The sequence below is a fragment of the Companilactobacillus zhongbaensis genome, assembly GCF_003946515.1.
Lineage (GTDB): Bacteria > Bacillota > Bacilli > Lactobacillales > Lactobacillaceae > Companilactobacillus > Companilactobacillus zhongbaensis.
Window position 1 is genome coordinate 57,672 of the sequence record NZ_RHOM01000003.1, and the last position, 57,671, is coordinate 115,342.

Genomic DNA, 57,671 nt, shown 5'->3' on the forward strand with positions numbered 1-57,671 from the left:
CATCTGGTGTAACATCGGAAGCATTTACAACACCAACTCCTGCTGTAGTAAGTCCAAGTACTGTAGCGCCTAAAATTGATGTGAGCTTAACTAATTTTTTCATTTGATTTTTCCCTTCTCTTTCCTTCTATTAAGAGATAAACAACCCAACTTGTTAGTGCGATTATTAGCACTACCATCCCTAATAAAAGGCCTTCCTGTAAATTGTTTGTTTGTGGCAACAAGCCAAATCCATTATTTGGATTATTGCTTGTCGTGGTAGAACCTGGAGCTTTGGTAGTTTGATTAGAACCACCGTTGTTGCCATTCGTGCTTGAGTCACCACCACCAGCAGAGGAACCATTGTTATCACCACCGGGATTGGTAGTATTACCGCCGTTTCCACCGCCACTATTATTAGTAGTGAGCGTAAGGTCATAGTAGCTCGACTGTGAATCAGCTTTTACAGTCGTGGTAAGTTGTGACTGTAAAAGCATCAGCATTGGAAAAACTAGCAATATGAATAAACTAAATTTCTTCCACATCACAACCCTCCTAAATCACATCAGGAAAATTAATCTCTTCATAACATTAATAAATCGGTATAGATGATAAATATTCCTGATGCAAAATATTATTTTACTATATGTAAATTATACTATAATCCACCACACAATTGCTATGGTAGCGGTTTCTAAAATTGAATATTTTTTTACATTTTTTAAGTATGCAAAATTTATAAAATAAATAATGGTCTAGTTTTATTGAGAAACATTGTTAAATCAACAAATTAATCCAATCATTGTTTGCAACTATATTTCATGTAAAAAATAAGATCAAAAATATAATCCTTAACTTTTTAAATCTTTTCTTGACTAATCGTTCAAATATGATACATATTATTCATATTTAACGTTATATTAATAAAATAGTTATTGTTAATATCATCACAAATTAATAAGAAGTGGTATTTTGTTACCATGAAAATTAAAATCCAAATAAAAAAGACCTGAATTTACAGGTCTTTAGAAAATTAACTTAAAGTTATTTTTGCAATTACAGGTCAATTACCAATTGGTATGATTCCACAGACGACCATCCAACTCGCTTTGGATCTGTTCACTACGTTTCTGCTGTTCCTTGATCACAGTTTGTAGAGCATACAAAAAAGCTCGATCTTCATATTCGTTTTGTTTCTTCGCCAAAGCTTTGACTTGCTCGACTAACCAAATATTTTCTTTACTCAAGACTGTCGTCCTCCCCTTCTTTGATCATTTTCAAAGTGTCGTTTAATTGGTCCAATTCATCGATCTGTTGCTGATAAGTATCTAAAATCAATTGACCGATTTTTCCATCGGCTTCATCCAATCCGTCAACGAACTTCTCTAAACGTTTTTCAAACCATGCTTGCCGGTTTGCTAATGAGTCAGGAAAGTCCTGGTTTAAATAACGCTGATAGTCGATCAGTAGCTGTTGTTGTTGCGACTCTGTCTTATACCAAAATTGATCGACTAAAAATAATGGCAGTATCTTCATGTGAGCACGATGGGCAAAAGCGCGGTATGGCGCCATCAACTGATCCATTGTCATCGATTCGATCCCACCCACTTGAAAATCTTTTTTAGCCAAGCCAGTTGTCACGACCAGACCAAATTCCTTGTCGGCCAAATGATACTGACCATCGCCATATACATAATTACGACTAAAAACTTTATCGATCCAGTTTTTTAGACCCGCCGGAGCCGAGTACCAATATAGAGGAAATTGGAAAATGATCCGCTCACAAGAACCAATCAACTTCCGTTCAAAATCAACATCGATCCCCTTGAGTGATTCAACGTGATGCCAAATAACATCAACTTGTTCAGAACCCTTTTTTAAAAAAGCCTCTGTTTGCGAATTATTTATGTCTGGATGTGAGACTACAACTAAAGTTTTGATAAGATCACCTTCACTAAATTATTAAGTCTAGGATACCAGAAATCAACAAAATTTGATCACCGGGATTTATTTATAAATTTTATAACTTTTTATATTGTAAGCGATTTAAAAAATGATTACACTTAAGTCAAAGTCATTCATATTTGGGGGTTTTAAAAATGAAAAAATCAATCACATTTTTACTATCGACTGCCATCGTAACTTCAGCAATTTTCCTTTTTAACGCAAACAGCGCGTCAGCAGCAACCGTAGTAACAACCAGAGCAGACGTTCCACAAACACGCCTCTTCGACAAAAAAGGAAAACTACTAAACAACCGAGCCCTTGCAGCCAACACCGACTGGATCACCGGCAAAACAAACATAGTAGGAAACATAACCTACTACCAAGTATCAACCAACGAATACGTCAAAGCCTCAGACGTATCCTTCAAAAGAGCAACCACCTACACACCAAGCACCAGAACCAGCAATCAAAACCTAACCGTCTCAACCAAGTACCAAAAAGTACCAGTATTCAACGGCAACACCGGCAAAGTCCAAAGCTGGATCGGCAATAACACACCATACAAAGTAAGCCGAGTAATCAAAAACAGCTTCGGCATCACCTACTACCAAGTATCAACCAACGGCTACGTAGTAAGTGGCCTAGTAGATCCAAGCGGCACACCACAAAAAGTAGAAAACATCCCGAACTTCAATCCAGCAAGAAACTACTACGGAGCAGAACCACTACAAATCCGTTACTTATTAGTAGAAAACAACAACATAAACCAACCAGTCCTAGACGCAATACCAAATGAACTACTAACCACAGAATACGCAATTTCCAATTACGCAGGAGAAGATCCAAGCGGATTATATCTAAGACTAAAATCCTTCTACCCAAACCTTTAAAGAAAACAAACAGCGCATCCAAAAAGATGCGCTATTTTTGTGTCCAAAAAAAAGTTCCCAAAACAGATGAAAAAAGAAACACCGCGAGAGTGCGAGAATCAAGCACGCGAGCCAAGAATAAACAAAAACGGAATGGAAAGGATTTTGATTTAGAACTTAACCTTGCTTTATTTAAATAAGATCTTGATTTTACCAGAAATCATAGAAACTGAGATAGAACGCAAAAACTAGGACGATCAAAAAGTGCCAATTTGATCAAAAAAACTCGGTCCCAACCACAAAAAAGGGGGGGATTGTTGCACCACCTAGACGGAGGGGCCCGGGGATACAGACCTCAGCACCTAAATTATGGAACGTAAGTGCTGACGCACTTGCGCAACTGGTTCTTGGTGGTGGCTACGCCACCGAACAACTAAGGAAGCCAGCGTCTGTATCCCCGGGCCCCGGAGTCGGCAGTGAACCTCCAACCAAAATACTACCTCTATCCCAAACCAAACCACCAAAAATCACCAACAACTACCAAAGCAAAACGCTTCTCGTCTGCCAAAAACTCTCTCACCTCAAGAAAAGCCCCCTCTCACCTCAAGAAAAAAACTCTGAACACGCAAAACGCGTCCAGAGTCAAACTAACTAAGCAGGGATCTTCTTGTAATGCCGAAACATAGCCTCGCGATAAATCTTAGCAATAGTCTTCTCATAATCATCATTAGAAACACCAAAGACAACCTTCATATCGCTACCCTCCTGAATAACCAAACGAACATTGATCAAACTATTGTCCAAATAATCCAAAATCTTACCAGCAATAGCAGGACGCTTGCTCAACTGCAACGAAACCGCAGCCACCAAAGCAATATCCCTATTAACCTCAACATCGTCCAATCCACAAGAGCTACGAAGCTGCGCTAAAATCAAATCCAAATGTGCTTGAACCTCAGCACCTTGGAACAAAAAGCTAAAAGCATCGCTACCAGAAGGAACATAGTTAATAGCTACGTGATACTTTTGCAACACAGCCAAAACTTTTTGCAAGACTTCAATATGCTTATTAAGTTGATATTTTTTAATAGTAATAACAGTATAATTTTTCTTACCGGCAATACCTGTGATGATCTGATCACTGATCATTTCGTGTTCAGAATCAACTACTAATGTACCGCCCTCTTCAGGATGATTTGTGTTCAAGATCTTTGTAGGGATCTTCTTTTCACGTACTGGGCGAACAGCTTCTTCTTGGAAGACGCCGATTCCCATGTAAGATAATTCCTGAAGTTCATCGTATGTCAAAACGTCGATCTTCTTCGAGTGATCCACGATCCGAGGATCAGCCATCAAAATTCCGGAAACGTCTGTCCAGTTTTCGTAAAGATCAGCGTTTAATAAACTTGCTAAGATCGAACCAGAAATATCACTACCACCACGAGGCATTAAGTGAATATTTCCAGAAGCATATGCCCCATAAAAACCAGGGACGAGCAAGTGGTCATTTTCTGCATAAACTTTTGAGATACGGTCAAGCGATGCTTGATAGTCAAACTCATCACCCTTAAAAATCATTACGTCTTTAGGGTCAACAAATTTAAAGTTCAAATATGCAGCCATTAATTTACCTGTTAAAAATTCACCACGAGATACTAAGTAGTCGTGTGAACAATTATTGAGGTTAGCTTTGATCAAAGCTAAGTCAGCTTCGATATTTACATCTAGTTTCAAATCATTTCTGATTTTTAGAATCCGATCACTCACGTGATCGAACAATCGTTGGAAGTCTGTACCCGCTTTGAGCGCTTTTTCCAATTCGATCAACATGTCTGTTACCTTAACTGGTTCTGCGGCACTTTTACCAGCAGCACTTACGACAACGACTTGACGTTCTGAATCACTTTCGATGATATTTTTTACTTTTCTAAATTGATTGGCATCGGCCACAGAGCTACCGCCAAATTTTGCTACTTTCATTATGCGACGGCCTCCTGTTTTGAGATTTTGTTGTTAGCAAGTTTGCTGTTACTGGGTAAACTTACCATGAATGCTGATTCGTCGACTTTGAGAATTGAGTCCATGATCTCATGCATCTTTCCTACAGGGATCTTGTGGACGATAATGTAATTGCCGTTTTGTGCAGGTGCGTAATCTTTAAATAACGAAGCGATATTGGCATCTGATCTTACTAAATAATCGGCACTAGTTAATTCTGGATTGTATTCCATTTTGTTTTCAAAATTGCGTTTAAGATGATCTTTTGCTTCTTTGATATCCAACAAGTCTTGGACGACTGCATTAGCTGTTGGGAACATTCCAGCTCCTTGGCCAAAGAAGTCGAGTTTGCCGATTGTATCTCCGTTCAATGAGATCAAGTTGTAATTGTCGGGTGTGTTAGCTTCCAATGTGTGTTTCACAAATAGTGTTGGTTCCACTACGTAATCAAATTGGTTGCCTTTTTGATGTGTCCGTCCGATCAATTTAACGGAGAAACCATTTTTATCAAAAAATTCTACATCCTTAGCTGTGATGTTTCTGATACCAAATACTGGTAAGTTTTTACGATCTTGAATGTTGATGTTGTAAGCAATGTCAGCACTGATGCAAAGCTTATTAGCTACATCAATACCGTCGATATCAGCACTAGGATCAGCTTCGGCATATCCCAAGTCTTGAGCTTTTTGCAAAACTTTTTCAAAAGACTCGCCATTTTTACTCATTTGGTCCAAAATGAAGTTACTTGTTCCATTAAAGATCCCGGAAATAGAATTGACGCTGTCGATCCGAAGAGCTTTTTCAAGTCCTTGGATCCAAGGGATACCTCCACCAACGGAAGCTTCGAAGTAAAACTTAACGTTATTTTCCCTTGCAGCGTCTGTGAATTCTTTCAAGTATAGAGCGATCACCGCTTTGTTTGCTGTGATGACATGTTTGCCTTGCTTTAATGCTTTCAAAATAAATTCATGGGCCGGTTCAATACCACCGAGTGCTTCTACTACTACGTCTGTTTGTTTATCTTCCAAAATCTCGTTAATGTCATCTGTCATTTCTGGCAAAATACGTTTTTTGTTTTTTCTAATGAAAATGTGACTAACAGAGAGGTTTTGGGTTTGAACATTCGCCTTCTTTACTATTTCATATACGCCTTTTCCAACTGTACCAAATCCTAATATTGCGATTTTCATAGGTTTAACCTCCTGTTATTTATTTAGTGTTCACTATTCATAAACACTTGTTTTTGAATTAAAAACAGGTTACCATATAGACATTCGAAATGCAAGGAGTTATAAACCATGAATAAAAACTACATAAGTACAAGAGATAAAAATATACAAATATCGGCAAAAAATGCTATCAAAAAAGGTTTCGCTGATGACGGTGGATTGTTCGTTTATCCCGAACTATCACAGTTAAAAGTTGACCTGAGTTCACTAAAAGATCTCAGCTATCAACAAATTGCTGCCATCGTTTTAGAGAAACTACTCCCCGACTTCTCCAAAGAAGAAATCGAAGATAGTATCAACAATGCTTATAATAGTAGTTTTGACACCACCGATATAACTCCCGTAGTTGATGTTGACAATTTCCACGTTTTGGAACTGTTCCACGGACCAACTAGTGCTTTTAAAGATGTTGGCTTGCAAATGTTACCTCAACTAATGAAACACGTCTTAGATGACGACAGTAAAGTCATGATCTTGACAGCAACTAGTGGTGACACTGGAAAAGCTGCTTTGGAAGGCTTCAAAAATCTCGAGCACATGGGTATCACTGTTTTTTACCCCCACAACGGAGTCAGCAAGATCCAGCAACTTCAAATGGAGACTACTAATGGTAGTAACACAGAGATCACTGCCATCCGCGGAAACTTTGACGATGCTCAAAGCAACGTTAAGAAGATCTTCAATGATAAGGAGCTCGAAAAAGAATTAGGTCCAAAAGTCAGCTTGTCGAGTGCCAATTCAATCAATATTGGTCGATTGATCCCACAAGTGGTTTACTACTTTGCTTCATATATACAGTTGGTCAATAAGAAGTCGATCAAATTAGGTGACAAAGTTAATTTCACTGTCCCTACTGGAAACTTTGGTGACGTCTTAGCTGGATACTATGCTAAGCAAATGGGTTTGCCTGTTAATAAATTTATCGTCGCAAGTAACGAAAATAACGTCCTAACAAAATTTTTTGAAACAGGCATTTATGACCGTAACATGCCATTTTTCCAAACAGTCGCACCAAGTATGGACATTCAAATTTCCAGTAACTTCGAAAGACTCCTCTATTATAAGAGCAACGAAAATACTGACTACGTCAAGGATCTGATGAACCAGCTTGAATCCACTGGTCGCTACCAAGTTTCCGATGAAGTAATGGCTAATATTAAAAAAGATTTCTACTGTGGTTTCAGTACTGATAAAGAAATCGAACAATCGATCAAGCAAGTTTATCAAGATGAATATTATTTAATGGATCCACATACTGCTGTTGGTTACAAAGTTATGCGTGATTACGAAAAAACTGGCGATAAGACACCAAATGTTTTGTTGAGTACAGCTAGTCCATACAAATTTGTCAGAGTCGTTGCTCAATCTATCTTAGATGCCGTGCCTAATGACGACTTTGATGTGATGCAAAAATTGGCTCAAGTCACAGACATTCCGATCCCTGAAAATTTAGCTAACGTTTGGAACTTACCTACCCTCCACCAAGACGTTATCGATAAAGATCAAATGAAAGAATACGTAAAGTCGAAAGTTGAGGAAGAGTTTTATGATAAGAATTAAAGTTCCCGCTACAAGTGCCAATATTGGCGTTGGTTTTGACTGTATGGGTTTGGCAGTTTCCCTTTACTCATCGGTTGAATTTGAAAAATCTGCTGAAAAATTAGAGATCACTGGTTGTCCGAAAGAATTCAGAAATTCAGACAATTTAGTCTATCAGGCTTTCGTGAAGGCTTGTCGACACTTAGACAAACCAGTTCCTAACGTGAAGATCAATATCGAAAATAACATCCCCGTTGCCCGAGGACTAGGCAGTTCGGCTTTTTGCATCGTGGCCGGGCTTCAAGGGGCTAATGCTTGGTTTGATTCACCGATGGATCGTGCCGAGTTGCTTGATTTGGCCACAGAGATGGAAGGTCATCCTGACAACGTTTCTCCTGCGATTTACGGAAAGCTGGGTGTTTCTTTCATCGATGAACAAAAAGACGTTCAGACAGTTCATTTTGATGTTAATGACCAACTAGAATTCGTTACTCTGATTCCCGACTACCAAGTGAGCACGGAAAAAGCTCGGGAGATCTTACCTTCAGAAATGAGCTATCATGAAGCAATTTATCAAGTCGGTCATGCAGTCGCCCTTTCTAAAGCGATGGAATTAGGTGACCTCAATTTGATCAGGGAAAGTATCATCGATAAAATGCACGAACCATATCGTTCAAAATTGATCCCTGATTATCAAAAAGCTAAAGATATTTGTCAGCAAGCTAATGGTACAATGTATATTAGCGGCAGCGGCTCCACTATGATGGCAATCGTCAACAGTAGTGAAGATGCCGAACAAATAGTTGCTAACGCAAAAAAAGACTTCCCAACTTGGGAAGTCAATCATGTAAATGTTGATACTAATGGAGTAATGAGCGAGGTAATTTAAAGTGGAGAAATACTACATTGTTGACGGTTCGATCTTGCCCGAATCTTTTGATAAGGTGATCAGAGCTCGTAAGTTGATCGAAAGTGGAAAAACTCATCAAGTTAGTGATGCTGTTAAGCAGGTTGGGATCAGTCGAGGTACTTATTACAAGTACAAGGATCTGGTTTTCTTACCTGATGAGAATCGTACGACTCGAAAAGCTTTGGTTTCGATGATGCTTGAACATGAGCAAGGTTTGCTGTCGAAGGTTTTGGTGATTTTGTCGGATGCCAATGCTAGTGTTTTAACTATTAATCAAAATATTCCTATTCATGATTTGGCTAGTGTGGTTTTATCGTTTGATATTAGTAATTTGTCTGGTACTATTGATGATCTGCTTGGGCAGTTGAAGGATTTTGATGGGATCAGTAATGTGCAGTTGATATCGATAGAGTAGCTTTAAGTCTGTTTCCTTTTTTGGGAACAGGCTTTTTTTCTTGAGGTGAGAGAGTTTTTGGCAGACGAGAAGCGTTTTGCTTGGGTGGAGTTTTGATGTTTGTTTGGTGGATTGGGATAGTGGTGGTAGTTTGGTGAGGTGGTTCACTGCCGGCTCCGGGGCCCGGGGATACAGCCGCTGGAACGCTGCCGACTCGATTTGAGCTCCTCGAAGAAGTGCACTTCGACGATCTCAAATACGAGTCTTATTCTAAGCGATAAATCGCTAAGAATAATTTGGCGACTGAGGGCTGTATCCCCAGACCCCTCCGCCTAGATGGAGGTAAGCCAATCCCCCCCCTTTTTTTATTTTGACCGATTTTTTTTAATCAAGTTGGCACTTTTAGCGCGTCCTAGTATTTTCGGTCTATCTCAGTTTCTTCTTTTACTTGTAAGATCAAGTGCTAGTTCAAGACCTTTTTCTCTCTGCCCTTCGTTCCTTTTTTTGCTCGCGTGCTGGGGCTTCTCCCCCGCACTCTCGCGATGACCCTTTTTTTTTTTACTTTGGCCAGGCTATGTACATTGCCAATAGTACTCCGAAGGCTCCTACTATGTAGCAGGTTTTTGATAGTAGTTGTTTTTTAGGTGGGTTCCTGTTACTAGGAATACTATTCCTACTATGAAGGCTACTACCATGAAGACGAATTCCATCAATATTTATTGCTCCTGACTTGGTTGGGATTTTTTGTATTTATTTTATGTGTTTAAGATTGTTCAATGATTGTTTATTGTTCTTACTTTTATTACTTGGGTTACTATTTTTTTATTGAGTTATGCCAGATGTTGCCCGCTTTGTTGCGGAGACGAGCTGCGGGGCACAGCGGCCTCCGGTTAACACAGGTGGTCGCGGCGCTGCCTCGCAGCACCTCTGTGCGACCACCCGCGTTAATCCTCAGCAACTGAACGTGCCCCTTCGCTCTCTTGTTTATACCCTATCTGAAAAGTATGACGATTGTTTGAATTTGCTATGTTCTTTCTTAGGGTTTTCTTATTTCCTTAACTGTAATAGACTTTAGGTGTTACTCATTGAGGAGAGATATTATGGCTAAATTTTCATTATTGATTACGCTTTTTGCCGCGCTGGCTACTCCTTTGATTTTGGCTCGTTTTCGAATTACTCGAGTGCCTGGTGCGGTTTCTGAAATTATCATGGGGATCATTATTGGTAAGACTGGTTTGAATTTGGTTCAGCCTGATATGACTTTGCGTTATTTGGCTAACCTAGGTGTTATTATGTTGATTTTCCTTGGTGGTATGGAGATTAATTTTTCTTTACTTGAACCGGCTAAGAACAAGGCTAAAGCTAAGGCTAAGGAGAGTTCTCCTTTGGGGATCGCTTCGCTTGGTTTTTTTAGTATTTTGATTCTTTCTTTGGCTCTTAGTGGAATTTTGTATACAACCGGCATTTTTAATAACTTTATCCTAGCAACGATTTTGTTCTGTACTATTGCTATGGGTGTACTGATTTCTTTGTTGAAAGAAACTGGTTTGCTTGATAAAGAGTATGGTCAGACTATTTTGCTTACGGCTGTTTTAGGTGAATTTATTCCGTTAGTTGCTTTGACTATTTATTCGGCGGTCAAGCAGAAGAGTTATATTTCCGCTTTCGGTTTGCCGGTTATTTTCTTGATTGCAATCTTTTTGCTTCGGCGATTTAAACCGGTCTTTGGTTTCTTTGAACAGATCGATAAGACTACCACACAGTTAGATATCCGCTTGGCATTTTTCTTGATATTTGCCCTGGTTACTTTTGCCGAACAAATCGGTGCCGAAAGTATCTTGGGTGCTTTCTTAGCTGGAGCGGTTATGAAGTTGCTTCAGCCTAAGGAAGATACGATGGATAAGTTGAGTTCGATGGGATACGGATTTTTCATCCCGATTTTCTTCATTGTTACTGGAGTTAATCTCGATCTTCGTTCCCTCTTTGCTAATCCGAAAGCTTTGATCCTGATTCCGGTATTCTTGATAGCTTTCGTTATTTCAAAAGCCATCGTTTACTTGGTCTTCAGACACCGTTTTGGCCATCGTTTGGCTTTAGCTGCCGCTGTTTTAACTGCGACAACTATCACCTTGGTCCTTCCTATTTTGGAAGTCGGCAAGAGTTTGGAACTGATCACAGAGACTCAAGCTGGTGCCATTACTTTAGCGGCCATTATTACATGTCTAGTTTGTCCAACTTTATTTAACAAAATTATTGATAGTAAACGTGCTTCTTAAAAAAAATATTTGGATGGCGAAAAAATTTCGTCATCTTTTTTTATTTGATAAATTATAAACAAAATTTTTCCAGATCTGACATGCCATGATTCAATGTGCTTGTTATACTGAACCCGAATCAGAAATGTAGCGATAACAACACTTTTTGAAAAAATATTTTTTTAAAGTATAAATAATTTGATCCGTGTTAAAGTTACTGATGTACACTTGATTTATTCAGTCTCAATTTCATTGACGTTAACTACGATTGAGAGTTGGGAGGCTAAGATTGGCCAGCAAAATTTTATCGGCAAGATCTGCCACTTCACACATTAGGAATTTCGGTATCTTATTATCGATCAGCAGTCAAATTTTATGGGGAACGGCGGGAAACGTCGCGCAATATCTTTTCAACTCGACACACATGTCAGTCACTTGGATCATCAGTTTTCGGCTGTTGATAGCCGGGATAATTTTATTAGCTTTCACTTGGTTGACGCACGGGACCGACTACGTAATGGCTGTTTGGAGACATTTAAAAAGCAGCATCTCCTTACTGACTTTCAGCATCTTAGCAATGCTTGGCATTCAACTGACTTACTTCATGACTATCAAATATAGCAATGCTGCGACGGCAACGATTTTACAGTTTACTTCACCGGTTTTGATCATTGCATATGTCGCTTTAAAAAAACGAAAACTACCTTCGTTGCTGCAATCGATCACCGTCGGATTAGCCGTGATCGGTACCTTCCTCTTGATCACCCAAGGAGACCTCAGTACCTTATACGTTCCTTTAGCAGCAATCATTTGGGGCTTTTTACTAGCTTTATCTGACTCACTTTACATTTTGATGCCCATTAAATTGCTGCACGATTATGGCACTCTACCAGTAGTCGCATGGTCATTTTTCATCGGCGGCATCATTATGAACTTCGTTCAACCAATCTGGGTCGGCGCCCCCAAGATGAGCTGGGATATTTTCTGGATCTTATTCTTCATGGTCGTTCCAGCCACAGTCTTTGCTTACCTAATGGAATTACAAAGTATCCCGCTACTTCCTCCAGTCACAATTTCATTACTGCAGGCAGCTGAACCAATATCAGCAACTCTGATTGCCGTGATTTTCATGGGAGTCAGTTTCAACTGGATCGGCACTTTAGGAATCATCTTGGTCATCGGTACCGTCTTCGTTCAGTCTATCCCATACCATAAACGTCCATTAAAGCCACACAAAACAATCGCCAGATCGCAAGGCGCATAAAAAAAGAGTTTGAGCAGGCCATCATAGTCTGCATCAAGCTCTTTTTTTTAATATTTTATTGTATACAACATTCATCATTCGCTAGCTTCAGTTAGCTCCTGTATACTAACGACCTTCTTCAAAGTCGACAACCAATCCTTAGTCATCGTAGCGCTAGCCTTGACCGAATTTTGTTCAGCCAAAGCCTTGAGCAATGCCTCATGATTAGTAGTGATCTTGAAGTTTTGATGATCAGCATCTAGCAACTTGATCATCGATAATTCATAACGATAAATATGATTGTACAACTGATTCGAAAACTTAGTCTCATAATCGTTGTCAGCAATAGCTAAAATTTGTTGGTGAAAAACCCGATCAGCCTTCAAAATAGTCGTTAACTTATTGGAATTCAAAGACACACGATACTTCTTCTCCAAATTGGCAAGCTTTTTAAAACTAGCTTCATCGATCCGAGAAGCAGCTTGATTAGCAGCCAGGCCCTCAATAACGGCCATAGGCTCAAACAAATCAGCAATATTATCAGCATCTATCGGAGCAACTCGAGTAATCTTCCCCGCAGCGATCACAACAAGTCCCTCTTCATTCAATCGAAGCAAAGCTTCACGAATAGGCGTCCGAGAAACAACAATAGACTGAGCTAATTCAACCTCAGCCAGCTTTTCCTCAGGCATCAAAGTACCATTAACGATCCAGTCTTTGATCTGCTCATAAGCCTTATCCTTGGCAGTTTGTTTTTGAAACGGTTTTGACGATGGTATTGGCATAACTTTCCCCTTTAAAAACGACTCTTGTATACAGGATACCATAGTTCAAAAGCCGATAGCTCGGCTTTTTAAAAACAATTCATTCAAAGCAATAAAATCCATCAAATATGACATCATCTAGATTGTATGCGTTAATCACTAACTCAAAAAATACCAGGCGAGAGTGCGTGCAAAAGCACGCGAGCTCAAATCAATAAAACAAAACATAAAAAATGATACACAAGTTATAACAACCATAAAAGACAATTTGGCTTTTGATTTGGTCTCGGGTTTAGTTTTGATTTTGGCTTTGACTTTTTGAACTTACCAGAAAAGATAGAAACTGAGATAGACCGCAAAAACTAGGACGCGCAAAAAGTGCCAACTTGTACAAAATAAATCGGTCCCAATCAAAAAAAAGGGGGATTGTTGCACTATCTAGACGGAGGGGCCTGCGATACAGCCCTCAGCACCTAAATTTCACTTGGCAATTCATTGCCTAGTGAAAGACCGAGTTTTGAGATGTTCGGGCGATCTTCCCGAATAGCTCAAAATCGTGTCAGGTGCGTTCCAGCGGCTGTATCCCAGGACCCGGAGTCGGCAGTGAACCGCCACACCAAACTACCACCTCTATCCCACCAAACAAACATTAAAACATCAACCAAGCAAAACGCTTCTCGTCTGCTAAAAGCTCTCTCACCTCAAGTACTGCAACAATCAAAAAAAATCGTGCTCCAGGCATGGCCCGGCGCACGATTAAATAATGTTGAGTTAAATAAAACTTGAGTTGTACTTACTATCCAACTACAGAAACTGTAGCTGTTGTTACTCCGTATGAAGGAATACTTGCGTTAGGCATAGCAACGTCTAATTGATAAGGGTTGCTATAAGCAAATGTTCCTGTGTCATTAACTGTTCTGTACATTGTTGTACCGTCAGCCAATGTGATCATCAATCTTGTACCCTTAGGGAAGATTGATAAGTTGGCAGCAACGCCACCGTAACCCATGCTTGAACCTAATACAGCTGGATCATAGAAACTAATTTTGAAAGTTCCCTTTGATTGTGAAGCTGCTGGAGCTTGAGTTTGTGCACTTTGTGTTTGGGCTGGTTGTTGTGCTTGAGTTTGTTGTGCTGGTGCTTGTTCTTGAGCTGGTGCTTGAGTTTGTGTTTGTTCAACATTTTGTTGAACTGCAGTTGTTGTTGGGAGCGTTACGATGTCTCCAGGGAAGATCAAGTCGAATCCTCCGATTTCACGTCCGTTTGCTTGCTCTAATTCAGCGATTGTTACGCCGTTAGCTTCGGCAATACTCTTGTATGTGTCACCTGCAACAACAGATACATGGTTACTGTCCACAGTAGTAGCAGCTTGAGAAGTACTTGTCTTGATCCCGAAAGCTGTTAATGCCATTGCACTTACAAATGCAAATGATAATACTTTTTTCATAAAATAAAAACATCCTTACTTTTCTTTAAGATTAGCTCTTTGCTATGAAGAGTACTATAACAGGTGAATGTTACATGCATAGGGAATAAAAATTACAATTTCCACCTTTTATGTAACCTTAGTAATATGGCTGTAATCTATTTTTTCAAAAAGCTTTAATAGCAAGGATTTCAAGGGTCGAGCATTTTATACTGGACAATTATATGCAAATAAAAAAGCCCTGATAGTGGGCTAAATATTGAAAATTCTGTATATTTTTCGATTTATCGTCTCGGATAAAACTTAGCTAATTCAAAAGTCATGTGGATCAATTCGAAAGAATGGTTGATTTGTAAACGTGAAAAATCAAAATCTCCTGTGTTGAGTTTCATTAATTCCATGATATCTTGGAATGCTTGCGCCATTTGAAAATAGTACATGTTACTAATTGGCGTGAATTTTAGGTCAATTTTATTTTGATTCCAAACTGGCGGTTCGATCGGTGGCTCGATCAGTTTTTTGATGAATGCCGCGTCATCTTGGTTCCAACTTGGGATCCCGTAATCTTTGGGGTTCAGTCTTCCTCCATAACCTACTCCATAGGTTACGGCTAAGTTTAAGATCCAAGTCATTTTATCTGGGAATAACATTTTTTTAGCTAATGCTGCAGCTAAATAAAGCGCACTAATATAAGGTGAGTGGTTGGGGTCACCTTTTTGATCGATGTCATCAATGATGGCAAACGCGTTGTTCAAGTATATATTTTTGTTGGCTTCAGCGTTGACTAGTTGATCCAGCGTTTCTTGTTCATACGTTTCGATCATGCCATGATCGATCCATTCTTTGGTTTTTTTATTTTCTCGACCTGTCATGCTTAGTAGCATGGCGTTGCGATCCTGTTTTAGCAGTTCTACTATTTTTTTTGAGTCTGCTGTCCACGGGATTGCTAGTTCATCTTTTTGCATTACTGAGTAGTATGTTGTTTCTTTCATTTGATCACTTCATTTGAGACTTTATTTTGTTTCTACTTATAATATAGCCCTTACAGTGTGGTTTAACGCAAGCTTTTTATTGAAATGTTTTTAAATTTAATTTGGTATTGGATGGTGGTGGTAGTTTGTGTGGTGGTTCACTGCCGGTTCCGGGGCGGGGCGCTATATGGGATTGGCTTCCCTAGTTGTTCGGTGGCGAAGCCACCACCAAGAACCAGTTGCGCAAGTGCGTCAGCACTTACGTTCCATTATTTGGCTACTGAACCCATATAGCGCCCCGCCCCTCCACCTAGATTTGTCATCAATATTCTTTTTTTGGTCGGCTCCCTATTCTTTTTGATCAAATTGACACTTTTTGTTCTCCCTATTTGTTGCTGGTCTATCTCAAGGTTCTTCTTAATAGTAAAATCTAAAGCATTAAACCCCAGAACATTTTAATCTGGATAAATATGAAGTGCTTAATATAAACCTAAAAATCCCACTTCTTTTTTTTGAAGTGGGATTTTTGCTTCTATATATAACGTTTTGTCGATTAGTTACTTTCGTAGCTTTCATTTTTAGGCTAATTCTCATTACCTTCTTTGATTGCTGGTTCGCGGCTTCCTAGTCTTACTTTTTCTACTGTGTGGACCTTTTGTTCTAGGTCTTCTTCTTTGAAGCCGAATAAGTAGGTGCAGGTGAAGCCTACTACTAGAGCTGCTGCTGAGGCTATTAGGTAGCCTGTGAAGCTGCTGTCTATTCCTGATGGGTTGATGAAGGATGCGAAGCCTATTAGTGAGCCGGCGAAGCCCCACATGTCTACGTGTAGTAGGCCTGTTAAGAAGCCTCCTACTGCTCCACCTATGTTGGCTGTCCAGAATATTCTTCCGTATTTTAAGTTGATTCCGTACATAGCTGGTTCAGTTATTCCGGCGAAGGCTGATAGTGTTGCTGCACCTGCGATTTGTTTGATGGCTATATTTTTTCTGGTTTTGAAAAATACGGCCATTACTGCTGCACCTTGAGCTACCATGGTTGCTGAAACTATGGCATTTAAGGCACTGTGTCCTGTGGTTGCTATTTGACTCGCTACTACTGGGATCACTGCCCAGTGTAATCCGAAGATTACTAGGCATTGATACAATCCACCGATCAGTAGTCCGGAAAGTGCAGGACTGAAGGCTAGTAGCGATACGATTCCACTTGCTAATAGCGAACTCAAGAATGTGATGACTGGTCCGACGATGACTAAGATCACGGCACTTACTACGAATACTTCGATCAGCGGACTGACGATCATTCTGATCGATGCGTTAATGTGTTTTTTCAGCCATGGTTCGATGATTGAAGCTAACCAAGCTGCTGCAATCATTGGGAAGATCGAGTAAGTGTAGTTGGCTACGTGGATCGGCATTCCGAAAAAGTCGGCATTGAGGTTCATTTGACTGCTGGCTGTTTTGGATGCTAGCTGAACTAAGGTTGGATATGCCAGAACACCACCGATCACGGCGACGATGATCTGATTGGCTCCTAGTCGTTTGGCAGCGGTAAAGCCAACTAATAATGGTAGGAAGTAAAATACTGCATCCCCCATTGCGTTGATAATCATGTAGGTGTTGCTTGATGCACTGATCCAGTGGAACGACACGCATAGGGCTAATAATCCTTTTAAAATACCGGATGCTGCCAATAGCCCGATAATTGGCATCATGCTGGCGGTGATCACACCGATCAAGGAACTGAAATAAAATTTAGTCTTTGGCCAAAATCCCTTGGGTGCTTCTCTTTTTTCAGTTGGTGCTGATTTAGTTTCATCACTAAAAGCTGGTCCGAGAGCTTTGATCACCGCATCGTATGCTTCTTCTACTTTTGGTCCAATGACTACTTGATATTGTCCACCGGCACGAGCAACATCTAGCACACCGTTGAGATTTTTAACAATTTTATCGTTGGCCTTGCTGTCATCCTTCAAATAAAATCTAACTCTAGTAATACAATGAATGACATTATCGATATTATCAGCTCCACCAACATTTTTAATGATGTCCTTAGCCAAGGTATCAAAATTGACCTTGCCTTTGCGTTTCATCGTTGGCTGATCTCCTGCATCTTCAGTTAATAAGTTAACTGTTGCAGCGTTGCCACCGACTACGACTGAACCAAGTGTTGGTTGTAAACTTTTTACCATCTTAGCGGAATTGGTGATGGCGACGATGATGTCAGTCGCTTTTCCTGCTTTTTTGATGGCATCGATGTCCATCGTCGCAATATCTTGCCCAGCATGAACGACGTCACCTTCTGAAACTAGCACGTCAAACGGATCACCATCTAATTCGACTGTGTCGACACCCATGTGGATCAATACTTCTAATCCATCATCGGCTGCGATTCCAATAGCATGTTGTGTTGGTGCAACGAGCATGATACTACCAGAAATTGGTGCTTGGATCTCGGTATCGTTAGGAATGACCCCGAATCCATCACCCATTGCTTTTTCCGAGAACATCGGATCATTGACTTCGGTAATGTCGATCACCCGACCACTAGCTGGAGAAAGCAAGGTTTCTTCATTTTTCATAATTACACCCCCGAATGCTCAGAGTTTTATTTACATTCTTTATTCTAGCTCAATGAAAGCGTTTTTTTTAGTCGATTTAAGAAATTATTTTATATAAAAAATAGTATTATTTTTCACAAATATTGTTTTAAATTATAAAAAGGATAATAAAGACTTTTTGCCCCTGATTGATATTTTTGATTATGAAACCTACACTTAACTATAGGAGGTAGATATAAATGAATCCACTTTATCTCACTGTTACAGACAAACATATCAAGTACTCTTACGAAGATGTGAATGACAAAATTACGATTGATAAAGTTTATAACATTAATGCTGCCAAAACTTTAGGAGAAAACTTAGATAACTTTAAAACTAAGCTCCCCGATTTTTTTGACGTTGTCGTGATTCTCAACCCGATCGATGTTGAATTACGTGATACTATCGTTAGCTGTGGTAACCAACCGATCGACATGGGGCTTACGATGGAAAATTTATTACATATCCCAACAGTTGGTGTTCATGACGTTGCTCGATTAGGGCTAAAACAAGCTGCATCGACCGAGATCGAACATGCCGGTTGGCATCTTGACTACTATGGCTCATATTCCGGCAAACGCCAATATGGTCAAGAATCATTACAAACCATCGGGAATGGTTACTTTGGACTTCGTGGTTCCTACGTCGAAGCGCGTGAATCGGATGACTATTACCCTGGAACTTATGTTGCCGGTGTTTTTGATCAATTAACGACAAATATTAATAATCGCGATATCGTCAACGAAGACTTAGTTAACTTGCCTAATGCCCAGTTTATGACTTTTAGTATCGATGACGGTGACCCCTTCAACTTGTCACCAGATGTGATCGAAAATGTTTACCGTTCGCTCGATATGCGGACTGGTGTTTTGACGATCACCATGATCATTTCTTTACCAAACGGGAAACGGCTCAAAGTCGTAACAAAAAAAGTTGCCGATATGAAAAATTATCACAACTATGCTTTGCAATATACCGTTCAACCGCTCAATTTCTCCGGTGAAATGAGGATCTTTTCTGAAATTGATGGTTCAATCGAAAACTCAAACGTTGAGCGCTATCGTTCTTTCAATGGTAAACACATCGTGGTTGACGACACCAAAGTAGACGGACACCGAGCACTATTGTTAGCACATACGAAAAATTCTCACGTCAACATCGCCGTGGGAACAAGGATCCAATGTCCTAACACCAATGATTCCGAGCTGTCTTCTAACCGATTCCAAGAAAAAATCGCTCAATCGATCGGTTTCCATGTCGTTGAAGGCAGAACTTATACCGTTGAAAAAACCGTCAGCATGTATACTTCACTTGAGACTGATTCGTCGCTAGAATTTGCCGTCAATGACCACTCTCATCACAAAAACTTTGCGGATGCAGTGGCTAACTCAATGCGTTGTTGGCAAAAGATCTGGAGCAAGGTCGATATTGAACTTACCGGTGACATTACTGCTCAAAAACTAGTCCGGCTCAATGAATTTCATGCGACAGTTTCAGCTCAAGAACACGTCAACAAAGATCTCGATGCTTCTGTTGGTGCCAGAGGACTACACGGTGAAGCTTATCGGGGACATATTTTTTGGGACGAATTATTTATCCTTCCTTACTATACGATGCACTTCCCTGCTCTAACCAAGCATTTATTGATGTATCGTTACAACCGACTCAATGCAGCTAAAGAATACGCTGAACAAAATGGCTACAAGGGTGCCATGTATCCTTGGCAAAGTGCAATGTACGGTGATGAACAATCACAGTCCCTCCACTTGAATCCGATCACCAATCAGTGGGATCCCGACAATTCCAGAAAACAACGGCACGTTTCTTTGGCCATTGCTTACAACATTTGGAATTACTACAACATGACTCACGACAATGAATTCATGAAGCAACACGGACTAGAAATGTTGCTAAACATTGCCAAACTGTGGCTCAGCATGGCCGAATATGATCCAAAGACCAAGCAATACAGCATTTCAAACGTCATGGGACCAGACGAATTCCACGAAGGATACCCAAACGCTAAAGAATCCGGCTTAAAAAACAATGCTTACACTAACATCATGACTAGCTGGTTATTCAATACACTCAATCGCTTGTTAGAAAGTGAACCGGATGACGTTGTGACAGAAAACTTCAAGCGGGCCGATTTCACTGAAGACAACTTGAACGCGATGAAAAACATCGGCCAAGACCTAGAGCTTGAATTCAATTCGGACAACATCCTCGGCCAATTCGCCGGTTACTTCAAACTAAAAGACATCGACTTCGACTACTACAGACGTCAATACGGCGACATCTCCAGAATGGACCGGATCTTAAAATCTGAAGGAGACTCACCCGACAATTACCAACTAGCAAAACAAGCCGATGCACTAATGGCACTCTACAACTTAACCGAAAAAGATTTCATGGGGATCTTAGATCAAATGGGTTATCACATCGATGATCCAACCAAATTCATCAAAGACAATGTCAATTACTACTTACAAAGAACTACCCACGGATCCACCCTATCGCGGATCGTATATTCAATGCTAGCTTTGAAAGTAAATGACACCGATCTCTCATGGAAACTATTTTACGAAGCATTAACTAGTGACTACTATGACATCCAAGGAGGAACTACCGCCGAAGGGATCCACCTAGGAGTAATGGGTGCAACCTTAAACGTTGTAACCTCATACTTCGCCGGTGTTGACTTCAGAGGTGACCAACTAGTAGTAGAGCCAAACTTCCCAGAAGCCTGGCACACGATCAGCTTCAATCTGACTTATCACGGAGTTCGCTTCTACTTCACAGTATCTAGAGACGCTATCATCGTGAAAGCCGATCATGCAGCATCGATCAAAGTAGTAGGCAAACAAATAACCTTAAATGAAGGGGAAGAAAAAACAGTGGGATATTAAAAGAAACAAAATAGCTCACGACATGAACTAACAGAAAAATCCATCAACTAAAAAACGACACATCAAAAATCTTTTGATGTGTCGTTTTGTTTGAAAATTATATTATTGATCTTTAAATTAATCGTAACTCACGTAATTCATAGTAAATCCCACTATGATTATTATCTTCTTTAGTAATAAACTTGGCGTTTTCCTTAGCAACTGAAAGTCCATTAATCATCGCGATGGGATTATCCACTTTTTTAAACATCGGAATATCATTATTGCCATCACCAAATGCATAAGTAGGAATTCCTTGCAGGTCAGCTTCTTCAATCAAACTAGTAATGCCACCAGCTTTAGAAACACCTTTCAAAACCACATCAAGTCCCCGAGGATTATTCCGATAAAACGTCAATTGCGATCCAAAGATTTCTTCATATTTATCTTGATGATCATTTTTACCTTCGGGAGTGTAAACAAATGAAAAGTTGATCTGATTATTCTTATAAAAATCAGGATCAATGATCTTTTCCAAACCTAAGGCTTTATAGTTATCGTCGACCATCGGTGAGTCAGCAGAGACTGCACATTCTTTATTATTGTAAAAAGCCACTTCTTCATTATAGTGACTGGCAAAGGCAAGCAATTCTTCATTGACCTTTGTCGGAATTTCCTCAACTACGATAGGTTTGTTTTCAAACACAACGTAGCTGCCATTTGCGGTGATAAAGGAATCAAACTTAGCTTTTTTGATCAAGTTCTCGATTTCGAATTCGTTTCTCCCGGTAGCAATAACTGGCAAAATATCATTTTCCCGCAACAAGTCCAGTGCTAACAAATTGCGATCCGACACCTGCTTATCATCATTGAATAAGGTCCCATCTAAATCAAAAAAAACGATTCCTTTATATTTTTTCATAATTCCATTCCTTTCCGATCTATGTTACTATCGATCGTCAGAAATTGTTGTATATCATTATCCAATTCCCTTTACTTTGTTTTAACATGAATGTGGGAAAAGGTCACTTCTGACGCTCTGTCCAACTTTAATTTTATATTTACAGAAATAATTATTGGCTTTACAATTATTTTAACATTATTTTTTAATTATTTTTTTCAGTTCAATTTTCATCAAATTCATTATAGTAGTGTTATCATGTTCTAAATCAAATTGAAGGGAGGTCTGCTGATGATCGATCTTACTAATGGAAAACCTATGAAGGTTATTTTTCTTTATACGATTCCACTGTTGTTAGGAAATTTCTTTCAACAGTTTTACAGTTTTATTGATACTTTGATCGTCGGGAAAACTATTAGTGTCAATGCCCTAGCTAGTGTCGGAGCTACCGGTGGGTTGACGGCCTTAGTCATTGGGTTCGCCCAAGATATTACTAGTGGACTGGCGATTTTGACCGCCAAACGATACGGTGCCGGCGATATGCAAGGAGTCACTAAGAGTTTTGCGTCGGGGATCATTATTTCTTTAGGTATCACCGTTGTCTTTACGGTGATTGCTGTGACGATTGCTTATCCACTATTGGTGATCATGCAAACACCAAAGGAATTGATCCACGATTCATTCATATTCCTTGAAATCATCTTTGCTGGTATTTTCTCATTCGTCGGTTTCGACTTTTTAGGAAATACCATGAGAGCACTGGGAAATACACGTGTTCCCTTATTTTTCTTGATAGTAAGTACCGTTTTGAACATCGGTTTGGAATTAATTTTCATTCTCGTATTTCATATGGGTGTTGCTGGTGCTGGTCTAGCTACGATCGTTGCGCAGACTATCACCTTCATCACTTTGTACATTTACATTTACTTCAAATTTCCATATTTGATCCTAAGTCGGAGCGACTTTAAGATCGATAAAAAGGAAATCAAACAACTACTGTCGATCAGTATGCCCATGGGATTTCAATCATCTATCATCGCCATCGGTGCCATCATTTTGCAATTCATGCTCAATACCTTAGGTGCAGATGCCGTCGCTGCTTACACCGTTGCTGGCCGGATTGAACAAATTGCCACCTTGCCAGCCATGAGTTTCGGAATTTCTCTAGTCAACTACACCGCCCAAAACTTAGGTGCCAAGAAATACCCACGGATCTTACAAGGAGTTAAACAAGGTATAATCTTATCGGTCGGTTCCAGCGTCACGATTGGAATGTTGCTAGTCTTCTTCGGAAAAAACATTTCCCAACTATTCATGAATGGCTATCAACCAAAGATCTTAAATCTAGTACAAACGTATTACTACTTCAACGGAACCATGTACTTCATCTTATCAATTTTATTCATCGTCAGATATACACTACAAGGACTTGGCAATCAAAAAGCACCAACAATCGCTGGAATAGCCGAATTGATCATGAGAGTCTTCGCCAGCGTAGTATTGATCAAAGCCTTCGGTTTCTTAGGAGCAGCCATGGCCAACCCACTCGCCTGGATTGGATCAACACTAGTCTTAATTAGTACGTGGAATTTGACCATAAAAGAATTGAAACGAAAAAGAATGCAGTTGCATGAGAGAGTTGAAGAAATGGAATAAAAACAGAGAGTGGAGAGACGCGGGTAGCTGCTGAGGATTTAGGGACTGTCAGCACCCAAGGTGCGGCGAAGCCGTGCCTGCTGACAGTTTCTAAACCGGAGGCCGCTGCGTCTCGGAACTCGTTTCAGCATCCTTGAGGATAAACATAAAAAAACACTATCCAAAACCGCTGCAAGTTTAGCAATCATAAATAAAAAGCACTATCCAATTAACTGCAATTTTTGCCGGCAAAAAATGGACAGCTCTTTTCTATACAGCCGAAGCCGTGCCGCGACTACATGTGTTAACCGGAGGCCGCTACCTCGCGGAGCTCGTTTCAGCATCCTTGAGGATAAAAATAAAAAGCACTATTCAATTTGCTGCAAGTTTAGCAATCATAAATAAAAACCACCATCCAAACCGCTGCAAGTTTAGCTATTAAAAATGGATAGCACTATTCCCCATCGATATATCCGGACCTAGAATACCCATGTCAAACGCATCTCACCGTTTGTCGAAACCAGCTTCCTTCATAACAAAACAAAAAAGCGTATCCCAAAGCGAAAAACGCAAACGGATACGTTTTTTATTCCATCACAAATTAATCCCCCGAACAGCCTCATGCAAAGCATCTTCACTAGCAGCACACTGTCCAAGATAATTCAAAAATGAATGTCCCATACCACCGTAACGGACAAAATCAACTTTTTCACCAGCAGTCCCCACTTCTTCCGCAAACGACTCAGCTTGCAAGCGAAGTGGATCAAACTCACCTACCAAGATTTTCAAATTTTTAAAAGTTGTCGGATCTGCATAAAGCGGCGAAATGATCGGTGAAGTCAAATCAATATCATTACCGTTCAAATATAAATGCGTCATGATTCGATCAAGTTGTTTATGTCGCAAGTAATCTTGCCGCAAAAACTTGCGCTGATTAGGATTAATTGCGATTCTCTGATCATCCCAAAGTGGTCCGTTCAAATCAGAACCTTGAACTACCGTCGGATAAAATAAAATATGATTTTCAAAATTAGCAATTCCTAACTGCGACAACATTTGACTGGCACCCAAGCCAATACAAGCTCCAGCTGAATCCCCCATCAAAGTAAGATGTGGACGACGTTTATTAACTAAAGAAGTCACTGCTAAGACGTCCAAAATCGAATCAGGATAAGGATTTTCGGGACATTGATGATAATTTACGCAGTAAATAATACCATCGTAAATTTTGGCGAGCATTTTTAAAATAGTCATAAATCCCGTTGAGCCTTCATTATAATAAGCTCCACCATGAACATAAATTATGGCGTTGTCACTGGATTTTACTTGGTCACGATAGATCTTAAAAAATTTAACTTTTCTTCCCATTTCATTGGCGATAAAAGGCTGTACATTAATGTCATCCAGATATGCTCGAGCAACTGTCCCAGTATCAAAGGTTCGCATGTCAGCATGATGCTCCTTCAATCCCGCAGCATTAGTTTTTTTCAGGCCCGCCAAAAAACGTGGATCATAAGTGTGGGCATCTAACCGGTCTTTGACGATCATATTGACTCCTTCGATATGCGGGATATCCACTGGCCCAATGTGTTGCAATCGTTGTAATTCCAAAACATACTCATTTGCGATCATAATGATGACTCCTTTTAAAAAGTAGTTGCACAAACGTTTAAATAATTTTATTTATTAAATCAAGAACTGTAATCATTATAAATTATTAAATAAACCGTGCAGACTAAGTATTTAAAAGAATCTTTTTAAAAATTGAAGAAAATTTTCTAGAAAAATCAAGTAAAAAGCCTCCCTATTTTTTGAAGTTAGGTGTAATAAATAGTTATCAAAAAAAGCGGAACAGACAAGCATACTCAATGAGTAAGTTATCTGTTCCGCTTTTTAATGAGCTTATCTAAATACTGGCTTACTATTACGATATTGAATATCCTCAACACCGTCCAACACATTAGCATAACGAGCAGCAGCGAAGAAGTAATCTGAAAGACGGTTGATAAACTTCAAAACGTAATCGTTGATCGGTTCATCTTGAATCAAGGAAACGATCGTTCTTTCAGCACGTCTAGTTACCGTTCTAGCATAGTGCAATGAAGATGCAGTCTTTGAGCCACCAGGCAAAATAAATTTTTGCGTCTTAGGAACATTGGCAGTATATTCGTCGATTTTCTTTTCTAGCCAATCAACGTACTTGTGATCTTCGGTAAAAATGAATTCGTGTTTCTCATCGTTTTGCGAAATAGCCAAGTCAGTTCCACAGTCGAACAACAATTGTTGGATCTCAGTCAATTCATCACCGAGTTCTTTAGTCTTATCACTCAAGTTGGCAATGACCATCCCAACGAGTGAATTCAATTCGTCGACTGAACCGTATGCTTCAACACGTTTGTCAGACTTGAACATAACATCATTTCCGATAATTCTAGTCTTACCTTTGTCACCAGTTCTAGTATAAATTTTCATAAGTTCCCTCTCATTCTATAATTAAAAAAATTTATTCAGCAATGCTTTTTACAATCGTATTGTTTCATTATCTTACTTATTTAATCACGGTGCAATTATTTCTCTCGGGCAATTTTCCAAACTGCTTGCTTCAAAATATTTCTTTTATGCTTTGGTATATAGTTTTCAAATCCAAGGCCATCCATGATGCCCTTTGTTTGATGATCGATAGTGTAATATTTAGCAGTCATGAATTGCTGCGGGATTTTCTCTTCGATCGATTCAAATCGGTAAAACTCGATTGGACTCGTAATCAAAACTTTCGTAAAATCAGCGGCACCGATCTTCGCGATTGCCTTTTTCTCGTCAGCCTCCGTCCAAATATTTTCGTAAACATCGATATTTTTCACTTGTGCATGAGCATTTAATTCCTTGGCTAAATTACTCTTCAAAAAAACGATCTGGTCATCTTCGGCTAAAATATCGTTCAAATCTGAGATCAATTGTTGCTGATTTTCGACTGGTAAGACAAAGACGTTTGTAAAGTGAAACTGTCGTAATAATCTGGCGGCACCAGGACTAATAACATAAATTAATTTATCAAGTGATACATCAGATTTCACCAACGCTTGAATAGCCAACATGCTCGTCACTACGATGGCCAGACTATCGTCTATTATTTGATATTTTTGCTTGATCCAAGGCAAGTACTTGATCCGTTTTAATGGTAGGAAAACCGGATTCCAGTTGTATAGTTCGAGCAACATTTCATCGTCGAATTTGTCCTCGGGATAAGTCAGCAAGATTGCCATTTCATCGACCCACGTTTCTTTTTATTAACTCAAAATTCTTTCCGTCATTACTAGTGTACTCACTAAAGCATCCAGCATCAAAGTGAATATCCCAAAAAACCTCGTCTGATTTCAGCAAAGTTTGTTCGATCACCCGCAAAGTTCCCAAGTGAGCTACTAATAAAATGTTTTCTTGCTTTTTAGCCAACGCAGTTTGTAGGATATTGGCTAAACTAGCTTGCACGTGCTGGCGAAATACATAATAATCTTCCGCCTCAGGTGGTACGTAATCAAACGGTTGATCGAGCCACTTTTGCCATTCTTCTGGATAAGCAGCTTCGATCTCATTAGCGTCCATCCCTTCCCACTTACCAAAACCTTTTTCATTCAGACCTGGTAGTTGGAAGAGTGGGACATCTTTTTTTAATGCCGGTTTAATGGTCTGATATGTCCGCTTTAGCCCACTACAATAAGCAACATCAAACGTCAGCCGATGATTAGTAATTGCTTGGGCTAAGTCTTGAGCTTGTTGCAATCCCTTTTCGTCTAACAAAACATCGCTTGTACCATAAAACTTTTTTTGTAAATTCCAAGCTGTTTCTCCGTGACGGGCTACGATCAATTTCATAGTTGCACGACCGCGGCATAACCAATCATGAACAATACTTGGCAAATGCTGGCATAAGCTCCCAAAGTGTCACCAGTGAATCCTCCGAGTTGCTTGTTGATCCAGTGCTTATAAACGAGAACGAAAATGGCAGCTAAAGCATATCCGACCAGGCCTTTCCAGCCTAAAGCTAAGACGATAACAATGATGGCTAACAGTTGACTGACTGCTGCACGCCAAGGGGCAATTTTACCCCAGCTTTTTAACAAGCCTTTCTCATCATCAGAGTTGATGATCCTCAAAAAAATCAAGGAAATACCAGTCTTCGTGTTCATGATCGTGATGGCCGCGAGGAAGACATTGGTCCACAAGCTAATGTGACCACTGACGAAATAAGTTACACCGATCATGATGGCATAGTAATAGATCAGCGCTAATGCCCCCATCGTTCCTAGTCGGCTATCTTTCATGATCTGATACATTTTTTCTTTACTACGGGAACTAAACATCCCATCAGCAGTATCAGCTAAAGCATCCAAGTGAAAACCACCGGTAATCATGCCATCGATGACAAGTAAGAATATCCAGCACAGCCAGGTCGGAAATAAGAAACTCAAACCATAAAAACAAAGCGCTTCAATAGCACCTAAAATCAAGCCAAAGAGCGTTAAATATTGGATCCCACGGTTAAATTTTTCCTGTGGCTCATCGATTGGAATTGGGATCGGGATCCGTGTAAAAAACTGTCCATACAAAATTAATGATGTGATCAAAATAATACCTCTATTTTATTTTTTGTGGCAGACCGCTGATGACGAACCAAACCTCGTCACTCTTGCTGGCAATTAGTTTGTTAACTTCACCATAAATATCGCGCAGCATCCGTGTGTCCTTATCTTCGGGCACAATGCCGAGACCAACTTCATTTGTAACCACGACAAGCGTCTTATTTCGTAAACTATTTACCACCATTATGTTGATCCATTGTTGCAAAATATAATGTGTGACTTCGTCTAATTCTTCCGTACCCATATTATATAGAAAACTTTGGGCATTGGGATATCCACGACCTTCACGCACTTCGTTGACCCAATCGTAAAATAAAGCTGTCACCATATTGGTAACGTCATCAAGTAAGAAATATTTTTTCTTTGAAGTCTCCATGTATTTTGCAACATTAGCATAGCGTTCTTCCGTCATCCACTTCTTCGAACGACGAGCTTGATGTTTTTGAATTCGATCTTCCATTTCTTTATCGCCAGAACGGGAATTACTGGTGGCGATATAACAAACCTCATCATCACGATCAAAAAGATTTTCAGCAAATTCTGATTTTCCACTACGGCAACCACCAGTCACCATGATTAAATGTTCCATATTATTACCTCAATTTTGCAATTTTAATTAGTTCTGGGTGATCCTTTTTAAAATCAATCAGGTTCTGATCTTCAACGACGACGAGTAAAACCGTAGACGGCCCAACAGTTTTTTTCATTTGACTTTGGTCGACGCTAGTTTCCAGTTGGAGAGTTTGTCCGTTGCTGGCTGCTAAAACGCTCATTTCATATTCGATTCCCTTTGAACCTACTGGAATCATATCACTGACGTTGGGATCTTTGCGTAAATCAATTGCATCTTTAACTGTAAAAATATGATCTAGATTAGCTAAAACTTCATTCCCTACTAGTGGTCTCCCCAATTGGAAAATCGTTGCTGGATTTATCTGACGTGTTTTTTCATGTGGAGCTTCGCCAATCACAGTCACACTGACAGTAGTCATTTGAATATCTAAATTATCTTCCGTACTACCGTTGATCGATACTTCTGAATAACCCATGTCAGCTAAGTCTTTTTGCATTTGTTTAATAACCGAAATACCGGTCGGATTGTATTCAACGCTCAATGTATCGACCACATTCAATGGTGTTGCTCCGTATGAGATCAATTCCAGCATGGCTGTTCTCAAGGTAAATGAAACTGATATTTCAGGTGAGCACTTTACAATATCGTACTTACGATCACCGAAACCAGCACTAATATCACAACTGACGACCATATCTTTTTCAGCGGTGATCGGTGTGATCGTTAAATCGCGATATTGATGACTTTTTGCAGACATAACTACTTCCTTTTTCTTTATTTAGTTTGCGAAACTTTTTTTGCGGCAGAAGCTTGATCCATGATCTCGAGAATTTTATCGACATCAACATTTTCAACAAATTCTGCAGTTAGTTTATCATATTGGGTATTTTTAAAATCTTTTAATGAGCCGATGACGTTTTTCAGTGGACCTAGTCCTTTATAGCTGCGGATTTCATTCAAATATTTTCTCGTCCATTCCGGATTATCGAAAATTCCGTGTAAGTAGGTACCAGAAACTTTGTGATCGAAATTAACGGCGCCGTCAAAATGGTCGGCGGGTTCGCCATTGGTTTGAACTATGTGAGCGAAAGGTTTAACATCGTCATCCGAAACCGTCTTCCCCATGTGGATCTCATAACCTTCGACCTCGAGCTTACCAATGGTTGCCTTCGATTGATTGGTCGTCTTCTGGTCTTGATAATAAGTTGTAACGTTCAATAAATTCAAACCGTCTTCTTCAGATATTTTGGACTCAACGGCATCATTATCGATCAACTTTTTGCCTAACATTTGGTAGCCACCGCAAACACCAAAAATAAAAGTCCCTCGCATGTATAAGGATTCAATGGCAGCGTCAAATTTATGTTCTTTTAAATATTTTAAGTCTTCACTAGTACTCTTAGTTCCCGGAATGATTACTAGATCAGGCGTTCCTAATTCGTTCGGGTCTGTTGCATACCGAACAGATACATCTGGATGCATTGCTAAACTATTGAAGTCGGTAAAGTTGGCGATGTTTGGTAGTACTACCACCACCACATCCAAGTCTTTGGAAACGTCCATGACCTTATTCTTTCTATTTAAAGCCACGGAATCCTCGTCATCGATCTTGACGTCAGTATAAGGCATGACCCCTAAAACCGGTACACCAGTCAATGCTTCGATCATATCAACACCACTTTCGAGCATTGATTTATCACCACGGAATTTGTTGATGATGACACCTTTGATCCGGTCTTGATGTTTTTGTGGTAACAACTTGATCGTTCCGTAAATTGAAGCAAAGACTCCACCCTTGTCGATGTCAGCCACTAAAATAACTGGTGCGTCAGCAATATCAGCCATCCCCATGTTGACGAAATCTCGATCCAGTAAGTTGATTTCAGCAGGACTACCAGCACCTTCCAAAACAACATCGTCATAGTCAGCCGTCAATTCTTGATAAATGTGGGTAACTTCATGTCGCAACTTAGTCTTGAGATCTTGATACTGCAAAGTACTCATATCTCCCAAGTCCTTCCCGTTGACGACGACTTGTGTATCGCTATTAGTCGAAGCCTTTAACAAGACCGGATTCATTTTGACATCAGGCATAATCCCAGCTGCTTCAGCTTGAAAAACTTGAGCGCGTCCCATTTCTTGTCCGTTGGCGGTAATATATGAATTTAATGCCATATTTTGAGATTTAAATGGAACTACTCGTTCGCCTTTTTGCAAAAAATAGCGACAAAGTGCTGCCGCCATCCAGCTTTTTCCTGAATCTGATGCCGTTCCTTGAAACATGATCGATCTTGCAGTCATATTACTCCTCCGTCTAAAAAACCGCTTCAACTATTGATGACAAATCGCCAGTGAAACTTTCTTACTATTAAATTGTGGTATGAAAACGACTTGTCCACTAGCCAAATTAGCCGCCGAAGATGCAATATTACCAACACCTGTAGCCTGTTTTAAATCAGGTGAGGATTGGTAATTAATATCGGTCGTAGCTAACTGTTCTTTACTAAAGAAATTAGTCTTAGCTTGCAGTGTTTCAGCCAAGTACTGAATGTTAGCTTGATCTTGATTCAAGTCGATCGAAGCAAGTGACTCGATCGATCCCCAAGATAAGTGGTTGATGCTCATAAACAAGACAAAAGCTGTCTGCACTTCTTCATAAGAAACGTCAGCTGGACAACTGATCCCGAGCACACTTCTCTTCGGTACGACGTGGATCAACTTATCACAACCGTCAAAATCAGTCCGATCGGAGACAACCACTGTTGGGATTGGTCCATCACCAGTGACATCATCTTTAGTAATTCTGGTGAAGCCTGTTAAATTGAGTTGATCATCAAAATAGTAATCTTCCACAAACAGTTTGACTGGGAGCTTTTGTTCCAATCGTCGTTCAACTAATTCAGCATTAGCAGACAAATTAGGACACCAGGCCGTCAAATCTGTTAATAAATTACGAAATATTGTCGATTTTTGAGTATTACTATTGTTCATTGATAACATATCGATCTCCCCCTATGAAGGATTCCCCATAAAAAATAATATTGCCCAGCGGATCAAGCCAAATGAGATCAATCCACTAAAAGATGTTACGTATAAAACTTGAATCGTTTTAAAAATATCTTGATTCGTAGCAATTTTTTCAGTCGCTAAACCAATGAAAGGTTTATTGACGACTTTGCCAAAGTAGTAATGTGGCCCACCCAACTGCAAATCGAGCGCACCAGCAATGACCGATTCTGGATAAGCGCTGTTAGGACTCTTGTGTTTGAGATGATCCCGCAAACCTACTTTGACCGCATTTCGATGATCTAAACGTAAAATAAAACTAGTTATGATCATCAAAACCCAGGTCAATCGAGCAGGAATAAAACCAAAGGCATCATCCATCAAGGCTGAAGTCTTCCCGAGATCAGCAAAACGCTGATTTTGGTAACCGACCATTGAATCCAAAGTATTGACGGCTTTGTAAACCATTCCTAAAACTGGACCACCGATCATCAAGAAAAATAACGGTGCAATCACCCCGTCATTAATATTTTCGGCAATCGTTTCAATAGTAGCCTTGGTGATCTCGTCTTCATTTAATTCATTAGTATCTCGACCAACGATCATCGACAACTGTTTTCTAGCCAAAACTAAGTCGCCTTTTTGCAGCGACTTCATGATCTTGTGAGCTTCGGTCGCTAAGCCTTTGATGGAAATGGTGGTATAAGCTAGATAAGTTCCAATTACTAAATACAACCAGTGATAAAAATCAGCCACGTACAAGATGGCTGCTGAAATTAAGGCAGTTGTCAAAATTACTCCGAACCACATTAAAGTTCCGAGTAAAATTTTTTGCCTGGCAGAACGACTTTTTCGTTCAATTTGTTTGACCGACCAACTAATGACTTTGCCGATCAATTTGACTGGATGAGGCCAACTGTGTGGGTCACCGATCAACAAATCTAAAATAAAACCAATGGCTATCATAAATAAAATATCCATGATCAGTTCTCAACTCCGCAGACTTTTTCTAAAGCCTCAATCAGCTGCACGTTTTCCGAATGTGACTTAACTGCGATACGATAATATCCTGTCGTCAACCCATGATAATTGTCACAGTTACGGATCAATATATCTCGTTGCAGCAATTCATCATACAAATTAATTTCTGGACATGACAATAAGTAATAATTAACTGCTGAAGGATACATTTTAATTGGTTTAAGCGATGCTAAATTTTTTTCTAAATAAGCCTTTTCAGCTGCTAACCAAGTAAAAGTTGCCTGAGAAAAATCTGGATCAGCCAAAACATCAGTCGTGATCCCTGCAGCAAAAGCATTGACCGACCAAGGTTCACAATTTTCCATCAAGGTATTAACGAATTGATGGTTGGGAAACAAGGCCATTCCCAAGCGCAGACCTGGGATCGCATAAAACTTCGTCAATGATTTGATGATGACTACGGAGTCATCGTCTTGTAATTCTTGAACGAACGAAAAATTACGCTGATCATCCAAAAAGTCGATAAAGGCCTCGTCGATGATCAGCCAGATGCCATGATGGTTGCAATAGTTGGCCAATTGGCGCAGTTGATATTTATTCAATAAATCACCGGTTGGATTATTCGGGTTGGCTAGACAAATACAATCGATTGACTGGTGGTCTTTTAAATAGGAAATAAAATCATTGATTTCTAATTTAAAGTCATTACTTTCAGCCAAATGATACCGATCGATCTGCGAACCATTTTTCAAAAAGGCTCGTTCGTATTCCGCAAAACTAGGTGCCAAGAGTAAAGCATTTTTCGCTTCGATCGTTTCAATGACGTTGAAGATCAATTCAACTGAGCCATTGCCGACCCAAATTTTTTGCGGATCATACTGATAGTATTCTCCTAAATTTTCGCGCAGAGCACGATAAGTTACGTCTGGATAATAAATCAAATCACTGATCGACTTTTTCAAATTAGCAATTAATTTATTAGGCATCCCCAAGGGATTAATGTTGGCACTAAAATCGAGGATCTGGCGCTGTCCTGCAAGCTGACGACCGTAACCTCCATGATTAAAGTTTGGCATTTATTTATCCTCGTTCACAAAATTTTTCAAAAGCTTAGGGAATCGTTTCCTGAGCAAAATATAAACGACTTCAGCCAGGATAATGTTGATAATTGCCGCAATTGTCAATTGGAAAAAGTAAGCATAAACTAATTGCTTCAAAATTGGATAGAGCAACAATAGTTCTAAGGGCACGTTCAAAATGTAAGCTACGATATCTGAAACGATAATGTAACCCCACTTTAAGCTACGTTTACCTCTTCTGATAGTGGCGAAAACAATCATCGTGATCATCATGCAAAGTCCGATAATCAAATGAACTGGCAATGTAAGTGGAAAACCAGAAAGCAACGCTGAAACTAAGTGGCCGAATAAGCCGATGAAAGCTCCAGCTACTGGTCCTAGTGCTAAAGCACCGAAGAAAGCTGGGAATGAGTCTAAAGCGACCGAACCCATGATCTTGATGTTCGCTCCCACGATACACAGTGCTAATAAAATAGCTGTTAAAGTCATTTTTTTAATATTATTGTTGTTCATTAGTTATCCCCATTTACTAATTAATAAGTTTGAATCTTGCGAATATCGCGATAAGTTTGTTGGTTAGCTACCATGATATGGTTGACCTTTTGTAAGTTGATGTCATTACCAGAAACGTTACTAATGCGATAGCCTAGGGCTTGGACAAGGACGTTACCAGCAGCAATGTCCCATGGATTCAAAGTTGCTAAGTAGGCAATATGCTTGCCAGTAATGACTTCAACGAATTCCAATCCGGCTGAACCAATAACTCTGATCCCAGCACTGTTTTTGGCGATGCGGATCTCTTCAAACGAATTGCGCAAAAATTGACGCCAAGAAACGCCAACTAAACCTTCCTTGAGTGGCTGTTCAACGGCCTTATGCAGTTTTTCTTGATTGCAGTAAACACCAGTTTCCATGCCACCCCAGTACAATTCGTTATTCATAACATCCATAATACCGGCACACAATGGTTCCCCATCATAATAAGCGCCGATCATGATGGCAAAACAGTCATGTTTTTTGACTAAGTTAAGCGTGCCATCAATTGGATCAACGAAAAAAACTAGTCCCGAATTGATCTGGCCATAGTTTTTCTCAGGCTTTTCTTCACCAATTATCAAAGCATCGGGATAAGCTTGTTGAATGTCTCGATCAAGCATCTTCTCAACTTCATCATCGATACTAGTTACGAGATCATACTCCCCTGATTTGGTACGAATATCATTGATCGAATTCAAATGCCCGTGGACGTACTTATTCGCCGACAAGATCCACGATGTTAAATTGTCTAAAACTTCAGTCTCTGCCGGTTTCATTTTTAACGACGTCCTCCTTTAAATAGTCGATCAACTCACCAATCTGGTTTTCTGGTGATGGATCTTCAATGTTAGAAATGTAATAAATTTTCGTAGCACCCGCTAAAATCAGCTGTTCTTTAGCAAACTCCAAGTCATCATCATTGCGAGCCAAATCGATCTTAGTTACGACTCCGATGGCAGGCTTTAAAAACATCCTAGCGAATCCTGGTGAATAAATTTGGCGCCGATCAGCGACACTTTGCATCATCACGACCACGTCTGAAGCATTGGCGGTAACGTTTAAAGCGGAATACATTCGACGGTGTTCGGTGAATTCTCCCGGTGAATCGATCAAATTATTGAAAAATTCGATAGCTTGAGTCTTGTCGTAATTTTGCTTTTCATGCAACATAACTTGCTTGAAAGTCGTCTTACCACAACCGACAGCACCGACTAAAAAAGCTTTTTTCATGTGGATTACTCCAATCATTCTAATTGATCGTTAAATAGATCATATTTAACTTTGTATCTTTGGAAGATTTTGATCCACGCTTTTCCTAGTAAAAATATTAACACAGCGGTAAAGGCCGCATGAGTGAAGTCAAAAGGAACACTGGCGACAATGGCGGCAATAGTACTCTTCATTGTGATTGGCTTAACGAAACCTAAGATAAAGTAAATATCCATGATCCAACCGTATAAGAAGCCTGTCGCAAATCCCCAAATGGTCAACAACCAAATGCGGACTTTTTTGTCTGACATCAAGCCGGAAATGATTCCTACAACGCCTAGAGCAAACATTTGCCATGGTGTCCAAGCACCTTGACCGAAATACATATTTGAAGCTAAAGCAATGATCGTCCCCATTAAAAAGCCGGTTTCAGGTCCACTGACGATAGCACCGAGGATCAAAATAAATAGTTCCGGTTTTAATGAAGAAAAGGCGGCTAAAGCAATTCGTCCTGCGACCGCTAAAGCACAAATAATAGCGATAAATACAACTTCTCGTGAATTTTTTTGAGAGTGATCAAATCTCCAAAAGTAAACTCCCATAGTCACGAATAAAAATACAAATGATAGTAATAAATAATTCTTGCTTCCTAATGCATCGAGCAATACTAAAATCACGATCGATGCGACTAATAATAACCATAATCTACGATTCATTTTTAATGATGTCCTCCCAGATCAAGGCTTTAGGGAAATAGTCCCGGCAAGCCTTGTTGATTTCCGTAGTATAAAAGTATTTGTTAGGGAAAAATTTAATTGGTGGTTCAAACTTCCCTAAATGACCATCAAACATCAAGGCGACGTAATCGAAATATTGCGTGGAAAATAAAACGTCGTGCGTGTTTGCAATGATAGTCCCGCCATTTTGTTGATATGAAACCAATAAATTGGCGACTTTTTGCTTCATATTCGGATCTAATCCTTTAGTAGGTTCGTCGAGAAATAGCAAAGTTGGATCTTTGATCAATCCGATCACTAGTGCTAAATACTCTTGCTGACCCCCACTTATATCGTAAGGAGAAACATCTTGAATATTTTCTAATTGATAAGTGCTCAAATATTGTTGAATTAATTCATCAGTCACCTTTTGGTCAGTTTGTTGTAGCTGATAAGAAATCTCTTCTTTGACTGAATCGCCGACGAACAACAACGCCGGATTTTGCGGTAGGACAAACAATTGATCAAAAAATTCTTTGCCCATTTTTTTGATGTTTTGACCGTTGATCGAAACGGAACCGTTAAGTGCCGACAACTGCTTAGTCAAAACTTTCAGCAGCGTCGTTTTACCAACACCGTTTGGACCCAGAATGGCATAAGACTTCCCCTGCTCCAGTTCAAAGTTAATGTCATCCAAAATATTGGGAACGTTGAACTCAAAACGGAAGTTCAAACGTTTAACTTGAAAAATGACCTTTGAAGGCTGATCATCCTTGCCAACGTGGTCTCGATAATGCAAATACTCATATTGTTGCGAAACGATCTCGCTCAAGCGACGGTTACTCAATGGCAATTTCAAAGTTGGAAAATTTTGGTCCAATTGTTGTTCCAAAAATAGTCGATCAGTTTGAGGAATATATGCTTGATAATCGACTTTTTCAAACAGCTTGCGAAGTGCCTTATCCGTTGGTAGATCCATTTTGATCTGACCTGATTCGACCAAGATGATCCGATTAACGTAGTAAACCGCTTGTTCAAGTGAATGCTCGACCAAAACTACAGTAATATTTAGATCACTATTGATCTTCTCGACCATTCGGAAAAACTTCTCCGAGGTGATAGGGTCAAGTTGTGAAGTCGGTTCATCCAATAGCAAGATCTCCGGATTCAAGATCAAGGCTGTAGCAAGATTAATGATTTGCTTTTGACCACCAGAAAGTTCTTCTTCTTTAAGATCCATCAAATCGACGATGTCGAAGTAAGTCGCGATCTCAGCAATCTTTGAATGGATCATCTCAGGAGTTGCCCCCATATTTTCTAAAACGAAATGAAATTCATCGCGAGCAGTTTCCGTCACCATCTGGTTGTCGACAAACTGCGAGATATAGGCGACACGGTTAAAATCATTGTTGTCATCATTATTAAACAAAGTTAACTTACCTGCCGTAGCTTTACCTAAAGCTAGCTCCGGCTTCAATTGACGTAATAAGGTACTCTTTCCACTACCTGTTTCACCAATGATCAAGGCAAAATCACCTTTGTTGATCGATAAATTGATTCGATCTAACGATATCTTTGTGCTGTTGGAATATTTGAAGCTGTAGTCTTCGAAATGAATGATTTCCACCATAAGTAATGAAACTCTCCTATCAGTATTGGATAAATAATTGCAATGAAATTAAGGAAGATAATGATCCCGATCAACCAAGTAAACCGGAAGTCAACGTTTCCCGATCCGAAATTAACTTGGCCGATCCCCTTAGTAAGCATAACTAAATTAAAAATAATTGAAATAGTCAAAAATGACCGCATTATGTAGTCGCTTACTTTGTTGGTCTCATGCACAAAACTTTGTCTTCTTTGATTGTACCCTTTACTGATAAGTGAGTCAGACATGTTCATGAAATTAGAAATCGACTTGTTTAAGACAATTTCGTTCAAATGCATCGTCTGCTTGATTCGATTAATTCGGCCCTTATCCCTTGTCGGACTTGAGTTTCTGAACTTGTACAACTGACGAACATCATTAAAAATATCGATGATTTTAGGGATAAATTTGACCGTCAGCACGAAAATAATGGCTATACTTTTGAAAACATTGGACAAGATTTCGAAAATCAATTTTGTGTGCGTCAAGGCATCGTAAATGTAAAATGACCACAAAATGTTCAAAAACGAGATTCCCAAAATAAATCCATTCGTCAGTGACTGAGTTGAGATCGTAACAAATGGGATTTTCAATAAAACATCCGCCCCATTTTGATTGATAACTAAGTTGAAAAGCAACGTCAACAAGAAAATCAGTCCCGAAGCCTTTAAAAAACTAACAAATTTCTTTCGTCTGACTAACCAACTCGTAGTTATTAGACAAATAAAAATGTCAATCGTGATATATGGATTATTGAAGATCAACGAAATAAAGATAACATTCGCTAAATACATCAATAAGGTTAAATTATTTACGCTGAGCGTAAAATTCTTGATCAGTTTATGCATTAGGCATAATTCCCCTTAAAAAAATAAAAGGACACACTAAAAGAAGTGTGACCATTTTATCCTATGATTTTGTTATTTCAGGGATATCAAACCCTAGTTTCTGATGCAAAGCATCGATACCTTTTCGCAAGGCAGATTCTACAGCGCTGACATCCCCTGTTAAAACAACCGAACCACTAAAACGGTCGATAAAAGCAATTTTAACATCACCTGATTTACTGGCAACATCGGAGATGATCGCAGCTGCTTCAGGAGGCGTTATAGTAATTATACCAATAGAAATATTCGTTTCATCTATCCCAATACTTCTTAATATTTTCGTATTTGGCATAGCGATCACGTGTGCAAGCGTAATTTGCTTTCCTGGTACTGATTCTTGTATAACTCTTCTCAATCCGTTTTGTTCTGTCATTTTATTCATCCTAGCTAAACTAATCTAAATACATCACGAGCGATAACGATTTCTTCATCAGTTGGGATAACAGCAATATTGACTTTACTATCATCAGCACTGATCACGATCTCACTAGTCTCGTTACGACTGTCGTCAATTTCAGCTCCTAGGTAGTGGAAGTTGTCCATGACGGCTTTTCTAATGTTCGCATCGTGTTCACCAACTCCAGCTGTGAAGACGATCGTATCGACGCCATCCAATTCGGCAATATAAGAACCGATAACCATTTGAATACGGTGAACGTAGGCTTTAATGGCTAACTCAGCTCGAGCATTGCCCTCTCTGGCTGCTTTTTCAACGTCACGAACATCACTGGATACACCGGAAATTCCGAGTAAACCGGATTTCTTGTTGAGGAGATCTTTGATATCTTCAGCGTCTAGATCTTCATTTTCCTGAAGGAATGGGATAATTTGTGGATCTAGATCACCTGAACGAGTACCCATGATCAAACCTGCAAGCGGTGTGAATCCCATGGAATTGTCGATTGTCTTCCCGTCTTTGATGGCGGAAATACTAGCGCCGTTTCCAAGGTGGCAACTAATGATCTTCGAATCCGCATTAGGGAACAAGTCTTGAACTCGTTCCGAAATATAAAGATGACTAGGACCATGGAAACCGAAACGCTTGATTCCATATTTCTTGTAATATTCGTAAGGTATAGCATAAAGACCATTTTCTGGAGGGATAGTCGAATTAAAGGCGGTATCAAAAACTGCTACTTGAGGGGTCTTAGGCAAAATCTTATCGAAGGCTTTAATGCCTAATAAGTTGACCGGATTGTGTAATGGTGACAAAGCAGAGAGCTTATCGATGGTTTTCTCTACGTCGTCATTAACGATGACGGACTTTTCATACTTTTCGCCACCATTGGAAATTCGGTGCCCAACACCTTTGATCTCATCAAGATCAGCAACAATCTTGTTGTCGACCAAACCATTAATAACTAATTGAACAGCCTTATTGTGATCTGGGACATCTAATTCTTGATGTTTCTTTTGATCACCAAAAGCAATATCAAAGACAGCATCGGAAAAACCGATTCGATAGACTTGGCCTTTGGCAATCAAGTTTTCCTCGGGCATTTCGAACAATTTAAATTTTAAAGATGAACTCCCAGAATTTATTGCTAAAATTTTTGATACCATAATCACCCATCCACTTCTAAATATTTAACTAACCAATAACTTTTTCATAAACAGCACGAAGATCATCATCGCTAGGTACAACAGGGTTACCTGGGAAGGTAGCATCCTTTTTAGCGTATTCGATCACACGGTCTGTTTCTTTGACTGCTTCATTACGATCAACACCAAAGGCACGCAATGATTTTGGACAATTCATTTCTTGCATCATTTGGTGGATCGTTCTTTCGATCTTACGAACAGCCACTTTGTCGCCAACTGATTTGCCAACTAAGCCACATTTGCGTGCGGCAGCAGCGTATTTCTTCAAAGCAACTTCGTCATGCTCAGCGTTGTATTCAACGACATAAGGTAATGTCATCGCACAAGCTAACCCATGTGGCATGTGGAAAATTGCTCCAAGTTGATGCGCAATCGCGTGACAAAATCCAAGACCAGCGGCATTAAAGGCCATACCAGCAGCTGTGGAAGCTTCGTGGACTGTCTTTCTTAGTTCATAATTTTGAGGCTGCTTCATGACAACTTCGACTAGATCGTCAAAGATGACACTCATAGCTTTTTCAGAAAATGCTTCTGTAAACAAATTACTATCTTTAGCAACTAATGATTCTAAGGCGTGAGTCAAAACGTCCAAGCCTGAAAAAGCCGAGACAGAGGCTGGCGCACTCATTACTAACTCAGGGAAAAGAATCGAGATGTCAGGTGTTAAGTAATCATCCATAATTGGAAACTTAACGTTGTTCTTATCGTCAGTAATTACCGCTGTATTAGTAACTTCTGAACCTGTACCACTAGTTGTTGGGATACCGATGAAACATGCAACTTTAGTGTTGGCTACTTTTTCACCGAAGAAACGAATTGCTTTAGCTGTATCGATGGCTGAACCACCACCGACTGCGATCATGATCGTAGGCTTAACTTTTTCAAATACTTGCACACCAGCAATAATGTTGGTTAGTGGAGGATTTGGCTTAACATCTGAAAAGACCTCGACATGATTATTGGCATGAACGTGACTTCTGATTTTGTTCAACTCATCGCTACCATCAAGAAATGGATCACAAACCATAAGGATTGTTTGATCTTTAATGGCATCGAGTGTGTCGAGACTGTCCTTACCAGAAATAATATGTGGTTTTAAACTAAAATCTACTACCATTATTTACACTTCCTTATTATTTGTTCCAAGTCTTCAATGAGAATCCTTGTGGTGAATTTAATCTACGACGACGAGTGAATGACTTAGCTGTCGTTGTACCTTCACCAGTTGGTGTAGCAATTGTTAGAGCTGAAGCACCAGTGAATCCAACACCTGTTCCGGCATATGTAGGACCGTTAACAACGAAAATTGAAGTATTCATACGGTGAGCGGCTTTGTTAATGTGGATCAAGTTGTTTGAGTGAATTGATGCTGTATGGTGGTTTCCACCTTCAACGTAAACAGCAGTCTTCAAAGTACTATCAAAGTCAGGACAGCAAACAACTGGAATAATTGGCATTAACATTTCTGTTAATGTGAATGGATGATCTTTGTCAGCTTCCAAAATGATGATCTTAGGATCGCCTGTATATGAGATGTGAGCTTCATCAAGAATGAAAGTAGCATCTTTACCGACAAACTTACGGTTAGGTGTACCATTCTTGTTGATTGTCAAATCGATCATATGGTCGATGTCAGCTTTGTTAGTAACCATGAAGGCACCTTCAGCTTCCATCTTTTGGATCAATTCATCTTTAACAGCTTTTTCTACAACAACTTCTTTTTCAGCGGTACATAAAATATCGTTATCAAAAGCAGCTGAGTCAACGATGTTGTGAGCAGCTAAATCAATATCAGCTGTAGCATCAACGATTGCAGGAGGGTTACCAGCACCAGCACCGATAGCCTTCTTACCACTTGTCATGGCCTGATGAACTACGGCTGGTCCACCAGTAACTGACAAGGCAGCGATATCAGGATGTTTCATCATTCTTTGAACAGCTTCGATTGAAGGTTCATTGATACCAGTAACTAAGTTCTTAAGACCAGTTGCTTGGTAAACGAATTCGTTCAATTTTTCGATTGTCCAACGAGTGATGTTCTTTGCACCTGGGTGAGCACCGAAGTATACGGTGTTACCACCAGCAAGCATCATAATAGCGTTAGCAATAACAGTTTCTGAAGGGTTAGTACTGGGACCAACAGCACCAATAACACCATAAGGTGCATATTCGTACATGATCAAACCACCATCACCTGTTTCAGCTTCTGGTTGTAAGATTTCTGGTCCTGGTGTGTTGTACAAAGCATTGTTCAACTTAGCGATCTTTGCATCAACAGTACCCATGCCTGTTTCTTCTTTGATTTGTTTTGCCATCCATTCGATATATGGCTTGAAACCTGTCTTGATCGCATCGATAACTTTGTTTCTAGTTTCGATCGATGCATCAATAAATGTATCCTCAGCTGCTTTTGCAGCTGCAATAGCATCGTCAACATTATCAAAAATACCATTCTCGCCCGAATCAGTAGATCCTAAACTTGAACTACCATTTGATGCATTTTGTAATTCTTCGCTAAGGATGCTTCTAATTTTTTCTTCTAAATTGTCCATTATTTAAGTCCTTCCTTAATGTAGTTGACGATTGCAAGACTGACTGCTTGGTCTTCTTCAACAGCACCGCCACTTACTCCTACAGATCCAACAATTTGATTGTTTACGATAATAGGATTGCCACCAGCAAATGATGCTAGCTTGCCGTCCAACATGCCTCCCATTTGATACAATGGAGCACCTGGTTGGATCTGGTCGCTAATGTCTTTCGTTGGCATTTTCATGGCTACAGCTGACCATGCCTTTTTTGGAGCAAGTTCTAGGCTGACCATGTTTGCGTTTGGCATATGATAAGTCAAAATTGGTTGAGCATATGCATCAGTGATACACATTGTGACCCCAACGTTGATCTCATTAGCCTTTTTTTCACCGGCATCTAAAGCCTTTTGAAGATTTTGTCTGCTAAAGGCTGAAGTGCCATCAGAGCATTTAATTGCACTTTGTACGTTTACAAAAAGATTTTCTGGTGTCATCGTTAATTCACTTCTTTCTTATACTTTTCAAGAACTTTATCAACTAAGCCTTCTAGCTGGTCGACATAATCTTCGTCTCTGGCCAAGATGTATAGAAAATCTGACAGACGGTTGACGTATTTCATCAAGTCAGGCCGGACTTTCGTATCATCGTTTAGATGATCTACTAAGCGCTCAGCTCTCCGACAAACGGAACGACACAAATGCAAGTGTGCACCGGCTACGCTACGTCCAGGTAAAATAAACTCGTGAAGCACTGGCAATTTTGCTGTGTATTCGTCGATCACATTCTCTAGAAGTTTTGTATCATCAGGTCCGATGCTCTTGCTATTTTTGTAAAAATTAGCAGTATCAACATTGGCTAATTCTCCTGCAACGATAAACAGATTGTTTTGAATCGTATCGAGGATCTCGACGTTTTTCGGATCTTTACAAAACTTTTGAGCAACACTAATCTGACTATTCAATTCATCGATCGAGCCATACGTCTCGACTCGCAATGAATATTTTTTGACACGTGTGCCGTCGTACAGAGAAGTTTTACCTTTGTCACCTTTTTTTGTATAAATTCCCATGATTAATTCCTCTACTTATCAAACCTATCGATTATTCCGACAATTGCGGAATCACTAGCCTCGTTTTTAACTGGACCATTCTTCGTATCTGAGATACGTGCAGCTGCACCTCTTACTAAGAGAACAGTTTCTCCGATACCTGCTCCAACAGTGTCGATCGACACCTCTTCGCAACGTACTGGATTTTTGGAACTGTCGATCGGTTGAACGATCATTAATTTTTTGCCGACCAATGAATGGGCTTTTTGAGTAGATACAACACTACCAACCACAACTCCCATGTACATTTTCTTCAATCCTTTCCACTGTCTCTATTTTTCTAGAATATAGTTCTTCTTTGGCATAATCCGTGATCAATTGAGCATTGCTCTTCAATAAATAACTACCCTTTTCCAAAAACATTACGTCATTGCGAGTAATAGCTTTTCTATCGATTGCGTTGATCGATCGACCATCCTTACTAGTGAAAGTAAATGGCGTCCGGACTACCAAATTCCAAGGTAACAACTGCAGATCTGAAAATCCGAGTTTTAATTCGAACTTCTCGTCGTAGCTCAAACCTTTTTGGATCCAATCGACCCATGGATTTTCTGTCTTGAATCCGTTTAAATCACGGATCAATGACAGATCCATCGACGATATTACGACTGATTTATTTTCTAAAAAAACTTTTTCATCCGGGACATTGCCCCGACTTTCAACCTTAAAAGTGTTATGCGATCTAGTTTCAATGACTTGCATCACTGCATTGATCAATTTGTCTTGATCAGTATTCATCTAGGTCACCACCCTTTCCATAAGGTCTATTTATTATCATCATCTTGGATGATGTATGCTTTGGTATCGCTTTGAACGTTCGCTGCATTTGCTTCATCAGTATCGATGTGCATTTCTGTTACGAAGTCTTCACGAGGTCTAGCAATCACGTCACCATAAATTGTGCAACGATCTTTTGACTGGATCTTGACCTTAACGGTGTCACCGTATTTAACGCCATATTTTTCAGCATCAGCTAAGCTCATGTGAATGTGACGTTTAGCAGCGATAACTCCTTGGACCTTGATCTCAGCATTATCAGATTTAACTGTTAGTGATGGTGTGCCATCTAAGTTACCTGACAAACGAATAGGAGCATCAATATCTAATTGACGAGCTTCTGTTCTTGAAATCTCGATTTGTGAGTGACTTCTAGCAGGTCCCAAAAGTCTTACGTGTGGGATCTGGAAGCCGTTAGGGCCAACCAAAGTTACGGTTTGCTTAGCAGCAAAGTCGGCAGGTTGTTTCAATTGACGATACAATTCAAACTTTTGACCTGGGAACAATGTTGCAAAGTCTTCTTCTGATAAATGAATGTGGTGGTTTGAAACACCGATATCGATGGCACCATCATCATTATTTAATTCTTCGCTAATGATTCGACGAATCATTGTGCGTAGTTGTTCGTCATTCATTCTGGTTCCTCCACTCTAGTAATTACAGATTATTTGTTGTTTGGTAAGATTTTTTCAACATCTGCGTGTGGACGAGGGATTACGTAGCTTGATACCACTTCTCCAACTTCTTCAGCTGATGAAGTACCTGCATCAACGGCAGCTTTAACGGCACCAACATCACCACGGACGATAACTGTTACTAATCCTGAACCGATTTTTTCGTAACCTTCGAGAGATACGTTAGCAGCCTTAACCATTGCATCGGCAGCTTCGATAGCACCTACTAAACCTTTTGTTTCGATCATTCCTAATGCGTTATTCATAATTGTTTCCTCCAAGTTTATTTTTTCTTGTTGTTGTTGCTATTGTTCTTGGTATTTCTTGTGCTTCTTGTACGTCTTGTAGTTGATTTCGTGTTTGAATTTGTTTGACTAGGTTTTGCAGATTCTGTCTTGTCCGTATCTGCTTTTTCTTCAGTATCGTTTTCCGTTTCTGGAGCAACTGGTGCACCAGATTTGGCATAACTGAACTCGGCAAGATCACCGGCAGGTCTAGCAATAACTCTCGATGAAACAAATTTACCCACTTTTTCAGCTGAATCTTGGCCTGCTGCCACACTGGCATTTACAGCACCAACATCACCTGTGACATAAACTGTCATCCAACCATCGCCACGAGCACGTTCAACTTTTTCAATTTGAACGTCGGCCGTTTTGACCATTGAATCAGCAATATAAACGGCTGTTGAATAACCAACAACTTCGACTAATCCAAGGGATTCACTCATTTTTATTCACCCTTTTCTTTAATGTCTTTGAATGGGACGCCTTTAACTAAGCGTGCGGCATTAGTACCTAAATGATTAATATCTTCTTGATCTGAAATACTTACTTTAAAAAGTGGTTCATCTTTAGGAAGATTCTTTTGGTGTAAGTATGCGAAGTTTTCGTCATAAGCTAAGCCAACTCCTAGTTGGGAGGCTAATGCAGCTTGGTAAGCTTTTTCTACTGTTGACATGTTTGATAAATTCTCGATGTCGCTATCGTTGATTTCTCGAAAAGGAATTCCTTCCTCTTCGATTCCATACAGGGCTGTTTGAAATAATCTTGAATCACTAGCTTGAGCGATAAATATTTCTGGCTTTTTAACATCCATTATTTATTCCTCAAACTTTCGGCATAAGTTAAGATCAAACCTGTTGCAACAGCATTTCTTGGTCCTTCGATAGCACGAATGTTACCGCGACCTGCTACCAAGTTGTAATGTGATAGTTCATCAGTAACTAGTTGTGGGATCTCAAAGTCTAGTGCGGATCCACCAACGATTACGACGAATGGGATATCACGAATGTTTCCGGTTGGGGAAACATGTTTCAATGCTCTAATGGCATTTTCGACAAAGACACGCTTTTTGGCAGTTTGTCTAATTGTCTTGATTTTTTCAATGCTCAAATCGCCTGGAACAGGAACGAATCCATCTGGTTTGACGACGACCGTCTTGGCAAACAAGTTACCAGGTAGGGCCTTATCAAAAAATTGAACTGATCCATCTTCATGGCGAATGAAGAACAAGCTTTCAACTTTTGCTAATGGATATTTTTTAATATCTTCTGCTAAGTACAGATCATCTAAACCTAATTCAGAGTTGATGATCATTGAAACCATGTCTCCAGCACCTGCCAAGTGAATGGCAACTGATTCGCCTTCTGGATTGATGATCGAAGCATCAGTTGATCCAGCACCTAGGTCTAGGATGGCCATTGGTGCAGATGTACCAGGAGTTGTTAAGGCTCCTAAGATAGCTGATTGTGCTTCAGCACCACCAATTTCAACTTTCACACCGAAAGCTTTTTCCATTTCGTCAGCGATCATTGACATTTGCAAGTGATCGGATTTAACCATCGAGGCGATCCCAACGGCTTGTTCCATTGAGAACTCTCCGGCTAGTCCACCTTTAACATTGATTGGAACCGAAGTATTAACAGCTAACAAGTCTTGAATGGCAATGTCATCCATTTGCTTATCAGTTAATTTAGCCATCGTTTCTCGAACACGCTCGAGCATTCCACCAATGTTAGTTCCAGATTCACCAGTTACATCATCGATTTGTTCAAATGATGAAACGGTGTCCATGATCTTGTCGGCACCACCTGATAGTCCTACCGTCTTTGGCATTGGTTTACCGTGGATAGTAATTGAACCAGCAGGAATAACTCTTTCCTTAACGTCACCCTTAGGTGTTTTGATGACCACAGCCGATCTATTGCCGATCAATGCTCTGGAAACAGGCACGATATTCTTGGTCTCCTCTGAACTTAAGTTAAAGACAGTTGCAATACCATAAGGGTTTGATAATTGTGAAATTACCTTACCTTTATCAGCTACTTCAACGGCCGATAACATGTTCATTGGGATCTTGTCGATGAAGGCAACTTCATCAACGATTGGAATAGTCTTGTCTAGTCGATTGTCGACCAATACACCGTCGTCAGATTGCAAGATCGCAGCAGTTACTTTGTAGCCGTGTTCCCAATAGGTGTTGATCAATTTTGCGACATCCGCAAAATCCAACTCTTCGGGTACTACTACTACGTAGTCTCTTCCGTCGACTCCTTTATCAGCTAAATCACGAATATCTACCGTGTATCCAATGCCGACTCCAACGCCACCAGGTGTTTTGGGATTGTGTCCGATCATAGTTGATTCTGTAATAACTGTTTCGGTGATTGTTTCCATCGCAACGTCACCAATTACGGGAGTTGCCTCGTTGATCCGGATCAAGTCAACGTCTTCAATGGCAATTGAACATTTCTTCAACAAACCATTGATCGAATTCCTGATCCCCATCATGTTTTGCTTAGTACCTTTGATACCGGTAGTTTCAGCAATATTTGAATTTACAAAATTTATAGAACCATCACTGGAAATTTCTGCTAACACGACTTCCGTGGATGAATTCCCAATATCAACGCCAATTACTCTTTGCAAATTTTTCACCAACTAGAATTAACTAGTTGTCTCCTTTGAGTTTCTTACGTTTTTCGTATTCGTCAGCAGCCTCACGAACAAATGCACCACAAATCTTTGCACCGTATTTGTTTTCAAGCTCTTCAGCCATATCGATCAATTCTTGTTTCGATGAACGGTATGGACGAAGTGAACCGTACATTTCCAAAACTCTTTCATCAGGGATCTTTGTCAATTCAGCAGCACGATCAAAGTTACTTTGGATCGATGCTCTTCCGGCACTAGCAGCGATTTGTCCTTGTGCCTTCAAAGTTGCTGGAGAGATACGAAGATCTTCTGGTTTAACGTCACCGTTAATAGCGGCTTCAAGTGTAACGTCTTTAACGTTCTTACCTGTTGGGGCATTAACTAGATCTGGATGTTTTTGGAAAAATGGGTAGTCAGCTTGAGTCATAGTCTTACCTGAAGTAGGAGCTGATTGTGGACTGGCTGTTGCAGTATTTGTGCTTGATGAACTGTTAGCTTGTTCTTCTTGCACGTTATTAACAATTTTGCTAATTAAATCATTTATTTCTGTCATTAATACCACCTGTAGATTAGTCGAAGTTTACTTCGATTTCGTCTGGTCCCTTTCCAGTTACAACGTATTTTGTTTCCTTGATGTGCATCAAAGCTGACTTAGCTTGATACTTAACACGAGCCATTTGATCGTTAACTGTTGGTACCGGTGTAGGTGATTCACCTTTGGCATAACGAGCAGCGTTAGCACCGATAGCACGGTAAGTCTTCAAATCAATAACTGGTGCTTGTGGGAACAATTCAAGGTTTGATAATGGTTCCAAATCCTTTTGATGAATAATACTTGTACCTTTTGATTGAATAGCTACGGAAACTCCTGAACCTGAGTATTGGTCACCTTCAGAACCGGCGAATGAAACGTCAGCTGTACGGTAAACTTTGATAACTCTGGCTTTAAGTCCTTGCTCTTCGATTCCGGCAGTAACTTCACGGAGGATGTCCTTATGTTTGATACCCTTCAAGTTTTCTGTCATATGTTCAGCAAATCCTGGTAAAACAGCAACGACAACTTCATCAGTTGAAGTTCCCTTCTTAGCAGGACCAACATGCTTGAACCAATCTAGTTGAAGTGGTGCATCTGTTCCTGGAGCTCGTTTAGTAGCTGTAGCTGTTGCAGCTGAGCTACTTGCCTGATTGCCGTTAAAATCGACTTTTTTATCAGTTGCCTTTGTTTCTGTAATAACTTGACGAATTATTTCTCTTAATAATTTTTCATTGATTTCTTCACTCATTAGTTGAACCTCCCTTCACACTATCTTTTTATACGTCAGCTGGATTGATGGCCATTGGAACATCTTTGATCTTTTCCCAAAGTTCGTCATCAATATGGTATCCAGTACCTGGACCGTTATAGTCGTTCGTATTGTTTACGGCTGAAATGACATTCCAGTCTTTGTCAAAGATAGCTGAAGTTTGTAGGAAGTCTCCGGCGATTCTTTGTTGAAGTAAGTTCAATACGGCTTGGGCAACGTCTGTGAAACCACCAGCGTAAAGTCCTTTAATAACATCAACACCGGTTACACCACGATCCATAAGATCTTGGGCAGCCTTCATATCTTCAACCATGTTACGTTCAGGCATATCTTTTGAAGTGAAAGCGTAAGTTGCGGCTTCAACTTCTTCGTCTGTGATCTCAGGAAGATCAAGTGACTTGAAGACAGCTTGCAAGGCTTTAGCAGCTTTGTTTCTAGCTTTGATGATGTCTGCTTCTTTAACTGGGACTAAACCACCGTTGACCTTGAGGTCACGTTGCATAGCATAGTAATCATCGTAGTCAGTAGCGTCCATGTTTGATCCAGCGAAAGTATTATCGTAGTTAGGAACTGATGAGTAACCTGATGAAATGTAGTCTGTTCCGGCAAGGAATTGACCTAATAATCTTTCAGTTCTACGGATGTCTGAATGTGAGAATGCTTGGTCATTACCAGAAGCACACTCGATATCCATTGCCATACATAGAAGGTTTTCACCAAGAACTTCACGAATACCTGATGGAACAGCTCCGGGGATACCGATACATGAAACAGCACCATTTTGAAGACCTTGTACACCACAACCTTTAGTGATGAAAATACAACGTGCTTCAAGGTAAAGCATTGATTTCTTTTCTGCATATCCCATCATAACTTCAGAACCTGAACCTGATGTGAAACGCATCTTCAAACCACGTGATGCATAACATGATGCCAAGAATCCTTTAGACCAAGGAGTGTCATCACCATCAGTAAATACTTGTTCTGTACCATAAACGGAAATTGTTTCAGCATAAGCAGTGAATCCACGCATACCTAAACTCAACTCTTCAGCTTCCTCAACTGAACATTGTGTTAAGACACCGGGACGACCAGTTTGTGCTCCGACCATGATCGAAATAGCATTCATTGGTGCGTAACGAGCAACCGCTGTAGTTGTTTCTTGTTCTGGGAAACCTCTGAGAGCTGCATCGGCAGCATCAGCGGCGATAAGAACAGGATTATCACGGATGTTGGTAACGTGACCTTGGGTAGCAGGAGTCTTACGTGGACGCATCTTTTGTGTTGCCATCATCATTTCAACGAAGTTTAGTTGACTAATAACTTCGGCAGCCTTTGCGGGTGTAAATCCTGTTGTGATAGGAATGATCTTGTCACGTGTTACGTTAGGATCACAAAGCATGTTTGCAATTTTTTGTGAATCCATAGCTAATACTTTTTCAGTAGTGTCAAGGTTGATGGCGTGTTTTGCGATGAAGACATCGATCAAATCGAAGTCTTCTTTCTTTTTACCGTCTAACTCAACAATTTCACCATTTTCAATTTTTACACTAGGTTTTGGATCATAAGGTCCGTCCATTGCGACGAAACCTTCTTCAGGCCATTCATCAACAAATCCATCTTCATGAACTGGTCTTTTTTCCAATTCCTCAAATCTCTTTTGTCTCTTCAAATTATCCACCTCACGTCTGGACATTCTTATTATTTTCTAGATGTATGAAGGGTAATCATTTGTTGGTGTTCCACCTAGTTGGCTCAATAATTTGATACCAACATCACGGGCAGAAAGGACTGCTTGTCTAACAGCTCCTGATTCACCAGAAATGTGTAAAATACCCTCGTTTGAAAAACTTGTTCCGTGTGCTGGTGATGCGAATGAAATTGCCTCAACATTTGCGGCTTTCAATGAAACATCCGCCATGACAACGCCGATACCTGATGGGGCACCAGCAATCAATCCGTAAGCTTTTCCTTCAGGAGCACCGAAGGCTAAGTTACATACTTGACTTGCACGGGCTGTGTATTGTAATTCCAAGTGACCTGCTGGAGTGTTATAAACATCTCCGAAGTGCTTTGGAACATTCTTTAAGGCAATGTGTACGGCTTGACGGACGTCAGAAACGTCGTCCCCTCCGACAATTACTAAAGAACCATGTCCAGCTCCACCTTTTGTATCACGAGGCATTTGAACACTAATAGCTTCTGTATTAGTTCCCTTAACGGCCTCGTCCATTGACATAATTTGTGGTCCGCCACCAGTTCTAGCGGATAAAATTCCAATTGAACGATATTCATGATCAACGTGTAGATTCTTCAATAATTCTGGATCCACATTGGCAATTGCCATACCGATCGTGTCACCAATTGGAGCTGTACCAATAAATTCTGTTACTCCATTAATAGATGAACTCAAGCGACTCACACCTGCTTTCTGTTTGTCATTAATTACATTATTTCTAAGCACCTGAGATAAAACTCTTTCGACTAGTTCATTTTCGTCAGGCTCAGTCATAGGCTATTCCCCTACTTCTTTGCTGTTTCTAATGCGATTAGTTTGTCGACATCTTCATGTGGTCTTGGGATTACGTAGTTAGATGTAACCTCACCAATATTTTCAGCGGCAGAAACACCAGCATCAACTGATGCATTAACAGCTCCAACATCACCACGGACCATAATAGTAACCAATCCGTGTCCAACTTTTTGTTCGCCAACTAATGTAACGTTAGCTGCTTTGAGCATTGCATCGGCAGCTTCAATAGCTGGGACCAATCCTCTTGTTTCTACCAAACCTAAGGCTTCGAGTGCCATAATTAGTACCTCCATTAATTAAAAATTGAATACTCCTAGAGTATAGATGAAATATTGGAAAATAGTTGTTAATTTTGTAACAATGCCACAATATTGAAAATCCACTATTTTGTCCATTCACAATATAAAACCACATATAAAAGCGTTTTCCACCACGAATATCACATATTTCACAATGTAAGCGGTAGCATCAATCAACTAAAAAATGAAAACCCTTGCAAATATCTTGTCCTCTTTACAATATATTGCTGTATTAGCGCTACCATTGTTGATATATCAACGTTTTATTTTTATAAAAAATTAAAATTTGAGATAAATATTGACCATTTACCCCTAAAATGTGACACTAATCATAATTATGTGAAGTCACAAACAATTAGGAGTGATTTAAATGGTAATGAAGGTCGTAGCCTTTTGTGGAAGTAGCAAAACAGGTAGCTATAATCAATATTTAATAAATTTTCTTCGTAAAAAATACATTAATGAAATGAATTTACAAATATTATATATCGATGATCTACCATTTTTACGTTTCAGTAAATATGCTGACTTTCCATCAAAAGTGAAGTATATGTGTGAAAGTATTAGATCAGCTGACGGACTAGTTATCGCTACTCCGGAAATTAATCATGGAATGACAGCTAACATAAAAAATGCCATCGACTGGTGTTCGATGGTCCCTTCTCTACTACTGCATAAACCTGTGATGTTGATGGGAGCTTCAACCGGTCCTTTAGGAACTGTCAGAGCACAAATGCAGCTACGACAAGTTCTCGAATCTCCAATGATCAATGCTCATGTCACTCGTTCGATCGAATGTCTCGTAACTAACGCTGCTGATTTATTTGACGAAAACGGCAACCTCACTTCTCAAAAGTCAATTGATGTAATGGAACAACAATTTAATGAATTTAAGAGTTTAGTAAATGAAAGACAAAAGGAATTAGCCAATGAATAACGAAGAAACAGCTCCAGAAAGAATCATCCAAGAGTATGTTCCTGGTAAGCAGATCACGTTGGCACACATCATTGCCAACCCGAATCCTGACCTATATGAAAAACTCGGCGTACTCGATACTACCGATCCCATCGGTATCATTACTTTGACACCGGCAGAATCAACCATCATTGCCGGTGATATTGCGGTCAAATCTGGTGATGTAAAAGTCGCTTTTTTGGATCGGTTTAGTGGTTCACTGTTTTTAGTCGGTCGAATCGACGATCTTGAAACTTCTTTGCAAAGTGTGCTCGATTATTTTGAAAATCGACTGAAATTTAGTGTTACAATGATAACCAGAAGTTAACCAAATTTGAGGGGGAAATTATGAAAAAACTAACTTCATTACTACTTGCATTGCTATTACTAGTGGGGACAGTTGCTCCGGCATCCACCGCCCAAGCTAAGAGTAGCAACAACAACAAGATCAAGGTTACTTATGTCTTGAAGAAGAATAAGAAGACTATTTCTAAGAAGAAATTGACTCTTAAGAAAGGCTCATCAGTTATGACTGGTCTTAAAAAAGGCTGGAAAGTTTCTGAAAGTAAAGGTTTTATTACTTCTATCGATGGACACAAGCAAAACGATAAGAAGCAAGTTTACTGGACATTTACTGTTAATAAGAAACAAGTTAATGTGATGGCTAGCAAGAAGAAGCTTCATAACAAGGATCATGTACAATTTAAGCTTGCTAAGTATGAAGCTAAATAGTGATTTTGATTTTTAATTTTTGATTTTCGATTTTTAATTGGCAACGACTTTTTTGGTCGTTGTCTTTTTTTGTTGTGGGTTTATTGCCGGTTCTGCAGGGGTTCCGGGAATTGCGCTGTGGAACGCCATGGACGCCACTTTGAACCAATCGAGCACAGACCGCTCGCTTGTTTCAAAGCTGGGTCTTTCACTAAGCGGTAAACCGCTAAGTGAAATTTCATGGCTGACAGCGAATTCCCTCCACCCCTGCAGAACCTAAGTTGGTATAAAAATCAATTTCTGGTGGGGGTGGGACGGTACTTATTTTTATTCTGGTCGACTGTTTTTAGGGGTGCTTCGGTTACTGACCTTTATCCGTTCTTACGATTTTTGTTGGTTATCCCTATCTGTTCTATTTTTTTATTTCGTTGCAATCGGTTCGTAGCTTGATTCTTTGTTTTTCTGGCTCGTTGCTTCGCACCTCGCTTCCCTTTTTTCTTTGAAAAAAAGGCCACAAACCTCTCCAAAAAAGGTTAAAAAAAGACCCTATGTTAGTTGTTTTTCTAACATAGAGTCCTTTTTTTGTGGTCTTCGTTTTTTAACTTGGCAATACGTTGATTACGTATAGTAGTAATAAGAATACGAAGAATAGGATGTACATTACTGGGTTTATTTCTTTGTGTCTTCCAGCTGCTACCATTGTTAGTGGGTATGCTATGAAGCCGAAGGCTATTCCGTAACTGATGTTGTAGGTTAATGGCATTCCTACTATTGTTAGGAAGGCTGGCATTGCTATTTCGAATTTTTCCCAATCGATGTATTTCATTGATTGTGCCATTAGGATTCCGACGATTATTAGTACTGGTGCTGTTACGTTGGTGGTTACTACTGCTAGTAGTGGTGAGAAGAACATTGCTAGGGCAAACATTACTCCTACTGTTAGTGATGTTAGTCCGGTTCTTCCTCCGATGGCGATTCCGGCTGATGATTCTACGTAGGCTGCTGTTGGTGTTGTTCCCATGAAGGCACCACCTAGCATTGATACTGAGTCGGCCATTAAGGCGCGGCCGATTCTTGGCATTTTGTTGTTTTTCATGAAGCCCGCTTGTTCTGCTAGGCCGATCATGGTTCCGGCTGTGTCGAAGAAGGCTACTAGTAGGAAAATTAATACTACGGCCCACAATTGTGGTTGTTTGATGTCACCTAGGTGTTGTACGGCTACACCAAAGGTTGGTTTTAAACTTGGTATTGTTGAGATGATGTGGTCTGGTAGTGGGATCAGTTTTGTGGCTAATCCTAGAATCGTTGTTAGGATCATTCCGATGAAGATCGATCCTGGGATTTTTCTTGCCATTAAAATTCCTGTTACTACTAGTCCAAAAATTGTTAACCATGTTGTTGGTACTGTGAACGAACCCATGGTTACTAGAGTCGATTTACTTGCTGTGATCAAGCCACCACCTTGTAAACCTACGAAAGCGATGAATAATCCGATACCTGCTGCTACGGCAAGTTTCAAATCATGCGGGATCGAGTCAATGACGATCTCACGAACTTTTAAGACTGAGATGATCAAGAAAATTACACTTGATACTAAAACACCTGCCATGGCTGTTTGCCATGGAATCCCCATTGCTAATACTACTGAATAAGTAAAGAATGCATTGTCACCTAGTCCCGGTGCAATGGCGATCGGATAATTGGCTAACAGTGCCATTAAGACCGAACCTAAAATTGCTGATAAGGCTGTGGCTGTAAAAACAGCTCCCTTATCCATTCCTGCAGTTCCAAGAACTTGCGGGTTAACGAACAAAATGTAAGCCATTGATACGAATGTCGTTAGTCCAGCAAGGATTTCACGTCTTACCGTAGTGTTATTCTCATTTAAATGGAATAAACGTTCGATAAAACTTTGATTATTATTACCATTTGCTGCATCCAAAATTTATACGCCCCTTAAATATTACTTAATGAATAATCACAGTATGACAAATAACGATAATTTTTGCAAGCAAAAACCGAAACATTAACAATTAAAAATTAATTATTGTTCGGAATTATTCGAATTTTTATATGAAAAATACTTGTTATTTTCAAAAAAAACATTTACTCTAGTGTGTAACAAATCTGGAAAACCCATTGGAGAGTGTGAATATATGTTACCTAGAAAAGTTTCAAAAGAGTTTATTGAAGGATTACCAAAGTCCGAACTTCATGTCCATCTTGAAGGAACACTAGAACCCGAACTAAAACTCAAATTAGCTAAGAAAAACAACATTGACATTGGCCAATCTACAATTGAAGATGTCGAAGCAACTTACCACTACACTTCCCTAGCGTCATTTTTAGCCGTTTATTATCCAGGAATGAACGTTTTACAAACTGAATCAGATTTTTACGAATTAGCGATGGCTTATTTGAAAAAAGCTCACGAACAAGGCGTTGTCAACACCGAAATGTTTTTTGACCCACAAGCACACATCGTCAGAGGTGTTCCGTTAAACTTCGTCATCAACGGCTTTTATCAAGCTTGTGTCGACGCCAGAGCATTCGGGATCGATGCCCAATTGATCATGTGCTTTTTAAGAGACATGTCAGCCAGATCAGCAATGGACCTCTTAAACGCCGTCCAACCATATCGGAACAAGATCTTAGGCATCGGCCTAGACTCAGACGAGCACCACAACCCACCATTAAAATTCATGCAACCATTTAGCCTGGCAGTAGAACAAGGCTATCACATCACCATGCACGCCGACGTCGACCAAATCGACTCCATCGACCACATCAAGCAGGCCTTGGAGATCATCAATGTCGAAAGACTAGACCACGGAACCAACATAGTAGAAGACAAAGACCTAGTGGACTGGGTAAACCAATTACAACTAGGCCTAACATCGTGTCCCCTATCAAACGAATTGATCACCGACAACGATCTAAAAGGAGACGAGATCCTAGACCTACTAGACGAAGGAGTAAAAGTATCAATAAACTCCGATGACCCAGCCTACTTCGGAGGCTACATAGCAGACAACTACTGGGCCCTAGCAACAGACTACAAGGTAACCCCAGAACAAGTAGTACAATTAGCAAAAAATTCCATCGAAACATCCTGGATCAGCAAAGAACAAAAACAAATCTACCTCGATCAAATTCATGAGTATGTCGAAGAATACGATGGCTAAGAAAAAAGACCCCCAACGGGGTCTTTTTTAGTTAGTAAATACATTCAAAACAATAGTTATTGTACTTTGAGAATTGACATTTAAGTTTTTGTTTCTGGCTGTTGTTTTTGATTTTTGTTTTTGGTTTTACCAACAATCATAGAAACTGAGATAGACCACAAATCCTAGGACGAGCAAACACTGCCAACTTGCACTATAAAACTCGGTCCCCACCCACAAAAAGGGGGATTGTTGC

The 57,671-nt window shown here is 39.8% G+C and carries 59 protein-coding genes (1 of these 59 only partly in view); 12 read left to right on the forward strand and 47 right to left on the reverse strand.

Annotated elements, in window-relative coordinates; translation table 11 throughout:
- From EKM69_RS02230 to EKM69_RS02245, 4 genes are all read right to left on the reverse strand, one after another.
- On the reverse strand, positions 1–103 hold the start of the coding sequence (locus EKM69_RS02230; RefSeq protein WP_125707681.1) for a WxL domain-containing protein. It extends 422 nt beyond the left edge of the window; only the first 103 of its 525 coding nucleotides appear in the window; the start codon lies at positions 101–103; the stop codon falls past the left edge of the window.
- Entirely contained in the window at positions 87–524 is a 438-nt protein-coding gene (locus EKM69_RS02235; protein ID WP_125707683.1) for a hypothetical protein, read from the reverse strand. Before EKM69_RS02235 ends, EKM69_RS02230 begins: the two co-directional genes overlap by 17 nt.
- Before the next feature lie 522 nt (positions 525–1,046).
- Positions 1,047–1,226, reverse strand: a complete 180-nt coding sequence (locus EKM69_RS02240; protein ID WP_125707685.1) for a hypothetical protein — start codon at positions 1,224–1,226, stop codon at positions 1,047–1,049.
- Complete coding sequence (locus tag EKM69_RS02245; RefSeq protein WP_125707687.1) at positions 1,219–1,920, reverse strand: NAD(P)H-dependent oxidoreductase; 702 nt, start codon at positions 1,918–1,920, stop codon at positions 1,219–1,221. The genes EKM69_RS02240 and EKM69_RS02245 overlap by 8 nt, the downstream gene beginning before the upstream one ends.
- A 158-nt stretch (positions 1,921–2,078) precedes the next feature.
- Between EKM69_RS02245 and EKM69_RS02250 the strand changes: the two genes are divergently transcribed.
- On the forward strand, positions 2,079–2,816 hold the full coding sequence (locus EKM69_RS02250) for an SLAP domain-containing protein (protein WP_125707689.1): 738 nt from the start codon (positions 2,079–2,081) through the stop codon (positions 2,814–2,816).
- 630 nt (positions 2,817–3,446) lie between these two features.
- Here the strand turns inward: EKM69_RS02250 and EKM69_RS02255 are convergent.
- On the reverse strand, positions 3,447–4,775 hold the full coding sequence (locus EKM69_RS02255; protein WP_125707691.1) for an aspartate kinase: 1,329 nt from the start codon (positions 4,773–4,775) through the stop codon (positions 3,447–3,449).
- On the reverse strand, positions 4,775–5,983 hold the full coding sequence (locus EKM69_RS02260; protein ID WP_125707693.1) for a homoserine dehydrogenase: 1,209 nt from the start codon (positions 5,981–5,983) through the stop codon (positions 4,775–4,777). The genes EKM69_RS02255 and EKM69_RS02260 overlap by 1 nt, the downstream gene beginning before the upstream one ends.
- Before the next feature lie 108 nt (positions 5,984–6,091).
- Between EKM69_RS02260 and thrC the strand changes: the two genes are divergently transcribed.
- From thrC to EKM69_RS02285, 5 genes are all read left to right on the forward strand, one after another.
- Positions 6,092–7,582: a threonine synthase gene (gene thrC / locus EKM69_RS02265; protein ID WP_125707695.1), complete on the forward strand. Its 1,491-nt coding sequence runs from the start codon at positions 6,092–6,094 to the stop codon at positions 7,580–7,582.
- Positions 7,569–8,450 (forward strand): homoserine kinase, encoded by an 882-nt coding sequence (gene thrB / locus EKM69_RS02270; RefSeq protein WP_125707697.1) that lies wholly within the window; start codon positions 7,569–7,571, stop codon positions 8,448–8,450. Before thrC ends, thrB begins: the two co-directional genes overlap by 14 nt.
- A 1-nt stretch (position 8,451) precedes the next feature.
- Positions 8,452–8,886 carry an ACT domain-containing protein gene (locus EKM69_RS02275; RefSeq protein ID WP_125707699.1) on the forward strand — a complete coding sequence of 145 codons (435 nt, stop codon included), beginning with the start codon at positions 8,452–8,454 and terminating at the stop codon, positions 8,884–8,886.
- Positions 8,887–9,965: 1,079 nt separating this feature from the next.
- The gene (locus EKM69_RS02280; protein ID WP_125707701.1) at positions 9,966–11,141 is read left to right on the forward strand and encodes a cation:proton antiporter; all 1,176 of its coding nucleotides are present in this window, start codon (positions 9,966–9,968) and stop codon (positions 11,139–11,141) included.
- A gap of 268 nt (positions 11,142–11,409) precedes the next feature.
- Positions 11,410–12,384 carry an EamA family transporter gene (locus EKM69_RS02285; protein WP_164505824.1) on the forward strand — a complete coding sequence of 325 codons (975 nt, stop codon included), beginning with the start codon at positions 11,410–11,412 and terminating at the stop codon, positions 12,382–12,384.
- 74 nt (positions 12,385–12,458) lie between these two features.
- Here EKM69_RS02285 and EKM69_RS02290 read toward each other — a convergent pair whose 3' ends face one another.
- The 4 genes from EKM69_RS02290 to EKM69_RS02305 all read right to left on the reverse strand — a co-directional run bounded on the left by EKM69_RS02290 (position 12,459) and on the right by EKM69_RS02305 (position 18,102).
- Positions 12,459–13,148, reverse strand: coding sequence for a GntR family transcriptional regulator (locus tag EKM69_RS02290; protein WP_164505825.1), 690 nt, complete (start codon positions 13,146–13,148; stop codon positions 12,459–12,461).
- Positions 13,149–13,923: 775 nt separating this feature from the next.
- Positions 13,924–14,538 carry a DPBB and LysM peptidoglycan-binding domain-containing protein gene (locus tag EKM69_RS02295; protein ID WP_404825387.1) on the reverse strand — a complete coding sequence of 205 codons (615 nt, stop codon included), beginning with the start codon at positions 14,536–14,538 and terminating at the stop codon, positions 13,924–13,926.
- A gap of 299 nt (positions 14,539–14,837) precedes the next feature.
- Positions 14,838–15,545: a hypothetical protein gene (locus tag EKM69_RS02300; RefSeq protein ID WP_125707709.1), complete on the reverse strand. Its 708-nt coding sequence runs from the start codon at positions 15,543–15,545 to the stop codon at positions 14,838–14,840.
- 562 nt (positions 15,546–16,107) lie between these two features.
- Positions 16,108–18,102, reverse strand: a complete 1,995-nt coding sequence (locus EKM69_RS02305; RefSeq protein ID WP_125707711.1) for a glucose PTS transporter subunit IIA — start codon at positions 18,100–18,102, stop codon at positions 16,108–16,110.
- Between the two features lie 218 nt (positions 18,103–18,320).
- Here EKM69_RS02305 and EKM69_RS02310 point away from each other — a divergent pair, with 218 nt between their 5' ends.
- A complete protein-coding gene (locus EKM69_RS02310; RefSeq protein WP_125707713.1) occupies positions 18,321–21,032 on the forward strand; it encodes a glycoside hydrolase family 65 protein in 2,712 nt (903 codons plus the stop codon).
- 112 nt (positions 21,033–21,144) lie between these two features.
- On the opposite strand, the gene EKM69_RS02315 is transcribed toward EKM69_RS02310, so the two are convergent.
- On the reverse strand, positions 21,145–21,933 hold the full coding sequence (locus EKM69_RS02315; protein ID WP_125707715.1) for a Cof-type HAD-IIB family hydrolase: 789 nt from the start codon (positions 21,931–21,933) through the stop codon (positions 21,145–21,147).
- Between the two features lie 270 nt (positions 21,934–22,203).
- Here EKM69_RS02315 and EKM69_RS02320 point away from each other — a divergent pair, with 270 nt between their 5' ends.
- Complete coding sequence (locus EKM69_RS02320; protein ID WP_125707717.1) at positions 22,204–23,568, forward strand: MATE family efflux transporter; 1,365 nt, start codon at positions 22,204–22,206, stop codon at positions 23,566–23,568.
- 573 nt (positions 23,569–24,141) lie between these two features.
- Here the strand turns inward: EKM69_RS02320 and EKM69_RS02325 are convergent.
- The 35 genes from EKM69_RS02325 to EKM69_RS02495 all read right to left on the reverse strand — a co-directional run bounded on the left by EKM69_RS02325 (position 24,142) and on the right by EKM69_RS02495 (position 52,564).
- The gene (locus tag EKM69_RS02325; protein WP_225423811.1) at positions 24,142–25,179 is read right to left on the reverse strand and encodes an alpha/beta hydrolase fold domain-containing protein; all 1,038 of its coding nucleotides are present in this window, start codon (positions 25,177–25,179) and stop codon (positions 24,142–24,144) included.
- A 270-nt stretch (positions 25,180–25,449) separates the two neighbouring features.
- On the reverse strand, positions 25,450–26,019 hold the full coding sequence (locus EKM69_RS02330; RefSeq protein WP_125707719.1) for a cob(I)yrinic acid a,c-diamide adenosyltransferase: 570 nt from the start codon (positions 26,017–26,019) through the stop codon (positions 25,450–25,452).
- A gap of 95 nt (positions 26,020–26,114) precedes the next feature.
- Positions 26,115–26,810 (reverse strand): uroporphyrinogen-III synthase, encoded by a 696-nt coding sequence (locus EKM69_RS02335; RefSeq protein WP_125707721.1) that lies wholly within the window; start codon positions 26,808–26,810, stop codon positions 26,115–26,117.
- Between the two features lies 1 nt (position 26,811).
- Positions 26,812–27,417, reverse strand: coding sequence for a histidine phosphatase family protein (locus EKM69_RS02340; RefSeq protein ID WP_125707723.1), 606 nt, complete (start codon positions 27,415–27,417; stop codon positions 26,812–26,814).
- Positions 27,414–28,169 (reverse strand): adenosylcobinamide-GDP ribazoletransferase, encoded by a 756-nt coding sequence (gene cobS / locus EKM69_RS02345; RefSeq protein WP_125707726.1) that lies wholly within the window; start codon positions 28,167–28,169, stop codon positions 27,414–27,416. Before cobS ends, EKM69_RS02340 begins: the two co-directional genes overlap by 4 nt.
- Positions 28,170–28,179: 10 nt before the next feature.
- Positions 28,180–28,773 (reverse strand): bifunctional adenosylcobinamide kinase/adenosylcobinamide-phosphate guanylyltransferase, encoded by a 594-nt coding sequence (locus EKM69_RS02350; protein ID WP_125707728.1) that lies wholly within the window; start codon positions 28,771–28,773, stop codon positions 28,180–28,182.
- Between the two features lie 4 nt (positions 28,774–28,777).
- Complete coding sequence (locus tag EKM69_RS02355) at positions 28,778–29,515, reverse strand: hypothetical protein (RefSeq protein WP_125707731.1); 738 nt, start codon at positions 29,513–29,515, stop codon at positions 28,778–28,780.
- Between the two features lie 17 nt (positions 29,516–29,532).
- Positions 29,533–31,059, reverse strand: a complete 1,527-nt coding sequence (locus EKM69_RS02360; protein WP_125707733.1) for a cobyric acid synthase — start codon at positions 31,057–31,059, stop codon at positions 29,533–29,535.
- Between the two features lie 30 nt (positions 31,060–31,089).
- Entirely contained in the window at positions 31,090–31,758 is a 669-nt protein-coding gene (locus tag EKM69_RS02365) for a cobalamin biosynthesis protein (protein ID WP_125707736.1), read from the reverse strand.
- Between the two features lie 12 nt (positions 31,759–31,770).
- On the reverse strand, positions 31,771–32,745 hold the full coding sequence (gene cbiB, locus EKM69_RS02370) for an adenosylcobinamide-phosphate synthase CbiB (protein ID WP_125707738.1): 975 nt from the start codon (positions 32,743–32,745) through the stop codon (positions 31,771–31,773).
- A gap of 2 nt (positions 32,746–32,747) precedes the next feature.
- A complete protein-coding gene (gene cobD, locus EKM69_RS02375; protein ID WP_125707740.1) occupies positions 32,748–33,821 on the reverse strand; it encodes a threonine-phosphate decarboxylase CobD in 1,074 nt (357 codons plus the stop codon).
- Complete coding sequence (locus EKM69_RS02380; protein ID WP_125707742.1) at positions 33,822–34,337, reverse strand: ECF transporter S component; 516 nt, start codon at positions 34,335–34,337, stop codon at positions 33,822–33,824.
- 20 nt (positions 34,338–34,357) lie between these two features.
- Complete coding sequence (locus EKM69_RS02385; protein ID WP_125707744.1) at positions 34,358–35,137, reverse strand: inositol monophosphatase family protein; 780 nt, start codon at positions 35,135–35,137, stop codon at positions 34,358–34,360.
- Positions 35,118–35,591 carry a EutP/PduV family microcompartment system protein gene (locus tag EKM69_RS02390; RefSeq protein ID WP_125707746.1) on the reverse strand — a complete coding sequence of 158 codons (474 nt, stop codon included), beginning with the start codon at positions 35,589–35,591 and terminating at the stop codon, positions 35,118–35,120. Before EKM69_RS02390 ends, EKM69_RS02385 begins: the two co-directional genes overlap by 20 nt.
- Positions 35,592–35,605: 14 nt before the next feature.
- Positions 35,606–36,286 (reverse strand): ECF transporter S component, encoded by a 681-nt coding sequence (locus tag EKM69_RS02395; protein ID WP_125707748.1) that lies wholly within the window; start codon positions 36,284–36,286, stop codon positions 35,606–35,608.
- A complete protein-coding gene (locus tag EKM69_RS02400) occupies positions 36,276–37,916 on the reverse strand; it encodes an ABC transporter ATP-binding protein (RefSeq protein WP_125707750.1) in 1,641 nt (546 codons plus the stop codon). Before EKM69_RS02400 ends, EKM69_RS02395 begins: the two co-directional genes overlap by 11 nt.
- Positions 37,850–38,782: an energy-coupling factor transporter transmembrane component T gene (locus EKM69_RS02405; RefSeq protein WP_125707752.1), complete on the reverse strand. Its 933-nt coding sequence runs from the start codon at positions 38,780–38,782 to the stop codon at positions 37,850–37,852. Before EKM69_RS02405 ends, EKM69_RS02400 begins: the two co-directional genes overlap by 67 nt.
- Positions 38,783–38,843: 61 nt before the next feature.
- Positions 38,844–39,194, reverse strand: coding sequence for a BMC domain-containing protein (locus tag EKM69_RS02410; protein WP_125707754.1), 351 nt, complete (start codon positions 39,192–39,194; stop codon positions 38,844–38,846).
- Positions 39,195–39,208: 14 nt separating this feature from the next.
- Positions 39,209–40,384: an acetate/propionate family kinase gene (locus tag EKM69_RS02415; protein ID WP_125707756.1), complete on the reverse strand. Its 1,176-nt coding sequence runs from the start codon at positions 40,382–40,384 to the stop codon at positions 39,209–39,211.
- A 28-nt stretch (positions 40,385–40,412) separates the two neighbouring features.
- Positions 40,413–41,540: a 1-propanol dehydrogenase PduQ gene (locus tag EKM69_RS02420; RefSeq protein WP_125707758.1), complete on the reverse strand. Its 1,128-nt coding sequence runs from the start codon at positions 41,538–41,540 to the stop codon at positions 40,413–40,415.
- Positions 41,541–41,556: 16 nt separating this feature from the next.
- Positions 41,557–42,975, reverse strand: a complete 1,419-nt coding sequence (locus EKM69_RS02425) for an aldehyde dehydrogenase family protein (protein ID WP_125707760.1) — start codon at positions 42,973–42,975, stop codon at positions 41,557–41,559.
- Complete coding sequence (locus EKM69_RS02430; protein WP_125707762.1) at positions 42,975–43,448, reverse strand: GlcG/HbpS family heme-binding protein; 474 nt, start codon at positions 43,446–43,448, stop codon at positions 42,975–42,977. The genes EKM69_RS02425 and EKM69_RS02430 overlap by 1 nt, the downstream gene beginning before the upstream one ends.
- A gap of 2 nt (positions 43,449–43,450) precedes the next feature.
- Positions 43,451–44,023 (reverse strand): cob(I)yrinic acid a,c-diamide adenosyltransferase, encoded by a 573-nt coding sequence (locus tag EKM69_RS02435; RefSeq protein ID WP_125707764.1) that lies wholly within the window; start codon positions 44,021–44,023, stop codon positions 43,451–43,453.
- 11 nt (positions 44,024–44,034) lie between these two features.
- Positions 44,035–44,310 carry a EutN/CcmL family microcompartment protein gene (locus tag EKM69_RS02440; RefSeq protein WP_125707848.1) on the reverse strand — a complete coding sequence of 92 codons (276 nt, stop codon included), beginning with the start codon at positions 44,308–44,310 and terminating at the stop codon, positions 44,035–44,037.
- The gene (gene pduM, locus EKM69_RS02445) at positions 44,285–44,800 is read right to left on the reverse strand and encodes a PduM family microcompartment protein (protein WP_125707766.1); all 516 of its coding nucleotides are present in this window, start codon (positions 44,798–44,800) and stop codon (positions 44,285–44,287) included. The genes EKM69_RS02440 and pduM overlap by 26 nt, the downstream gene beginning before the upstream one ends.
- 26 nt (positions 44,801–44,826) lie before the next feature.
- Positions 44,827–45,474, reverse strand: coding sequence for a phosphate propanoyltransferase (gene pduL, locus EKM69_RS02450; RefSeq protein WP_125707768.1), 648 nt, complete (start codon positions 45,472–45,474; stop codon positions 44,827–44,829).
- A gap of 29 nt (positions 45,475–45,503) precedes the next feature.
- Positions 45,504–45,782 carry a BMC domain-containing protein gene (locus tag EKM69_RS02455; RefSeq protein WP_269464895.1) on the reverse strand — a complete coding sequence of 93 codons (279 nt, stop codon included), beginning with the start codon at positions 45,780–45,782 and terminating at the stop codon, positions 45,504–45,506.
- Positions 45,783–45,796: 14 nt separating this feature from the next.
- Positions 45,797–46,243, reverse strand: a complete 447-nt coding sequence (locus EKM69_RS02460) for a BMC domain-containing protein (RefSeq protein ID WP_125707770.1) — start codon at positions 46,241–46,243, stop codon at positions 45,797–45,799.
- Positions 46,244–46,245: 2 nt separating this feature from the next.
- On the reverse strand, positions 46,246–46,611 hold the full coding sequence (locus EKM69_RS02465) for a glycerol dehydratase reactivase beta/small subunit family protein (protein WP_125707772.1): 366 nt from the start codon (positions 46,609–46,611) through the stop codon (positions 46,246–46,248).
- On the reverse strand, positions 46,611–48,443 hold the full coding sequence (locus tag EKM69_RS02470) for a diol dehydratase reactivase subunit alpha (RefSeq protein ID WP_125707774.1): 1,833 nt from the start codon (positions 48,441–48,443) through the stop codon (positions 46,611–46,613). The genes EKM69_RS02465 and EKM69_RS02470 overlap by 1 nt, the downstream gene beginning before the upstream one ends.
- 22 nt (positions 48,444–48,465) lie before the next feature.
- The gene (locus EKM69_RS02475) at positions 48,466–49,002 is read right to left on the reverse strand and encodes a diol dehydratase small subunit (protein WP_125707776.1); all 537 of its coding nucleotides are present in this window, start codon (positions 49,000–49,002) and stop codon (positions 48,466–48,468) included.
- A gap of 16 nt (positions 49,003–49,018) precedes the next feature.
- A complete protein-coding gene (locus EKM69_RS02480; protein WP_125707778.1) occupies positions 49,019–49,732 on the reverse strand; it encodes a propanediol/glycerol family dehydratase medium subunit in 714 nt (237 codons plus the stop codon).
- A gap of 28 nt (positions 49,733–49,760) precedes the next feature.
- Positions 49,761–51,425, reverse strand: coding sequence for a propanediol/glycerol family dehydratase large subunit (locus EKM69_RS02485; RefSeq protein ID WP_125707780.1), 1,665 nt, complete (start codon positions 51,423–51,425; stop codon positions 49,761–49,763).
- A gap of 36 nt (positions 51,426–51,461) precedes the next feature.
- Complete coding sequence (gene pduB, locus EKM69_RS02490) at positions 51,462–52,265, reverse strand: propanediol utilization microcompartment protein PduB (RefSeq protein ID WP_125707782.1); 804 nt, start codon at positions 52,263–52,265, stop codon at positions 51,462–51,464.
- An 11-nt stretch (positions 52,266–52,276) separates the two neighbouring features.
- Entirely contained in the window at positions 52,277–52,564 is a 288-nt protein-coding gene (locus EKM69_RS02495) for a BMC domain-containing protein (protein WP_048702440.1), read from the reverse strand.
- 391 nt (positions 52,565–52,955) lie between these two features.
- Between EKM69_RS02495 and EKM69_RS02500 the strand changes: the two genes are divergently transcribed.
- The 3 genes from EKM69_RS02500 to EKM69_RS02510 are packed head-to-tail and all read left to right on the forward strand — an operon-like array spanning position 52,956 to position 54,272.
- Complete coding sequence (locus tag EKM69_RS02500; RefSeq protein ID WP_125707784.1) at positions 52,956–53,522, forward strand: NADPH-dependent FMN reductase; 567 nt, start codon at positions 52,956–52,958, stop codon at positions 53,520–53,522.
- Positions 53,515–53,868, forward strand: coding sequence for a BMC domain-containing protein (locus EKM69_RS02505; protein ID WP_125707786.1), 354 nt, complete (start codon positions 53,515–53,517; stop codon positions 53,866–53,868). Before EKM69_RS02500 ends, EKM69_RS02505 begins: the two co-directional genes overlap by 8 nt.
- 20 nt (positions 53,869–53,888) lie before the next feature.
- Positions 53,889–54,272 carry a DUF4430 domain-containing protein gene (locus EKM69_RS02510; RefSeq protein ID WP_125707788.1) on the forward strand — a complete coding sequence of 128 codons (384 nt, stop codon included), beginning with the start codon at positions 53,889–53,891 and terminating at the stop codon, positions 54,270–54,272.
- A gap of 577 nt (positions 54,273–54,849) precedes the next feature.
- Here EKM69_RS02510 and EKM69_RS02515 read toward each other — a convergent pair.
- Positions 54,850–56,193: an NCS2 family permease gene (locus tag EKM69_RS02515; protein ID WP_125707790.1), complete on the reverse strand. Its 1,344-nt coding sequence runs from the start codon at positions 56,191–56,193 to the stop codon at positions 54,850–54,852.
- A gap of 214 nt (positions 56,194–56,407) precedes the next feature.
- Here EKM69_RS02515 and add point away from each other — a divergent pair, with 214 nt between their 5' ends.
- Positions 56,408–57,436, forward strand: coding sequence for an adenosine deaminase (gene add, locus EKM69_RS02520; protein WP_125707792.1), 1,029 nt, complete (start codon positions 56,408–56,410; stop codon positions 57,434–57,436).
- Positions 57,437–57,671: the final 235 nt, after the last annotated feature.

Excerpts from the sequence above, each read along its gene's own strand:
- EKM69_RS02365 (WP_125707736.1), bottom strand. The coding sequence starts at position 31,758 with ATGTTATCAATGAACAATAGTAATACTCAAAAATCGACAATATTTCGT.
- EKM69_RS02400 (WP_125707750.1), bottom strand. The coding sequence starts at position 37,916 with ATGGTGGAAATCATTCATTTCGAAGACTACAGCTTCAAATATTCCAAC.
- thrC (WP_125707695.1), top strand. The coding sequence starts at position 6,092 with ATGAATAAAAACTACATAAGTACAAGAGATAAAAATATACAAATATCG.
- EKM69_RS02330 (WP_125707719.1), bottom strand. The coding sequence starts at position 26,019 with ATGAAAATTTATACTAGAACTGGTGACAAAGGTAAGACTAGAATTATC.
- EKM69_RS02360 (WP_125707733.1), bottom strand. The coding sequence starts at position 31,059 with ATGACTGCAAGATCGATCATGTTTCAAGGAACGGCATCAGATTCAGGA.
- EKM69_RS02310 (WP_125707713.1), top strand. The coding sequence starts at position 18,321 with ATGAATCCACTTTATCTCACTGTTACAGACAAACATATCAAGTACTCT.
- cobD (WP_125707740.1), bottom strand. The coding sequence starts at position 33,821 with ATGCCAAACTTTAATCATGGAGGTTACGGTCGTCAGCTTGCAGGACAG.
- EKM69_RS02500 (WP_125707784.1), top strand. The coding sequence starts at position 52,956 with ATGGTAATGAAGGTCGTAGCCTTTTGTGGAAGTAGCAAAACAGGTAGC.
- EKM69_RS02305 (WP_125707711.1), bottom strand. The coding sequence starts at position 18,102 with ATGAAAAATGAAGAAACCTTGCTTTCTCCAGCTAGTGGTCGGGTGATC.
- EKM69_RS02350 (WP_125707728.1), bottom strand. The coding sequence starts at position 28,773 with ATGGAACATTTAATCATGGTGACTGGTGGTTGCCGTAGTGGAAAATCA.
- EKM69_RS02505 (WP_125707786.1), top strand. The coding sequence starts at position 53,515 with ATGAATAACGAAGAAACAGCTCCAGAAAGAATCATCCAAGAGTATGTT.
- thrB (WP_125707697.1), top strand. The coding sequence starts at position 7,569 with ATGATAAGAATTAAAGTTCCCGCTACAAGTGCCAATATTGGCGTTGGT.
- EKM69_RS02325 (WP_225423811.1), bottom strand. The coding sequence starts at position 25,179 with ATGATCGCAAATGAGTATGTTTTGGAATTACAACGATTGCAACACATT.
- EKM69_RS02415 (WP_125707756.1), bottom strand. The coding sequence starts at position 40,384 with ATGGTATCAAAAATTTTAGCAATAAATTCTGGGAGTTCATCTTTAAAA.
- pduL (WP_125707768.1), bottom strand. The coding sequence starts at position 45,474 with ATGAATGACGAACAACTACGCACAATGATTCGTCGAATCATTAGCGAA.
- EKM69_RS02390 (WP_125707746.1), bottom strand. The coding sequence starts at position 35,591 with ATGAAAAAAGCTTTTTTAGTCGGTGCTGTCGGTTGTGGTAAGACGACT.
- EKM69_RS02295 (WP_404825387.1), bottom strand. The coding sequence starts at position 14,538 with ATGGCATTAACAGCTTTCGGGATCAAGACAAGTACTTCTCAAGCTGCT.
- EKM69_RS02320 (WP_125707717.1), top strand. The coding sequence starts at position 22,204 with ATGATCGATCTTACTAATGGAAAACCTATGAAGGTTATTTTTCTTTAT.
- EKM69_RS02465 (WP_125707772.1), bottom strand. The coding sequence starts at position 46,611 with ATGGATGTTAAAAAGCCAGAAATATTTATCGCTCAAGCTAGTGATTCA.
- EKM69_RS02250 (WP_125707689.1), top strand. The coding sequence starts at position 2,079 with ATGAAAAAATCAATCACATTTTTACTATCGACTGCCATCGTAACTTCA.
- EKM69_RS02510 (WP_125707788.1), top strand. The coding sequence starts at position 53,889 with ATGAAAAAACTAACTTCATTACTACTTGCATTGCTATTACTAGTGGGG.
- EKM69_RS02260 (WP_125707693.1), bottom strand. The coding sequence starts at position 5,983 with ATGAAAATCGCAATATTAGGATTTGGTACAGTTGGAAAAGGCGTATAT.
- EKM69_RS02435 (WP_125707764.1), bottom strand. The coding sequence starts at position 44,023 with ATGGGAATTTATACAAAAAAAGGTGACAAAGGTAAAACTTCTCTGTAC.
- EKM69_RS02380 (WP_125707742.1), bottom strand. The coding sequence starts at position 34,337 with ATGAACAACAATAATATTAAAAAAATGACTTTAACAGCTATTTTATTA.
- EKM69_RS02440 (WP_125707848.1), bottom strand. The coding sequence starts at position 44,310 with ATGTACATGGGAGTTGTGGTTGGTAGTGTTGTATCTACTCAAAAAGCC.
- EKM69_RS02335 (WP_125707721.1), bottom strand. The coding sequence starts at position 26,810 with ATGGCAATCTTGCTGACTTATCCCGAGGACAAATTCGACGATGAAATG.
- add (WP_125707792.1), top strand. The coding sequence starts at position 56,408 with ATGTTACCTAGAAAAGTTTCAAAAGAGTTTATTGAAGGATTACCAAAG.
- cbiB (WP_125707738.1), bottom strand. The coding sequence starts at position 32,745 with ATGGATATTTTATTTATGATAGCCATTGGTTTTATTTTAGATTTGTTG.
- pduB (WP_125707782.1), bottom strand. The coding sequence starts at position 52,265 with ATGACTGAGCCTGACGAAAATGAACTAGTCGAAAGAGTTTTATCTCAG.
- EKM69_RS02300 (WP_125707709.1), bottom strand. The coding sequence starts at position 15,545 with ATGAAAGAAACAACATACTACTCAGTAATGCAAAAAGATGAACTAGCA.
- EKM69_RS02495 (WP_048702440.1), bottom strand. The coding sequence starts at position 52,564 with ATGGCACTCGAAGCCTTAGGTTTGGTAGAAACAAGAGGATTGGTCCCA.
- EKM69_RS02395 (WP_125707748.1), bottom strand. The coding sequence starts at position 36,286 with ATGAATCGTAGATTATGGTTATTATTAGTCGCATCGATCGTGATTTTA.
- EKM69_RS02290 (WP_164505825.1), bottom strand. The coding sequence starts at position 13,148 with ATGCCAATACCATCGTCAAAACCGTTTCAAAAACAAACTGCCAAGGAT.
- EKM69_RS02430 (WP_125707762.1), bottom strand. The coding sequence starts at position 43,448 with ATGACACCAGAAAATCTTTTTGTAAACGTACAAAGTGCAATTAAATGC.
- EKM69_RS02340 (WP_125707723.1), bottom strand. The coding sequence starts at position 27,417 with ATGAAATTGATCGTAGCCCGTCACGGAGAAACAGCTTGGAATTTACAA.
- EKM69_RS02425 (WP_125707760.1), bottom strand. The coding sequence starts at position 42,975 with ATGGACAATTTAGAAGAAAAAATTAGAAGCATCCTTAGCGAAGAATTA.
- EKM69_RS02315 (WP_125707715.1), bottom strand. The coding sequence starts at position 21,933 with ATGAAAAAATATAAAGGAATCGTTTTTTTTGATTTAGATGGGACCTTA.
- EKM69_RS02355 (WP_125707731.1), bottom strand. The coding sequence starts at position 29,515 with ATGTCTGCAAAAAGTCATCAATATCGCGATTTAACGATCACACCGATC.
- EKM69_RS02480 (WP_125707778.1), bottom strand. The coding sequence starts at position 49,732 with ATGAGTGAAGAAATCAATGAAAAATTATTAAGAGAAATAATTCGTCAA.
- EKM69_RS02385 (WP_125707744.1), bottom strand. The coding sequence starts at position 35,137 with ATGAAACCGGCAGAGACTGAAGTTTTAGACAATTTAACATCGTGGATC.
- EKM69_RS02255 (WP_125707691.1), bottom strand. The coding sequence starts at position 4,775 with ATGAAAGTAGCAAAATTTGGCGGTAGCTCTGTGGCCGATGCCAATCAA.
- EKM69_RS02410 (WP_125707754.1), bottom strand. The coding sequence starts at position 39,194 with ATGACAGAACAAAACGGATTGAGAAGAGTTATACAAGAATCAGTACCA.
- EKM69_RS02280 (WP_125707701.1), top strand. The coding sequence starts at position 9,966 with ATGGCTAAATTTTCATTATTGATTACGCTTTTTGCCGCGCTGGCTACT.
- EKM69_RS02460 (WP_125707770.1), bottom strand. The coding sequence starts at position 46,243 with ATGAGTGAATCCCTTGGATTAGTCGAAGTTGTTGGTTATTCAACAGCC.
- EKM69_RS02235 (WP_125707683.1), bottom strand. The coding sequence starts at position 524 with ATGTGGAAGAAATTTAGTTTATTCATATTGCTAGTTTTTCCAATGCTG.
- EKM69_RS02405 (WP_125707752.1), bottom strand. The coding sequence starts at position 38,782 with ATGCATAAACTGATCAAGAATTTTACGCTCAGCGTAAATAATTTAACC.
- pduM (WP_125707766.1), bottom strand. The coding sequence starts at position 44,800 with ATGAATACTGATCAAGACAAATTGATCAATGCAGTGATGCAAGTCATT.
- EKM69_RS02475 (WP_125707776.1), bottom strand. The coding sequence starts at position 49,002 with ATGACAGAAATAAATGATTTAATTAGCAAAATTGTTAATAACGTGCAA.
- EKM69_RS02420 (WP_125707758.1), bottom strand. The coding sequence starts at position 41,540 with ATGGTAGTAGATTTTAGTTTAAAACCACATATTATTTCTGGTAAGGAC.